Origin of the sequence: Desulfitobacterium sp. THU1 (genome assembly GCF_038181555.1) — a bacterium.
GTDB lineage: Bacteria > Bacillota > Desulfitobacteriia > Desulfitobacteriales > Desulfitobacteriaceae > Desulfitobacterium.
The window spans coordinates 173,015-230,685 of record NZ_JBBWUA010000004.1 but is presented as its reverse complement, the minus strand read 5'-3'; the positions used below and the strand labels follow the sequence as shown (position 1 = coordinate 230,685).

55 protein-coding genes and 2 riboswitches (2 of these 57 running past the window's edge) are annotated in these 57,671 nt (G+C 45.1%); of the genes, 12 read left to right on the top strand and 43 right to left on the bottom strand.

Features of this window, described 5'->3' with window-relative positions; all coding sequences use genetic code 11:
- From AAC978_RS06225 to AAC978_RS06175, 11 genes are all read right to left on the bottom strand, one after another.
- A protein-coding gene (locus AAC978_RS06225; RefSeq protein WP_341547173.1) for an FAD:protein FMN transferase crosses the window boundary here: on the bottom strand, positions 1 to 180 show its beginning. 906 nt of this gene lie to the left of the window's left edge; 180 of the gene's 1,086 nt are visible here — the first part of the coding sequence; its start codon is at positions 178 to 180; the stop codon falls past the left edge of the window.
- Positions 181 to 390: 210 nt separating this feature from the next.
- Positions 391 to 1,071: a bifunctional phosphoribosyl-AMP cyclohydrolase/phosphoribosyl-ATP diphosphatase HisIE gene (gene hisIE, locus AAC978_RS06220; protein ID WP_341547172.1), complete on the bottom strand. Its 681-nt coding sequence runs from the start codon at positions 1,069 to 1,071 to the stop codon at positions 391 to 393.
- A gap of 41 nt (positions 1,072 to 1,112) precedes the next feature.
- A complete protein-coding gene (hisF, locus tag AAC978_RS06215; RefSeq protein WP_341547171.1) occupies positions 1,113 to 1,874 on the bottom strand; it encodes an imidazole glycerol phosphate synthase subunit HisF in 762 nt (253 codons plus the stop codon).
- Positions 1,868 to 2,659: a 1-(5-phosphoribosyl)-5-[(5-phosphoribosylamino)methylideneamino]imidazole-4-carboxamide isomerase gene (gene hisA, locus AAC978_RS06210; RefSeq protein WP_341547170.1), complete on the bottom strand. Its 792-nt coding sequence runs from the start codon at positions 2,657 to 2,659 to the stop codon at positions 1,868 to 1,870. Before hisA ends, hisF begins: the two co-directional genes overlap by 7 nt.
- The gene (hisH, locus tag AAC978_RS06205) at positions 2,637 to 3,266 is read right to left on the bottom strand and encodes an imidazole glycerol phosphate synthase subunit HisH (protein ID WP_341547169.1); all 630 of its coding nucleotides are present in this window, start codon (positions 3,264 to 3,266) and stop codon (positions 2,637 to 2,639) included. The genes hisA and hisH overlap by 23 nt, the downstream gene beginning before the upstream one ends.
- A gap of 12 nt (positions 3,267 to 3,278) precedes the next feature.
- The gene (gene hisB / locus AAC978_RS06200; RefSeq protein WP_341547168.1) at positions 3,279 to 3,863 is read right to left on the bottom strand and encodes an imidazoleglycerol-phosphate dehydratase HisB; all 585 of its coding nucleotides are present in this window, start codon (positions 3,861 to 3,863) and stop codon (positions 3,279 to 3,281) included.
- Positions 3,864 to 3,873: 10 nt separating this feature from the next.
- Positions 3,874 to 4,983 carry a histidinol-phosphate transaminase gene (gene hisC, locus AAC978_RS06195; protein ID WP_341547167.1) on the bottom strand — a complete coding sequence of 370 codons (1,110 nt, stop codon included), beginning with the start codon at positions 4,981 to 4,983 and terminating at the stop codon, positions 3,874 to 3,876.
- Positions 4,977 to 6,257, bottom strand: a complete 1,281-nt coding sequence (gene hisD / locus AAC978_RS06190; protein ID WP_341547166.1) for a histidinol dehydrogenase — start codon at positions 6,255 to 6,257, stop codon at positions 4,977 to 4,979. Before hisD ends, hisC begins: the two co-directional genes overlap by 7 nt.
- 131 nt (positions 6,258 to 6,388) lie before the next feature.
- Positions 6,389 to 7,048: an ATP phosphoribosyltransferase gene (hisG, locus tag AAC978_RS06185; RefSeq protein ID WP_341547165.1), complete on the bottom strand. Its 660-nt coding sequence runs from the start codon at positions 7,046 to 7,048 to the stop codon at positions 6,389 to 6,391.
- A 303-nt stretch (positions 7,049 to 7,351) separates the two neighbouring features.
- Complete coding sequence (locus AAC978_RS06180) at positions 7,352 to 8,728, bottom strand: MFS transporter (protein ID WP_341547164.1); 1,377 nt, start codon at positions 8,726 to 8,728, stop codon at positions 7,352 to 7,354.
- Between the two features lie 64 nt (positions 8,729 to 8,792).
- Positions 8,793 to 10,277, bottom strand: a complete 1,485-nt coding sequence (locus tag AAC978_RS06175; RefSeq protein ID WP_341547163.1) for an aryl-sulfate sulfotransferase — start codon at positions 10,275 to 10,277, stop codon at positions 8,793 to 8,795.
- A 242-nt stretch (positions 10,278 to 10,519) separates the two neighbouring features.
- On the opposite strand from AAC978_RS06175, the gene AAC978_RS06170 reads away from it, so the two are divergent.
- A complete protein-coding gene (locus AAC978_RS06170) occupies positions 10,520 to 11,233 on the top strand; it encodes a Crp/Fnr family transcriptional regulator (protein WP_341547162.1) in 714 nt (237 codons plus the stop codon).
- An 80-nt stretch (positions 11,234 to 11,313) separates the two neighbouring features.
- On the opposite strand, the gene hisZ is transcribed toward AAC978_RS06170, so the two are convergent.
- Together hisZ and AAC978_RS06160 are read right to left on the bottom strand one after the other, a co-directional pair.
- Positions 11,314 to 12,465, bottom strand: coding sequence for an ATP phosphoribosyltransferase regulatory subunit (gene hisZ, locus AAC978_RS06165; RefSeq protein ID WP_341547161.1), 1,152 nt, complete (start codon positions 12,463 to 12,465; stop codon positions 11,314 to 11,316).
- Position 12,466: 1 nt separating this feature from the next.
- Positions 12,467 to 12,805 carry a YerC/YecD family TrpR-related protein gene (locus AAC978_RS06160; RefSeq protein ID WP_341547160.1) on the bottom strand — a complete coding sequence of 113 codons (339 nt, stop codon included), beginning with the start codon at positions 12,803 to 12,805 and terminating at the stop codon, positions 12,467 to 12,469.
- A gap of 239 nt (positions 12,806 to 13,044) precedes the next feature.
- Positions 13,045 to 13,146, top strand: a riboswitch (SAM riboswitch).
- Positions 13,147 to 13,270: 124 nt separating this feature from the next.
- Here AAC978_RS06160 and AAC978_RS06155 point away from each other — a divergent pair.
- From AAC978_RS06155 to AAC978_RS06140, 4 genes are all read left to right on the top strand, one after another.
- A complete protein-coding gene (locus tag AAC978_RS06155; RefSeq protein ID WP_341547159.1) occupies positions 13,271 to 14,293 on the top strand; it encodes a methionine ABC transporter ATP-binding protein in 1,023 nt (340 codons plus the stop codon).
- Positions 14,286 to 14,963, top strand: a complete 678-nt coding sequence (locus AAC978_RS06150) for a methionine ABC transporter permease (protein WP_341547158.1) — start codon at positions 14,286 to 14,288, stop codon at positions 14,961 to 14,963. The genes AAC978_RS06155 and AAC978_RS06150 overlap by 8 nt, the downstream gene beginning before the upstream one ends.
- Before the next feature lie 181 nt (positions 14,964 to 15,144).
- Positions 15,145 to 15,999 (top strand): MetQ/NlpA family ABC transporter substrate-binding protein, encoded by an 855-nt coding sequence (locus AAC978_RS06145; RefSeq protein ID WP_341547157.1) that lies wholly within the window; start codon positions 15,145 to 15,147, stop codon positions 15,997 to 15,999.
- Between the two features lie 270 nt (positions 16,000 to 16,269).
- Positions 16,270 to 16,971 carry a hypothetical protein gene (locus AAC978_RS06140; protein ID WP_341547156.1) on the top strand — a complete coding sequence of 234 codons (702 nt, stop codon included), beginning with the start codon at positions 16,270 to 16,272 and terminating at the stop codon, positions 16,969 to 16,971.
- On the opposite strand, the gene AAC978_RS06135 is transcribed toward AAC978_RS06140, so the two are convergent.
- The 12 genes from AAC978_RS06135 to AAC978_RS06080 all read right to left on the bottom strand — a co-directional run bounded on the left by AAC978_RS06135 (position 16,968) and on the right by AAC978_RS06080 (position 33,633).
- Complete coding sequence (locus AAC978_RS06135; RefSeq protein WP_341547155.1) at positions 16,968 to 18,299, bottom strand: MFS transporter; 1,332 nt, start codon at positions 18,297 to 18,299, stop codon at positions 16,968 to 16,970. The genes AAC978_RS06140 and AAC978_RS06135 overlap by 4 nt on opposite strands.
- Before the next feature lie 14 nt (positions 18,300 to 18,313).
- A complete protein-coding gene (locus AAC978_RS06130; RefSeq protein ID WP_341547154.1) occupies positions 18,314 to 18,868 on the bottom strand; it encodes a manganese catalase family protein in 555 nt (184 codons plus the stop codon).
- 110 nt (positions 18,869 to 18,978) lie between these two features.
- Positions 18,979 to 20,238 carry a phosphoribosylamine--glycine ligase gene (gene purD / locus AAC978_RS06125; protein ID WP_341547153.1) on the bottom strand — a complete coding sequence of 420 codons (1,260 nt, stop codon included), beginning with the start codon at positions 20,236 to 20,238 and terminating at the stop codon, positions 18,979 to 18,981.
- 80 nt (positions 20,239 to 20,318) lie between these two features.
- Positions 20,319 to 21,887 carry a bifunctional phosphoribosylaminoimidazolecarboxamide formyltransferase/IMP cyclohydrolase gene (gene purH / locus AAC978_RS06120; RefSeq protein WP_341547152.1) on the bottom strand — a complete coding sequence of 523 codons (1,569 nt, stop codon included), beginning with the start codon at positions 21,885 to 21,887 and terminating at the stop codon, positions 20,319 to 20,321.
- Between the two features lie 37 nt (positions 21,888 to 21,924).
- The gene (gene purN, locus AAC978_RS06115; protein ID WP_341547208.1) at positions 21,925 to 22,527 is read right to left on the bottom strand and encodes a phosphoribosylglycinamide formyltransferase; all 603 of its coding nucleotides are present in this window, start codon (positions 22,525 to 22,527) and stop codon (positions 21,925 to 21,927) included.
- A complete protein-coding gene (gene purM / locus AAC978_RS06110) occupies positions 22,527 to 23,546 on the bottom strand; it encodes a phosphoribosylformylglycinamidine cyclo-ligase (protein ID WP_341547151.1) in 1,020 nt (339 codons plus the stop codon). The genes purN and purM overlap by 1 nt, the downstream gene beginning before the upstream one ends.
- Positions 23,547 to 23,580: 34 nt before the next feature.
- Positions 23,581 to 24,999, bottom strand: a complete 1,419-nt coding sequence (gene purF / locus AAC978_RS06105; protein ID WP_341547150.1) for an amidophosphoribosyltransferase — start codon at positions 24,997 to 24,999, stop codon at positions 23,581 to 23,583.
- 67 nt (positions 25,000 to 25,066) lie between these two features.
- Complete coding sequence (gene purC / locus AAC978_RS06100; protein WP_341547149.1) at positions 25,067 to 25,783, bottom strand: phosphoribosylaminoimidazolesuccinocarboxamide synthase; 717 nt, start codon at positions 25,781 to 25,783, stop codon at positions 25,067 to 25,069.
- 71 nt (positions 25,784 to 25,854) lie between these two features.
- Complete coding sequence (gene purB / locus AAC978_RS06095) at positions 25,855 to 27,150, bottom strand: adenylosuccinate lyase (RefSeq protein WP_341547148.1); 1,296 nt, start codon at positions 27,148 to 27,150, stop codon at positions 25,855 to 25,857.
- Positions 27,147 to 27,659 (bottom strand): 5-(carboxyamino)imidazole ribonucleotide mutase, encoded by a 513-nt coding sequence (gene purE, locus AAC978_RS06090; RefSeq protein ID WP_341547147.1) that lies wholly within the window; start codon positions 27,657 to 27,659, stop codon positions 27,147 to 27,149. The genes purB and purE overlap by 4 nt, the downstream gene beginning before the upstream one ends.
- A gap of 301 nt (positions 27,660 to 27,960) precedes the next feature.
- Entirely contained in the window at positions 27,961 to 31,761 is a 3,801-nt protein-coding gene (locus AAC978_RS06085) for a phosphoribosylformylglycinamidine synthase (RefSeq protein ID WP_341547146.1), read from the bottom strand.
- 226 nt (positions 31,762 to 31,987) lie between these two features.
- Positions 31,988 to 32,089: riboswitch (purine riboswitch) on the bottom strand.
- Positions 32,090 to 32,343: 254 nt separating this feature from the next.
- Complete coding sequence (locus AAC978_RS06080; protein WP_341547145.1) at positions 32,344 to 33,633, bottom strand: MEDS domain-containing protein; 1,290 nt, start codon at positions 33,631 to 33,633, stop codon at positions 32,344 to 32,346.
- Positions 33,634 to 33,825: 192 nt separating this feature from the next.
- Here AAC978_RS06080 and AAC978_RS06075 point away from each other — a divergent pair, with 192 nt between their 5' ends.
- Entirely contained in the window at positions 33,826 to 33,945 is a 120-nt protein-coding gene (locus tag AAC978_RS06075) for a DUF4023 family protein (RefSeq protein ID WP_341547144.1), read from the top strand.
- A gap of 59 nt (positions 33,946 to 34,004) precedes the next feature.
- On the opposite strand, the gene AAC978_RS06070 is transcribed toward AAC978_RS06075, so the two are convergent.
- The 3 genes from AAC978_RS06070 to AAC978_RS06060 are packed head-to-tail and all read right to left on the bottom strand — an operon-like array spanning position 34,005 to position 35,854.
- Complete coding sequence (locus AAC978_RS06070) at positions 34,005 to 34,628, bottom strand: ABC-2 transporter permease (RefSeq protein WP_341547143.1); 624 nt, start codon at positions 34,626 to 34,628, stop codon at positions 34,005 to 34,007.
- A complete protein-coding gene (locus tag AAC978_RS06065; protein ID WP_341547142.1) occupies positions 34,625 to 35,473 on the bottom strand; it encodes an ABC transporter ATP-binding protein in 849 nt (282 codons plus the stop codon). The genes AAC978_RS06070 and AAC978_RS06065 overlap by 4 nt, the downstream gene beginning before the upstream one ends.
- Positions 35,474 to 35,854: a GntR family transcriptional regulator gene (locus tag AAC978_RS06060; RefSeq protein WP_341547141.1), complete on the bottom strand. Its 381-nt coding sequence runs from the start codon at positions 35,852 to 35,854 to the stop codon at positions 35,474 to 35,476.
- 208 nt (positions 35,855 to 36,062) lie between these two features.
- On the opposite strand from AAC978_RS06060, the gene AAC978_RS06055 reads away from it, so the two are divergent.
- Positions 36,063 to 37,460 (top strand): YncE family protein, encoded by a 1,398-nt coding sequence (locus AAC978_RS06055; protein ID WP_341547140.1) that lies wholly within the window; start codon positions 36,063 to 36,065, stop codon positions 37,458 to 37,460.
- Positions 37,461 to 37,600: 140 nt separating this feature from the next.
- Here the strand turns inward: AAC978_RS06055 and AAC978_RS06050 are convergent, their stop codons facing one another.
- Positions 37,601 to 38,404, bottom strand: a complete 804-nt coding sequence (locus AAC978_RS06050; protein WP_341547139.1) for a glycosyltransferase — start codon at positions 38,402 to 38,404, stop codon at positions 37,601 to 37,603.
- Positions 38,405 to 38,602: 198 nt separating this feature from the next.
- Here AAC978_RS06050 and AAC978_RS06045 point away from each other — a divergent pair, with 198 nt between their 5' ends.
- Both AAC978_RS06045 and AAC978_RS06040 read left to right on the top strand, forming a co-directional pair.
- The gene (locus AAC978_RS06045; RefSeq protein WP_341547138.1) at positions 38,603 to 40,516 is read left to right on the top strand and encodes a cell wall-binding repeat-containing protein; all 1,914 of its coding nucleotides are present in this window, start codon (positions 38,603 to 38,605) and stop codon (positions 40,514 to 40,516) included.
- The gene (locus AAC978_RS06040; RefSeq protein WP_341547137.1) at positions 40,516 to 40,857 is read left to right on the top strand and encodes an iron chaperone; all 342 of its coding nucleotides are present in this window, start codon (positions 40,516 to 40,518) and stop codon (positions 40,855 to 40,857) included. Before AAC978_RS06045 ends, AAC978_RS06040 begins: the two co-directional genes overlap by 1 nt.
- Positions 40,858 to 40,883: 26 nt before the next feature.
- Here AAC978_RS06040 and AAC978_RS06035 read toward each other — a convergent pair whose 3' ends face one another.
- The 3 genes from AAC978_RS06035 to AAC978_RS06025 are packed head-to-tail and all read right to left on the bottom strand — an operon-like array spanning position 40,884 to position 46,874.
- A complete protein-coding gene (locus tag AAC978_RS06035; RefSeq protein WP_341547136.1) occupies positions 40,884 to 44,216 on the bottom strand; it encodes a DEAD/DEAH box helicase family protein in 3,333 nt (1,110 codons plus the stop codon).
- Between the two features lie 23 nt (positions 44,217 to 44,239).
- On the bottom strand, positions 44,240 to 45,409 hold the full coding sequence (locus AAC978_RS06030; RefSeq protein ID WP_341547135.1) for a restriction endonuclease subunit S: 1,170 nt from the start codon (positions 45,407 to 45,409) through the stop codon (positions 44,240 to 44,242).
- Positions 45,402 to 46,874: a class I SAM-dependent DNA methyltransferase gene (locus tag AAC978_RS06025; RefSeq protein WP_341547134.1), complete on the bottom strand. Its 1,473-nt coding sequence runs from the start codon at positions 46,872 to 46,874 to the stop codon at positions 45,402 to 45,404. The genes AAC978_RS06030 and AAC978_RS06025 overlap by 8 nt, the downstream gene beginning before the upstream one ends.
- Positions 46,875 to 47,087: 213 nt before the next feature.
- Between AAC978_RS06025 and AAC978_RS06020 the strand changes: the two genes are divergently transcribed.
- Both AAC978_RS06020 and AAC978_RS06015 read left to right on the top strand, forming a co-directional pair.
- Positions 47,088 to 47,339 carry a type II toxin-antitoxin system HicA family toxin gene (locus AAC978_RS06020; protein ID WP_341547133.1) on the top strand — a complete coding sequence of 84 codons (252 nt, stop codon included), beginning with the start codon at positions 47,088 to 47,090 and terminating at the stop codon, positions 47,337 to 47,339.
- Positions 47,336 to 47,677, top strand: coding sequence for a type II toxin-antitoxin system HicB family antitoxin (locus AAC978_RS06015; protein WP_341547132.1), 342 nt, complete (start codon positions 47,336 to 47,338; stop codon positions 47,675 to 47,677). The genes AAC978_RS06020 and AAC978_RS06015 overlap by 4 nt, the downstream gene beginning before the upstream one ends.
- A gap of 75 nt (positions 47,678 to 47,752) precedes the next feature.
- On the opposite strand, the gene guaA is transcribed toward AAC978_RS06015, so the two are convergent.
- The 3 genes from guaA to AAC978_RS06000 all read right to left on the bottom strand — a co-directional run bounded on the left by guaA (position 47,753) and on the right by AAC978_RS06000 (position 50,708).
- Complete coding sequence (guaA, locus tag AAC978_RS06010; RefSeq protein WP_341547131.1) at positions 47,753 to 49,285, bottom strand: glutamine-hydrolyzing GMP synthase; 1,533 nt, start codon at positions 49,283 to 49,285, stop codon at positions 47,753 to 47,755.
- Positions 49,286 to 49,312: 27 nt separating this feature from the next.
- Positions 49,313 to 49,858, bottom strand: a complete 546-nt coding sequence (hpt, locus tag AAC978_RS06005) for a hypoxanthine phosphoribosyltransferase (protein WP_341547130.1) — start codon at positions 49,856 to 49,858, stop codon at positions 49,313 to 49,315.
- Positions 49,859 to 50,045: 187 nt separating this feature from the next.
- On the bottom strand, positions 50,046 to 50,708 hold the full coding sequence (locus tag AAC978_RS06000) for a hypothetical protein (RefSeq protein WP_341547129.1): 663 nt from the start codon (positions 50,706 to 50,708) through the stop codon (positions 50,046 to 50,048).
- 159 nt (positions 50,709 to 50,867) lie between these two features.
- Between AAC978_RS06000 and AAC978_RS05995 the strand changes: the two genes are divergently transcribed.
- On the top strand, positions 50,868 to 51,314 hold the full coding sequence (locus AAC978_RS05995; protein ID WP_341547128.1) for a hypothetical protein: 447 nt from the start codon (positions 50,868 to 50,870) through the stop codon (positions 51,312 to 51,314).
- Between the two features lie 59 nt (positions 51,315 to 51,373).
- Here AAC978_RS05995 and AAC978_RS05990 read toward each other — a convergent pair whose 3' ends face one another.
- The 8 genes from AAC978_RS05990 to moaA form a co-directional block, all read right to left on the bottom strand.
- Positions 51,374 to 51,913, bottom strand: coding sequence for a DUF3231 family protein (locus tag AAC978_RS05990; RefSeq protein WP_341547127.1), 540 nt, complete (start codon positions 51,911 to 51,913; stop codon positions 51,374 to 51,376).
- Between the two features lie 452 nt (positions 51,914 to 52,365).
- Positions 52,366 to 54,000, bottom strand: a complete 1,635-nt coding sequence (groL, locus tag AAC978_RS05985; RefSeq protein ID WP_341547126.1) for a chaperonin GroEL — start codon at positions 53,998 to 54,000, stop codon at positions 52,366 to 52,368.
- A 100-nt stretch (positions 54,001 to 54,100) separates the two neighbouring features.
- Positions 54,101 to 54,385 carry a co-chaperone GroES gene (gene groES / locus AAC978_RS05980; RefSeq protein WP_341547125.1) on the bottom strand — a complete coding sequence of 95 codons (285 nt, stop codon included), beginning with the start codon at positions 54,383 to 54,385 and terminating at the stop codon, positions 54,101 to 54,103.
- A gap of 349 nt (positions 54,386 to 54,734) precedes the next feature.
- A complete protein-coding gene (locus AAC978_RS05975) occupies positions 54,735 to 55,556 on the bottom strand; it encodes an NYN domain-containing protein (protein WP_341547124.1) in 822 nt (273 codons plus the stop codon).
- 131 nt (positions 55,557 to 55,687) lie between these two features.
- Entirely contained in the window at positions 55,688 to 56,185 is a 498-nt protein-coding gene (locus AAC978_RS05970) for a MogA/MoaB family molybdenum cofactor biosynthesis protein (protein ID WP_341547123.1), read from the bottom strand.
- Positions 56,185 to 56,619 carry an MOSC domain-containing protein gene (locus tag AAC978_RS05965; RefSeq protein WP_341547122.1) on the bottom strand — a complete coding sequence of 145 codons (435 nt, stop codon included), beginning with the start codon at positions 56,617 to 56,619 and terminating at the stop codon, positions 56,185 to 56,187. Before AAC978_RS05965 ends, AAC978_RS05970 begins: the two co-directional genes overlap by 1 nt.
- Before the next feature lie 37 nt (positions 56,620 to 56,656).
- On the bottom strand, positions 56,657 to 57,142 hold the full coding sequence (gene moaC / locus AAC978_RS05960) for a cyclic pyranopterin monophosphate synthase MoaC (RefSeq protein WP_341547207.1): 486 nt from the start codon (positions 57,140 to 57,142) through the stop codon (positions 56,657 to 56,659).
- Positions 57,143 to 57,144: 2 nt separating this feature from the next.
- Positions 57,145 to 57,671: the 3' portion of a GTP 3',8-cyclase MoaA gene (gene moaA, locus AAC978_RS05955; protein WP_341547121.1), read on the bottom strand. It continues 445 nt past the right edge of the window; 527 of the gene's 972 nt are visible here — the last part of the coding sequence; its start codon lies beyond the right edge, outside the window; its stop codon occupies positions 57,145 to 57,147.

The following is a 57,671-nucleotide window of genomic DNA, read 5'->3' as shown; positions in this document are numbered from 1 at the left end:
AAATACTCTTTGGCTGATAATCGTTCCCATGGCAAAGCCACTGGCTTCAAAAGCTTCGGGAGCTTCTTTCTGTACAGCTTGCCCATTACAACCCGCCAGTAATCCGACGGACAATAAGACGATCGCGATTGAGGCCACTCTTTTTTTCGTCTGCTCCTTGATGTTAATCAACAAATCCATCTCCTTTATCTTCTGACCATGCTCTAACCGATGACACAGTTTAAGGTGGCTAGCATAAAACCATCATAATCCTTATTTTCTCTACAAATAATACCATACCCAACTTGAGAATCAAATAGCTTACCTTAGATTGTGTTCACTATGGTATGAAAAAAATCCTAGCGGGAGAGCTAATTTTGACATTCTCGCGCTAGGTTCATTATCCACACTTTATTTTTTTCGGGCAAGTAATTCTTGTGAAATTTCCTGGAGCGTTACTCCACGCTCTTCAAGCATGACTAAGAGATGATAAAAAAGATCGGATACTTCATAGCGAATCTCCTCCACTGAGGAATTCTTGGCCGCAATGATTGTTTCCGCGCTTTCCTCGCCCACCTTTTTCAAAATCTTGTCAATGCCCTTTTCAAACAAATAGGTCGTATAAGCTCCTTCCGGACGCTCTAAATTGCGTGAATGGATCACTTCAGCCAGTAGCTCAAGGGTTCTCCCTAAGGGGAGGGTGGGAATTTCTTGAGGCTCACCAAGCGGCACAAACTCCCTCCCTTGGGCGGCATAATGGAAGCATGAATAATAGTCTTCATGACAGGCTACACCTGTTTGCTCCACTGTCAATAGAATCGTATCTTGATCACAGTCAAAGCGGAGATCCACGACCTTTTGGAAATTGCCTGAGGTCTCCCCTTTCAGCCAAAGGGATTGGCGGCTCCGGCTATAATACCAAGCCTTGTTTTCCTTCAAGGTCAAGCGCAGTGCTTCCTCGTTCATATAGGCCAACATTAACACTTTTTGAGTATGTGCATCCTGCACGATCGCAGGTATCAGACCATCATGATTCCATCGGATTCCCTCCGGAATCACAACTGTTGATTTTTCCGGATTCTCTGTAGTCATAGGAATTCCACCTCTTATTGCTTTCATAATTATGTTTCCCTTCAAGAATTTCGCACTGGGATTCCTCGGGCTTTAAGATAGGCCTTGGCCTCCGCGATGCTGTATTCCCGGTAATGGAATATCGAGGCGGCGAGGACCGCATCGGCCTCTCCGGTTGTTAGTCCCTCTGCTAAATGCTCTAGGGTTCCTACCCCCCCGCTGGCAATCACAGGTAAGGAAACCGCTCGACTTACAGCACGTGTCAACTCAAGATCATAACCGTTTTTGGTGCCGTCCCGATCCATGGAGGTCAGTAAAATCTCTCCCGCACCTAAACGCTCTACTTCTTCAGCCCACTGCAAAACATCTTTGCCGGTTGGGGTCCGTCCGCCATGGATATAGACCTCCCAAGTACCCTGACTTGTCTGGCGAGCATCGATGGCCACGACAATACACTGACTACCAAAAGCATGCGCACCTTCCTCAATCAAACTGGGGTTCTGAACTGCCGAGGTGTTCAGTGATACTTTATCGGCACCGGCACGCAACATCTTGCGAATATCTTGAGTAGTGCGCAGTCCTCCCCCAATGGTAAAGGGGATAAACACCTTTTCGGCAGTTCGGCGGACCACCTCTACCATGGTTTCGCGGCCTTCCGACGAAGCGGAAATATCAAGAAAAACCAGTTCATCGGCTCCTTCTTGATCATAAAGCGCCGCTAGCTCGACTGGGTCACCGGCATCACGAAGGTTCACAAAGTTGGTCCCTTTGACCACTCTTCCTTCATGAACATCCAGACAGGGGATGATTCGCTTCGCTAACATCCATCTCCCTCCCTGTCTTTTTCAAGATCTATCTTACCGCCGGATAAGTCACTAACGGAAGCTGTAACTGCCAAGGCAGCCGACAAAGTAATTGCACCGGTATAGAGCGCCTTGCCGATAATGACTCCTTCGATGGACGCTCCTAGATTAACCTCTTTTTGAAGAAGGATAATATCTTTGATGTTGGATACTCCACCTGAAGCAACAACCTGCAAACCGCTTTCTCGGGCTAATTCCACAGTACTTTGAATGTTGGGACCTTGAAGCATCCCATCTCGTGAGATATCCGTAAAGACTAGGTGCTTAACACCAACATCTTTCATTTTTAAAGCTAACTCTAAGGCCATCATCTCCGACTTTTCCGCCCAGCCTTGGACAGCTACTTGTCCCTTCTTAGCATCAATTCCAACTACAATAGCTTCACCAAAACGAGCAACAGCTTCCTGCACCAGCTCCGGGTCGCGCACAGCTACGGTGCCGAGAATCACCCGTTCAACCCCTAAATTGAGGAGCTCTTCTATTCTCTCCAAGGAGCGAATCCCGCCCCCTACTTGAACCTTAAGTCCCGAGGACTGAATAAGTTGGCGGATGGTGGCATCATTAACGGGCTGGCCGGCAAAAGCCCCATCTAAATCCACCACGTGCAGAGAATCTGCCCCTTGAGCTTTAAAATCACGTGCCACTTCTACTGGGTTTTCAGCGTAGACCGTCGCATCCTCCATACGGCCCTGCAGAAGGCGTACGGCTTTCCCTCCCTTGAGATCAATCGCCGGAAATATCCGCATCCCCATGCACCCACCTTCCGAAATTCTCTAATAATTTAAGTCCCCAAGGGCTGGATTTTTCCGGGTGGAATTGGGCTCCCCAGATATTATCTCGCCCCACGAGAGCGGGAAATTTCACTCCATAATCGCTGGTTCCCACGATGTAATCATAATCAACCGTTAAGGCATAGTAAGAATGAACAAAGTAAAAGTACACTTCATCAGGAATTCCTTCGAGAAGAAGGCAAGATTTTTCTTGATGAAGGGTATTCCAGCCCATATGTGGTATTTTGCGTCCAGCGGGGAACTTCACCACTCGACCGGGCAAAAGGCCTAAACCTTGATGTTCGCCGTGCTCTTCACCCACTTCAAAAAGCACCTGCATACCAAGACAGATACCAAGAAAAGGCTTCCCTGATTGGGCATAATGGAGCAAAGGCTGAACCCACCCTTTTTCTTCAAGAGCTGTCATGGCATCAGCAAAAGCTCCGACTCCAGGCAGAATAATGCCTTTCATTTCAGTCAATTCATGGGGCGACTCGAGAATTCTCGCTGAATAACCTAACTTCAGGAGGGCTTTTTCAACGCTCCGCAAATTACCGCGGTCATAATCAATGATTCCTATCAAGAAAAATCCCCCTTATAGAACTCCTTTGGTGGATAATACTCCCTGAAAACGCGGATTCTCACGAACAGCCAATCCCAGTGCTCGTCCAAATCCTTTAAATGTAGCCTCAAGAATATGATGACGGTTCTTCCCAGAAATCTGGCGCATATGCAAGGTCAGTCCGGCCTGAACAGCTACTGCCCGAAAGAATTCCTCGGCCATTTCCACGGGGAATTCCCCAACCATTCCCTCAGAGCAATCCACTTCCCAGACAAGATAAGGGCGATTAGAAAGATCCAGGGCCACTTGAACTAAAGCCTCATCCATCGGCAGAAACGTATCACCGACCCGCTCAATTCCCCGTCGGTCTCCTAAGGCTTCCCGTAGCGCTTGTCCAAATACAATTCCACAGTCTTCAACGGTATGGTGAGCATCTACCTGAAGATCCCCTTGAGCTTCTACTTCCAGATCCAGATACCCAAACCTAGCCATGGCCTCCAACATATGATCAAAGAACCCGATTCCTGTATTGATCCGAGCTTCCCCTCCACCATCCAGGTTGAGCTTAATTCTTATGCTCGTTTCTTTGGTGTTTCGTTCAATTAATGCTTCACGCATATAAAACTCCTCACTCTCCTCCAAGAATCTCCTGTAGCACACTTATTAATCTTGTGTTTTCCTCAGGTAGTCCTGCGCTCAAACGCAGTGCCTTACCAATCACCGGGAGCTTCCCCATATTACGAATCAGAAATCCTCGCTCAATCAACTGAGCATAGACTTGTTCCGGGCTTTCCGGTTGGAAAAGAACAAAGTTGGCCCGAGTAGCAAAGACTGTGACTTGGGGTAGGGATTTTAGCGCCTCAACAATTTTATCCATCTCATTAATCAAGAGACACCCTTGCGCCCGATAATCCTCAACATAATTAAAGGCAACAACCCCTGCTTTTTGGGTAAAGCTGTTCACATTAAAGGGCTGACGTGCTCGGTTGAGCAACTCGATGGTTGAAGCTTGCCCGAGAAGATAACCCAACCGCAGGGCTGCCATGGCAAATAGCTTAGAATAAGTTTTCATCACCAAAAGATTCGGGAAATTAGGAATCTGGTCCACAACGCTTTCCCCGGCAAACTCCCCATAAGCTTCATCCACAATGACTATTTTCTGTGATTCCTTGACAATCCTTAAGATATCTTCACGAGGAAAAAGGGTCCCCGTAGGGTTATTGGGATTACAGAGAATGATCATATGAACTCTAGATTGGGCTGCTGCTTCAAGAATCCCTTCCACATCCAAGCAGAAATCTCTGCCGTTCTCTGCAAGGAAAAGGGGAACTTCGATGGTGTCCGTGCCTGTGACTTGTGCGGCTGCCCCATACATACTAAAGGTGGGAGGATGATAAATTACTGCTCGCTTCTCTCCTCCGAAGGTAGTCATAATTAATTGAATTAGCTCGTCCGAACCATTCCCTGCTATAATCCCCTCCACAGGGACTCCAGTATACTGCGAAATAGTTTGTCTAAGCTCACGAGCTTCCCCATCCGGGTAGCGGTTGAGTATGAAAGGTGAAGCAAATAACTCCTCCCTCATTCCTTTAGGCCAAGGCAGTGGGTTTTCATTGGCATCCAAACGAACGCATCCGGGAATGGCTTTGCTTTCATAAGCTTTCAGAGTTTGAATCTGAGGCTTAAGAAAATTCGCTGCTGGCACTTTTTCTAAACCAGGTCGCACTTCATCTACCATAGTTTTCTTACCTCCACAGCCCGAGCATGTGCCTCAAGCCCCTCTTTACGCGCTAGATGGGCGATATGCTTGCCATCTCGCTGCAAAGCTTTCTCAGAATAGCTAATTACACTGACTTTTTTCATAAAGGTATCTACGTTTAAGGGAGAGTAAAAACGAGCTGTCCCCCCCGTGGGCAGGACATGGTTTGGTCCAGCAAAGTAATCGCCGACCGGTTCCGGCGAGAATCGTCCCAGAAATACTGCCCCAGCATTTCTTACCCTGCCCAACCAGCTATACGGTTCCCGCACCACCAATTCGAAGTGTTCCGGAGCGACTTGGTTTGCTAAGACCATTCCCTCTGCTAAGTCCTTGACGAGAATAGCTGCCCCATAGGTTTCCCAGGAAGCTCTAGCAATCTCTTGCCTAGGTAGGTCTTGTAGCTGCCGCTCCACCTCGGCTACAGTTTTCTCCAATAATTGTTGATCAGGGGAAACCAAAATGGAGGAGGCTAAGGGGTCGTGTTCAGCCTGCGAGAGCAAATCTGCAGCAAGCTCCTCCGCTCTAGCGGAGTCGTCTGCTAAAATCAAAATCTCGCTGGGTCCTGCTAACATATCAATATCCACCGTACCAAAGACCTGCTTTTTGGCCAAGGTGACATAGATATTGCCGGGACCGGTGACTTTATCCACCGAAGCAATTTCCCCAGTACCGAAGGCCAAGGCCGCAATAGCTTGGGCTCCGCCAACTTTGTAAATCTCGGTGACTCCGGCCTCGGCTGCAGCTACTAAAACCTCCGGCAAAAGGGTGCCATCCTTGCGAGGTGGACTCACCATCACGATCTCCTCCACCCCGGCGACCACGGCCGGCACCGCATTCATTAATACCGAGGAAGGATAGGCGGCCGTTCCTCCCGGAACATAGACGCCCACTCGCTTAAGGGGAAGCAAAAGCTGCCCGAGGATACTTCCGTCCTCCTTTGGGTCAAGCCAAGAAATGCGTTTTTGTTTCTCATGAAAGGCTGCTATATTTTCCTTGGCAAGGTGAATAGCTTCGATAAATTTTTCATCAACCAAAGAGTAGGCTTGAGTAATTTCTTCTTCGCGAACTCGCAGGCCAAGCGAATGCAGATCCACTCCATCATATTTTTCAGTTAAAGCGTAAAGGGCTGAATCCCCGTCCGTGCGCACTCTTGCAATGATCTCAGCCACACTTTGTTCCATTAATTCCTCATTACCATAAGACTTACGGGTGAGAGTAGATAAATCCAATCCCTCGAGAGTTTTAATATCCATGAACCCATACCTCCATCAAAGACTCCATCAAAGACCCCATGTAAGACTCCATCAAAAAACCATGTAAATTAACCAATTAAGAAACACGTCTCTCGAACTTGTTTGTATTAGGCCTCACATATCGCTATTTCTCAGACAATCTGACGAAGCTTTTCCGTCAGTTCATTAATCCGTTCATATTTCATCCGGTAAGCAACCCGATTGGCGATCAATCTTGTCGTCGCTTCGAGGATGGGTGCTACTTCCACCAGCTTGTTTTGCTTTAAGGTGGTCCCCGTAGAAACAATATCCACGATCATTTCAGAAAGTCCTACTCGTGGAGCTAATTCAATATTACCATGCAGTTTAATGGGAAGCACCTGCATCCCCTGCTGCCGAAAAAACTCTTCTGCTACCCGAGGAAACTTCGTTGCCACTCTCTGATGGTTTAAGGCACTTAAATCATAGGTCCCCTCTGGAAGGAGAGGGGGAACCTTTTCTTCCGGCATGGCTACCACAAAACGGCAATAGCCAAAACCGAGATCTAAGAGCTCCACAACATCTTTGTTTTCCTCTAAGAGGGTATCCTTCCCGACAAAACCAACATCCGCTGCTCCGTATTCCACAAAGGTCGGTATATCTGTGGGACGGCAAATAATAATCTGGGCTTGGGACTTCTCCAAAGGAAATACTAATTTTCGCGAGGCTTCACTGACATCCTCGCAATCAATCCCAATCTTAGTCAGGGCTTCTAGGGAGTCAATTAATAACTTACCCTTTGGCAGAGCGATGGTTAAGAATTTACGAGCCACACTCTCTCATCTCCTCAATTTTCTATAGTATTAGCTATGACTACAAAATAATTGCAACGTGCAACATCTTTATTGCGCTTTACTTAGTTAAAGTATTAGAGTAATACAGTTATTATAGCAATCTCATTGTATTCTGGCAATACTTTTTCAAGAATAATTCACCTGCATTCCGAAGCAAAACAGCACTGGGACCGTTCCCTACAATTGAGCTTGTAGGGAACGGCCCCATGTCATTTCGTGATCAGTTTTTGTACATTGTTACGCGAGATCGGTTTAATAGGTAATGCATAGCCACCTGCTCGCTTACTCGATTTGTTCTAGTGGTACCCCGCCTGTCCGCTGACCAAGGATGAATACAACTATCGCTGCAAAAGCATAAAGGGCAAAAATTCCGAGAAAGAGAGCGCTCACCCCGAAGGTTGCTGCAAAGATAGGGATAAAGGGCTGGGAGAAGGAAACAGCCAAACGCTGGAAAGCATTGATGGTGCCGACCGCGGTATTGCGCATTTTGGTCGGATAGTGCTCGGGAACATAAGCCATGGCAATAAATCCTTGGCCCATGCCAAAAGCATTTAGAGTGAAGGCAATGATTAGGGCTAACATATACTGATTACCGAAATAAGCATAAATCATTGCTGTACATGCGGTCAAAAGTAGCCCTATCGACAAAGGAATCTTACGTCCACCCTTATCTGCGAAGAAGGAGGCAACGAACATGCCAACCGGAGCACCAGCCATAAAGGCAACTCCGATATTTAGGCTTTGTTCCATAGTGAACCCTCTCATACCGGCTAGGGTCGGAATCCAAACTGCTAGAATGAAGGCACCAATGTTTGCAGGTATTCCGAACAAGAGAAGGGTAAGTGAGCGTTTTAGGTATTTGCCTTTGAACATGCCAATAAATTGATCAATACCACGAATCTTGGGCGGTTGATTCTTGGCAACTTCGCTCAGGTCAACATCATAACCGCTCAGATCCTTAATCACTTTTTCTGCTTCAGCTACGCGACCTTTGGAAACCAACCAACGGGGAGATTCTTTGAGATATTTGAGACCGACGAAAAAGGTGATAAAACCAAATCCACCGATGAAGAAAATGAGCCGATAGGCATCTGGTCCAGTCGGAATAATCGCTCTGGAAATGAGACCGATGGCGGGCATTGCCAAGAATCCCCCTGCAGCGGTCAAGCTTTGCCATTTCCCACGACTTTCACTGGGAGACATTTCTGAGATATAAGCAATGGATGTGACCATCATCATGAAAACACCAAAACCGGTTGCCGCTCTGGAGAAAATGAAGACACCCAAATTATTGGTTAATCCGTTAAGAATGGACATCGAGGAAAAGATCAACATTGCCGTAAGAAAGGTTTTGCGTCGACCGATCAAGTCCGAGATGATTCCGCCCAAGAAACCACCCAAAGTCATACCAATGAAGTAATAACCGGTAATAACACCAATCTGATTCTGTTGCACAAAGCCGTTCTTAACAATTGCCGGGGCAATAAAGGCAAAGTTATTGTTATCTAGCTGCTCAAAAAAGTAAGAACATACGATTAGGATAAATAGAAAAAGATGAGTTTTGCTTATCGGCAAGCCATCGAAATAGTTATTCGGTCTTCTAGCTTGAGCTGGATTCGCTCCCTTACCTTGGGCCGGAGTATCAACACCAATAGACATACAAACAACTCCCTTTGTTTCTTAATCAAAGCCCCCCGTAGGAACGAGGGGCTTTTCTATGCAATTAAAACTGGGTATATCCCGTGTCGTCGTCATCGTCTTCTTTTAAAGAAAGGTCCTCATCCCCGGCGGCTACGCATGCTTGTTGAAACTTGGGATAGCCGGTTGTTCCCTTTACACCAACCTCATTTTGAAGCTCGCCATCAGCTGCACCAGGTACTCGGAATTTATGAATATCAAGCATGGGTACAGGAGTTTCTTTCGGTTCAGCGACTTGGGGAACATAGCTATAGGGATAACGATAAGCCCGATAATAAATGGAAGCGATATTCTCAGAATAAGGGGAGATATATTCCCAAACAACTTCTTTCATGCGAGTCACTTCGAAGAAACGTCCGCCAACCCCTTCTGTAATCATGGTATTGCCATTAGGAAGACGTTGAGCAGCACTGGTTAATGGGCTGTAGAAACGGTAATCGTTAATGAGCGGTGACCCATACCCCATGAGTTCACTACCAGTAATCTGCCAAACTACTTCCATCTTCACAGGATTGAGCTCAAGAACACGGGAACGATCGGTAAGATTAACTTTTGTCCCGTCTTTTGAGGTATTGGTCGGTGCGCCATAACCTGACCATCCACCGTTATCAAAAATCAAGATGTTACCTGCGCCAGGAAGTCCTTCGGGAATCATATGCACATGGTGCTGACCCACGATTTGTCCGATTTTCCGCAGCTTTGGATCATCGGCATAATCAGGGCCCATTCTCCAAACGACTTTACCGGTTTCTTTGGAAATGATCGCGCAAATATTGGATTCCCGAGCATCCCAGATAATATTGTCGGGATGGAAACGTTCATCGCCTTTGTCATACCATTTATTAGGCCCCAAGACACTCATGGAGTTAATATGCATCCAGTCGCCCGTTCCTCCGCCTGCTTCATGCATATTTGGGTTTTTATAAAGAGCAAGTTTAGCGGCTGGGCTGAATCCAAATTCGTTAAAATGGTCACTGGCATTCCATTCCCAAACAATATTGCCTTCCCAGTCTACTTCGATAAAGACGTCGTCTAAGAGGAGTTTATCGGAGATTTTCTTGTTGTAACAGTTCCGATGACATAGAATGAGGGTATTTCCGCTTTCGGTTTTACATTCCATTCCGGGCACATAATAACCGACCGTATTGCCTTCCCTTTGAAAATCATGGTGTTGACGAGCCATCCACTGTGGTTTCTCGCCTTCATCTTCAATATACTCTTTATGATCAAATTTCCAAACCACATTGCCGTCCCAATCCACTTGAACAAGATCGGATTGGTCTTGATAACCGAATTTTGGGTTTCTTTGGCCACGACTTCCCATAACATAGCCTCCAGGCAAAAGCTTGTTCGGGAAACCCTGGAGGTCCTTGAAGACGCGAACCACATTTCCGTTCATATCAATGATGACGCAGCCTAGACCCATGACTTGCATAACGGTATAGCCGTTAAAACACTTTTCAGGATCATAAATCGTTACCCCTGTCGGATGAATGAAAGGTTGACCCATAAAACAACACTCCTTTAGTTTAGTAATATTGTTAACTAAGCCCTTTGGCCTCTTAGCTATAAATTAGCACATGATTTCACAAAACTTTGTAACGCAATTTACAATCTATAAAAAAAAGTTATTCGATCTATAAGATAAATTTATACTTTCTTATATGGGCATTATAAATAAGGCGAAGGTATGATAGAATAATTACAATGTGCAACTTATCTCATGTAAAATGACAATAGGAGGAAGAAATCATGAAAGAGGAATTAGTAGAACATATTACAACCTCCTTCTTTTTGAATGAAACCCTTCTGGAATGTCAGGGACTATCCTCAACTATTTGGGAAAGACATATCCACAGGAGTTCCGGGAGAATTCTCAAAAAAAAAGGCGACTATCTCATCAAAGTTGGTGATAGGCCGAAGGGAGTTCATTTTATTAAGTCCGGCTTAATTAGCACAAACTTCATAGGCAAAGATGGTCTTATTAAAACGTGTAATATGACGGGAACAGGTTGCGTGATTGGCGAGCAATTTTTCTTTCATGAACAGCCGAGCTTATTTGAGGCTCGTATTGTTGAAGATGCTGAGCTCTATTATTTTGAAAATAGAGTTTTCTTAGATCTTTTGAAAGAAGATTTTAATTTTAATCTCTTTATTTTGAAAAGCTTGGCAGGTATATCTCGTAAACTGGCTTCACAGCTACAAGATATATCCACACGCAACACCTGCGAAGGCATCAGCCATATTTTATACAGTTTAGCGTGTTATGAAATTCAAAAAGGAATCACCACAAATATTACAATTAAAATGTCGCATCAGGACTTGGCTAATTTGCTTGGCACCCATCGCGTAACCATCACGAAGAATATTCGTTACCTGAAAGACCAAGGAATCATTGATTACACCTACGACAAAATCGTTATCAAGGATACCGAAAAACTCAAAAATATGTTTAGCGGTGAGTAGGTGTCACAGAAACAAATTAGCACAGGGGCCGTTCCTTACGTTTTTAACCGTAGGGAACGACCCCTGTGCTGTTCCGAATCTTATCCTACACAATATAGATCCCTAATCCCTTTACTGGTAGCTAGCTTCTCTGCCTCGCCCGAAGTTAATGACTCTAAACTCATCTCCACCTTTTTACCCTCTTGACGTAGTCTTTGGGCTTCCGCGATTACTTTTGAAGTGTCCTGGCCAAAGACAAAAATCTCCGCTAGGTCTGCCTGACTATGAGGCAACTGTTCAATAATGGCTTTTAGATTGATGGCAAAACCAGTGGCCGGGTAATCATCGCCGAACTCACAGTATAAGGAATCATAGCGACCCCCTTCAACAATGGGGAAGCCTACTCCAGGTACATAACCTTCGAAAACCGCCCCTGTATAGTAGCTAAACCCCCGTAAAATCCCCAAATCCAGAGACACCTTGTCTTGAACACCAAAATCTCTTAGGTAGCGATAGACCTGCCGCAATGCCTCTACGGATTCCTGCAGCGAAGGTTCCTGACTCCATTCGAGAACTTGACCCAACATCTCTTCAGTGCCGTGAAGATGAGGTAGCTTTAAAAGAATCTCCTGAACTCTTCCTTCTAAGCCACCCTCCTTGACCAAGCGTTCGATACCCACAAAATCCTTGCGAGCTAACTTTTCTTGATAATTTATCCGAAAAGCTTCAGCTACTCCTAGTTCATCCATAATTCCAGTAAATATCCCCATATGCCCGAGATTAATCTGAAAGCCCTTAACACCGATTCGACTGAGGGCTTCACAGGCTAACGCAATCACCTCGGCATCGGCTAACGGGGAAGCTGAGCCGACAAGCTCTACCCCTACTTGACGAAATTCTTGCTTATGAGATTTAGAATAGCGGAATACATCGGCAGCGTAACATAATCTCAAAGGCATATTTCCACCACGCATCCGTGTACTGACCATCCTCGCAATGGGGGTGGTTAGCTCCGGACGCAAGACAAGGACATGTCCACGGCGGTCAAAGAGCTTAAAGAAGGAATCTCCTTCTTCCTCCACCGGTTGGATACACGATCCATACTCTAAGGTCGGAGTGACGATCTTCTGATAAGCCCAAGCATTAAACAAATCAAGAGCGGACCCTTCCGCTTGATCCTGTATGGCCAACTCATTCGGTAGGATATCATGCATCCCCTCTGGGATTCTCAACCCTAAAGAGCTACGAGGCATATTATTTCTCCCCCTCTTCTCGCTCCGACAATCGTTTCAATACCATCTGATAACCATCCGCACCAAAAAACAGACACCGCTTGACCCTGCTGATTGTGGCAGTACTGGCACCTGTGGCCTGGGCGATCGTCGTATAGGTTACATTCTTCTCAAGGAGTTTAGCTACTTCTAAACGCTGCGCCAAAGACTTAATCTCGGCGACAGTGGCGATATCTTGAAAAAATCGGTAGCATTCTTCTCGATCTTCTAATAGTAAAATCGCATCAAAAAGTGCATCAGTTAATGAATCACGCAAGCGCGGATCAATTCCTTGAAAAACATCATCTTCATGTTCTTTCATTATCGCTCATCTCCTTATACTTCTATACTTTAATTTATTAAAGTATTGCGCCCTTGTCAATATTCTTCAGCCTTCTTTAGCAAATTTGTCTATCATTAACCATATTTGCCTCAATTGCTAACATTATTACAGATGAATTTTCTTGCCTTGTTATATAAAAATGACTTGCCAAAGAACATTGCTCTATGCTAATATAGATTCTATCAAGATTCACTCTTGACTTAAAAGTTAATAAATCACTCTTATCCAGAGTAGGTGGAGGGACTGGCCCGATGAAACCCGGCAACCGGCATTTAATGTACGGTGCTAAATCCTGCAGGAAAAATACTGGGAGATGAGAGGAAAGCCGAAGATAACTCCGCGGATTTCCTCGTGGAGTTTTTTATTATATAGTTTTTTAAAATGATTGTTTTTAACCTGCCTTTAGAGCATTTAACTTTTAGAATATGACGAGGAGGAATACCCTTGATACGAATAGAGAATCTAACTAAAGTTTATACCTCCCGCAAGGATCGAGTAACGGCTATTGAAGATATTACTCTTCATATTCCTCAGGGCGCTATCTATGGGATTATCGGTTTAAGTGGTGCCGGCAAGAGTACCTTGGTCCGTTGCATCAATCGCTTAGAGGAGCCCACTAGCGGCAAGATTTTTATTGATGATCAGGACCTGATGCAAATGTCCGCCCATGAGCTCAGACAAGCTCGCCAAAAGATTGGTATGATCTTTCAACACTTTCATCTGCTCCAATCGCGCACGGTCTTCGATAATATCGCCTTTCCTTTAGAAATCGCCGGCTATAAAAAGCCTGAGATTGAACAACGAGTTAGGGAGTTGCTACCCTTAGTGGGCCTAGAAGATAAAGCCCAGGTCTATCCTTCTCAACTCAGCGGCGGACAGAAGCAAAGAGTAGGTATCGCTCGTGCCTTAGCGACGAATCCGAAAGTACTGCTTTGTGATGAAGCAACTTCGGCCTTAGACCCGCAAACAACCCTATCCATTTTGGAACTCCTGCGCGACATCAATCAGCGCTTCGGGTTAACCATCATCATGATTACTCACGAAATGAAAGTAGTTAAGGAAATCTGCACTGATGTTGCAGTAATCCATGAAGCCAAGATTGCGGAACAAGGTCCGGTGGAAGCTGTATTTATCCAACCCCAATCCCGTATTGCCAAGGAGTTCATTTCGACTGTATTCCCTAATGAACTGCCCCTGGATTTACTCCAGGAATTGGCCACTCATCCCAATTCTCAAATTGTCCGTATTCAGTTTTTAGGTTCAAGGACATCGGACCCCATCATCGCCGATCTGATGAAAGAATGCGATGTACGGGCTAATATACTCTATGGAAGTATCGATCATCTCCGCTCTACTCTTTTTGGCACTTTAACCCTGGAGTTGCAAGGAACTCCTGAACAGTTGGCCTTAGCTCATCAATATCTTGACCAACGTGAACTTAAGGTGGAGGTGATCCAGCATGTTTGATTTTGCCAACCCCCAATATTGGGATACCATGGTCCAACTATTAACTCCGGCAACCGGAGAAACCTTCTATATGATTATTGCTTCCACCCTGCTGGCCTATGTGCTGGGAGTCCCCTTAGGGGTGATCTTGGTCATTTCTTCACCGAATCATATCCTGCCCAACCCTTGGGTTGAGCGTATCTTAGGTACAATAATCAATGTTTTCCGTTCTATACCCTTTATCATCTTATTAGTTCTGATTATTCCCTTCACCCGTGCCATTGTCGGCACCTATATCGGTACGACAGCAGCTATCGTCCCCCTCGTCATTTCCTCGGCACCCTTCGTGGCCAGGATGGTCGAAAGTTCTCTCAAGGAAGTCCCTTACGGGGTGATCGAAGCAGCCTTATCCATGGGCTCTTCTCCCTGGCAAATTATCAAAAAAGTGCTTCTTCCCGAGGCCAAAGCTTCTCTTGTCTTGGGTGTTGCAATCACCACCATTAGCATTATTGGCTACACAGCCATGGCCGGTGCCGTGGGTGGCGGTGGTCTAGGGGCCGTAGCTATTCAATATGGCTACAACCGATTCCGAACGGATATCATGCTTTTGACCGTTGTCATTCTTGTGCTTATCGTCCAAGTCATCCAATCCCTTGGTACGATGCTTGCACGCCGAATGACTCATCACTAATACGGTTGTTTCAAGCCAACCCCGAACCTGGGCATGGGCGTACCGGTCGCCGTAACAGGCTTAGGGAATGGACTTGTAACATATATTTAGCAATGAAGGTAAACACAACATGTCTTTATCAGTAATCATCCGCTAAAAGATGATGCAAAGAGAAAAAAGGAACATCAAAGGAGGAAAAATTATGATTCGTTCACATCGCAAACTAACTACTTTACTGCTTAGCTCCGTAGTTGCTCTTTCCCTACTTGTAACCGGGTGCGGAAACACTGCTCAAACCACACCCCCGGCTAATACCGGTAATACCAATGAGCCTGTCACCATCAAGGTAGGGGCTACCCCCGTGCCCCATGCCGAAATTCTCGAATTCATCAAACCTGAATTAGCAAAACAAGGCGTCAATCTGGAAGTCGTTATTTTCACTGAATATCCCCTACCCAATCCGGCCGTGGATTCCGGTGAAATTGACGCCAACTACTTCCAACACACCCCTTATTTAGAGACCTTCACCATTGATCAAGGACTGAAGCTTGCCGTGATTGGTACGGTTCACATTGAACCCATGGGTCTTTATTCAAAGAAAATCACCAAAGCTGAAGAACTCAAGGATGGCGACACCATTGCTATCCCCAACGACCCTTCCAATGGCGGACGCGCTTTAGCTGTCTTGGAATCTGCCGGTTTGCTTAAACTCAAAGAAGGTGTCGGTGTTAAAGCAACCATCTTGGATATTACCGAGAATACTAAAAATCTAAAGTTCTCTGAGGTAGATGCTGCTCAACTTCCCCGTGTTCTTGGTGATGCAAAAGTTGCCGCGGCTGTCATCAACACTAACTTTGCTTTAGAAGGTGGCTTAAACCCAACAGAAGATGCCCTTTACCTTGAAGGCAAGGACTCTCCATATGCCAACATCGTAGTTGCAAAGGAAGATCGCAAAGATGATCCCAACCTACAAAAATTAGTCAAAGCCCTCAACACCCCAGAAGTTAAGAAATTCATTGAAGATAAATATAAGGGTTCAGTAATTCCTGCATTCTAAGAGATCTTTAATCCTTTGCTAAATTTAAGTTACCCAATTGGATTTTATGAATGTTTCAATCAAAAAGGCCGTCCTCCACAAAAAATGTGGAAGGCGGCCTTTTCCATTTATGTAAGACTTAAAAGCAAAATTCAGTCCTTATATATTTCCTGATTGATTTACCATATTTTTGCGGGAATAGAACGGGTTCGCCCTCACACACTAACAACAACAATACTTAGGATGATTAAGCTACGAAATTTCATCCTAAACAGATGAGGAGAAACCCCTATGAATTCCTTCGATAAGAAAATCAAAACTCGGCTAAGCATGCATCCTGAGATGCTGCGCAGTATCTTAGCTTACCCCAATGAGGAAACCCTTACTACCCTAATACGCTATCAGGTATTTGAATCAAAAGGTGCCTATCTTGGCCACCTTCTCACTTCGCTGCTTCCCCAATGGGAATACATTGCTTGTGATGGCAATGTGCACTTAGGGAAAGTTATTCGCAATCTCGAAAAGGCACAGATTAGTCCGATCCAGCAGGAGTCTGACTTTCTCAGGGCAAACCTATTACGCATTCGTGTCCTCGCGGAAACCCCAGGAACCTTCCCTTTTTCGCCGTTATCTATCCAAGAAAGCCTTTTGCACTTTTTAGAAGGTGCTGATCTACTCGCGGATTTACCTCAACTAGCTGTCATTCATTTCGCAAAGGATGAATTAAAGCCTCTCGCTGCGGATCTCGCCCAATATCGCCTAAGTCCTTTAAGTCGGCGCTATGTGCAAAACCTTTTTCACCAAGAGCGCCAAGAAGCCATCCTCGCTAATCTCGCCTTTCTCTGCAAAAATTACCCCTTACTCAGTACCTGCCGACAAGCTTACGCTTTACTTCTTTCCCTAGATAATATCAATAACTGGAGCAGGCATCCCTTCTGTCTCCGTTTAGTATCCAACCGATTCTGGGAATATCGCTCCAAGGAAATTCTCTAGGACACTTCATCCATGGGCCGACCCTTGGTTTCTTCACCAAGGATAAGTACGTTAATCACAACTAAGACAAGTACTCCCGCAAACATTAAGAAAACCGTTTCCGTGGATATGGAAGCTCCTAACATTCTGCCAACCACAGCTGGAGCTAAGATACCCCCAATCCGACCAAATCCTGCTGCCCATCCTGCTCCTGTTCCCCGTGCCCTGGTCGGATAGAGCTCAGGGGTATAGGTATAGAGAATTCCCCAGGCACCGAGATTAAAGAAGGACATGAGTGAACCAAAGACAAGGATCATCGTCACACTGTCAGCTTGTCCAAAGAAAAAAGCACTAGCCGCTGTGCCCAGAACGAAAGTAGCCAAAGTGGGTTTGCGACCGATTCGATCCACGAAAAAGGCGGCTGTAAAATAGCCGGGAATTTGAGCTAATGTCATAACAATGACGTAACTAAAGCTCTTGGTCAAGGAAAAACCCTTAATAGCCAGGATAGAGGGTAACCAAGTGAAAATTCCGTAATAAGAATACACAATGCCAAACCATAAAAGCCACAGAAATACAGTACGCCGCACAAATTTCTTAGAAAATAGTTCCCCTAAGGTTACTCGATTCACTCTTTGCTTAGGGTGAACTACACTAGCATCCATCGATAAATTAGCATCAAGAGGATGCGCATCCTCCCCTGCTACCATGCGATACACAGCTTCTGCCTCTTGTAGCCGGCCACTTTCCTCAAGGAACCGTGGCGACTCGGGGATGTATTTCCAAAGATAAAATACATAGAGTGCGGGGATGGCGCCAATGAAAAAGGCAATATGCCAGCCAAAGGCCGGAATAATTAGATAAGAAATGACTGCGGCTAAGAGCCAACCGATGGCCCAAAAGCTTTCTAAAAGAACAAGAAATTTCCCCCGATGCTTCGCAGGGGTAAATTCACTGACCAAGGTCACAGCAACTGGTAGCTGCCCTCCTAAACCAAACCCCACCAGAAAGCGGAATACCAAGAGGGACTCATAACTCCAGGCCAATCCGCATAAACCGGTAGCTAGTGAATACATGACTAAGGTAATCGCAAAGACCTTTTTGCGACCGACACGATCGGCGATACTCCCTCCGATGATTGCCCCGAGAGCCATCCCAACCAAGCCAATACTTCCGATGTTCCCCACCTGTTCAGGAGTTAACCCCCAAGTTTTCATCAAAACTGGGAGAACAAAGGAGACAATGCCCGTATCCATGGAATCAAACATCCACCCTAACCCTGCAGAAAGCAGGAGAATATAGTGGAAACGCTTGACCGGTAAATTCTCGATTCGTTGAGATATGCTCATTGGTGCTACCCCCATTAATCTAAGACCTGCAGACTCATCTTGTAATCATAGATAATTCCCATATAGTGCTCGCTGTTACCGCCTTCCATCATCACCTTATGGCAACGATATAAGAGCTTCTGGTGAATCCCTTCGCGGCGAGCCAGAAAGCCTAAGAGACGCTTTACGCCAGGATCCTGGGTCAGATTTGCATGCTCTTCGTATTGGAGGCGGGCTCTTTTTTCCAAGGCAACATTCGCCCTTAATATCTTTTCCGGTTCAGAGTATTGATAGACATTGACAAGTGACCAAGCTTGGCCACTTGAATTTACTAGGTGATGAACCTCACCACCTAGCTTGATGATCATTGCCGATAGGGTCTCCAAATGGGCTAACTCTTCAGCAGAAATAAGTCCCAGCAGTTCGCGTATATAGCGGTTGTCTATATTAACCTGATGATTTAAGTACTGTACTACTTGAGTCAGTTCTCCATCCTTACCACCATAATGCTCAATTAATTGTTTGGCCAAGAACGGATCAGGTCCTTCCACATGGATTGGATAAAAGAACCGTTTGCGATAGCTGTACACACCTTTTCCCTCCCTTGCACATCGTCCTGTCTTCAGTATATGAAGAACGGACAAAGCAAGGTCACAAGTGGAAAAGCCAATCGCCGCTTATCGCTTATAATGTTGCTTAGTTATAGACCTTTTAGGCCAATATCCTTGCGAAAATGTGCCTGCGGGAAATCAATTCTCTCTACTAAAGTATATCCTAAGCGGCGTGCCTCCAAAAGGTCTTTTCCTAAAACAGTAACCCCTAAGACTCTGCCACCGGTGCTTTGAAGCTGTCCATCTTCGGCATAGGATGTTCCTGCGTGGAAAATGACTTGTCCTGCATCTAGGGCTTCCGGCAATGCCATAGGTATACCCTTTTTATAAGCTGCTGGATAGCCAGGCGCAGCCATCACGATGCAAATTGCGGTTTCCTCTTTCCACTCGAGCTGCACATCCCCCAAACGTCCTTCCGTACAAGCCCAAAGAGCTTTAAATAGATCGGATTTCAGACGAGCCATGATCACTTGGGTTTCCGGATCGCCGAAGCGAACATTGAATTCCAGGGTTTTGGGACCCTCCTTCGTAAGCATCAGACCGGCAAAAAGCACCCCTTGAAAAGGCATCCCTTTATCCTTCATAGTACGTAAAGTAGGCTGTATAATCTCTCGCAAGGCTTGCTCCTCTACTTGAGAATTCCAAAAAGGCGGAGGACTGTACGTACCCATCCCCCCCGTGTTTAGGCCCTCATCACCATCCAAAGCCCGTTTATGGTCTTGGACGGGGACCAAGGTAACCGCGCTTTCGCCATCACATAAGCAGAGCAAGCTGACTTCTTGCCCTTCCAGATACTCTTCCACCAACAGTAATTTTCCCGATTCCCCTAAGGAACCATCCATCAGCTCATCAACAGCTGTTAAAGCCGTTGGCAAATCCATAGCCACGATCACCCCTTTACCGGCGGCTAATCCGTCGGCTTTCAAAACAATCGGTGCTCCGAGCTCTTGGACATAGGCCTTGGCCTGCTCGGGATCGGTAAACACTTGGCTTTTAGCTGTTGGTACTGCTGCCTCGACCATAATCTCCTTAGCAAACGACTTGCTGCCTTCGAGGCGAGCTGCGGCTTGAGTTGGTCCAAAAACTCTTAAACCTGCTTGAACAAAGGCATCCACAATTCCTAAGGTCAAAGGAGCCTCGGGCCCCACCACGGTCAAATCAATACCTTCCTTCTTGGCAAAGGCCAGTAAACCGGAAATATCGGTAGCCGCAATGGGCACATTCCATTCCTGAGTCCCGGCATTTCCCGGAGCCACAAACACCTTCTCAACCTCCGGGCTTTGAGCTATTTTCCAAGCAAGGGCATGTTCCCTGCCCCCATTACCTACCAGCAAAACCTTTTTTCCCATAGGACACCTACCTACTTTACTCATTGATTAATCGAATGCAACCCATAGTGACCCCAGATATAGGGTGCAAACTGTCCGCATTAGTGCTTAAAGTGACGTCGATGGGTAAACATCAGAATCAAGCCTAAACGATTAGCTGCCTCGATGACTTCCGCATCTTTGACCGAGCCACCGGGTTGAACCACAGCACGAATCCCTGCTTTAGCAGCCTCTTCCAAGGAATCTGGGAAAGGAAAGAAAGCGTCAGATGCGAGATAGGCTCCTTGAGCCTTTTCGCCAGCTTGCTCTAAGGCAATCTTCACAGAACCGACCCGGTTCATCTGACCAGCGCCCACCCCAAGGGTTTGGCTCATTTTAGCAAGCACAATCGCATTGGACTTGACATGCTTCACAACCCGCCAAGCAAAATCCAATTCTAGAATATCTTGAGTCGTCGGCTTTAGATCACTAACGATCTCCCAATCGGTAACCGGTACTGTACCTTTATCTTCTTCCTGAATTAAATATCCACCTTGAATCGAGCGTACCTTCCAGGGTGTAGTTCCCTGTTGTGCGCCCGGTGTTACTTGAACCAGACGGAGGTTTTTCTTTTCCTTTAAAATCACTTGGGCCTCTTCGCTAAACTTAGGGGCCACAATGACCTCGTAAAAATGGCCTTTCAAGGCTTCGGCACAGGGTGCTTCGATTTCCCGATTGAAAGCGATAATCCCTCCAAAAGCCGATACCGGATCCGCTGCCAGAGCTCTTTCATAGGCTACGAGGGCAGTTTCGCCAAGGGCTGTTCCGCAAGGATTAGTATGTTTAATTATGGCACAAGCCGGCTCGCTGAAATCTTCTACAATTCCCCAAGCAGCATCCATGTCCATCCAGTTGTTGTAGGAGAGTTCTTTCCCCTGGAGCTGTTTACCATGGGCTAAAGTCCCTTCTGAACCGATTCCTCGATAGAAAGCAGCCCTTTGGTCAGGATTCTCCCCATAGCGGAGGTCTTGGATCTTCTGGCCGGAGAGGGTTATGGAATCAGGGAAAACGGATTGATCGGTAGAAGTGGTGCTTCCAACCGATTCCTTCGCTAGTTCTTGTGCTAGATAGTCCGCAATATAGCGATCATACTCAGCCGTATGAGCAAAGGCCTCGGCGGCTAAACGTTTACGCAAGTCATAAGGCACTTCGCCTTGGTCGCGCATTGCTTGCAGAACTTCCCCGTAACGCTCCGGATTTACGACGATACTAACACGTTCTTGATTTTTTGCCGCCGCCCGCACCATCGAGGGACCGCCGATATCAATATTTTCAATGGCCTCCTGAAATTCCACTCCCGGTTTGGCGATAGTTTCTTTAAAGGGATAAAGATTAACCGCTACTAGTTCAATGAGGCCAATTCCATTCTCTTCGAGCTGTTGTAAGTGCTCGGCTGTACCGCGAGCGAGTATACCTCCATGGACCTTCGGGTGCAGTGTCTTGACTCGTCCATCAAGTATTTCAGGAAAGCCCGTAATCTCTGTGACATAGCTTACAGGTAGCCCTGCACCGGTCAATGTCTTAAAGGTTCCCCCAGTGGAAACCAATTCAAAGCCTAGCTCCACCAGTCCCCGTGCAAATTCTACCAGTCCGGTTTTATTAGAAACACTGAGCATTGCTCTTCTCATCAAATAAGCCCCCTCATACTAAATCTTCTTATTGCCGTGTTTAGCAGAGAATCTCTACGATTCGCCCCTGTCGTCTGACTTGTCCACTCGCCACCAGTCTTACGGCTTCAGGATATATTCGATGCTCTACTTCCAGAATGCGGTCCGATAGGGATGCTTCTGTATCTTCCGGCAACACTACTACAGCCTCTTGAAGGATAATAGGACCACTATCCAGCCCCTCATCCACATAGTGAACCGTACAACCGGAAAGCTTGACCCCATATTCAATGGCCTGCCTTTGAGCATGAAGGCCCTGAAAAGCCGGTAGCAACGAAGGATGGATGTTAATGACGGGAATTTGGCAGGCTTGCAGAAATTCCTGGCTCAACACCCGCATAAATCCGGCGAGAACCAGAAGTTCTACCCCCTGCTCTCTCAACCAGTGCAGGATTGCCTCTTCCTGTTTATCCCGGGTCGCATAATTGCGAAGGGGAAAGGCTTGATTCAGTATGCCTACATCTTGAGCCCTTTGCAAAGCCAAAGCATCCTCTCGGTCTGAGCCTACAGCGACGATATCTCCCCCCAGCATGCCCTGCTTCCAGACCTCAATTAAGGCCTGTAGGTTGCTTCCCCGTCCGGAAGCCAATACCCCGATCCGCATCAACGGTAATTCACTCCTTTGCTCTGTCCTTGAACCTCTCCAAAGACAAAGCTTTCTTCCCCTGCTGCCCGGAGCTGACCCTGGATTTCTTCTACATCGTGAGGATGGACGATTAATACAAAACCAATACCCATATTAAAGGTGCGGAGCATTTCTTCTTCCGCAACCTCACCCATGGTTTGTAATAGCTTAAATAGAGCAGGAACCTGCCAGGCGGAACGATCAACACTTACTCCCAAACCTTCCGGAAGTATACGGGGAATGTTTTCAGTTAGGCCTCCCCCAGTAATATGGGCCATCCCAAGAATCTGTTTTTTTTCTAACAAGGGAAGGACACTCTTCACATAAATCCGCGTGGGACGAAGGAGTGCCTCGCCTAAGGTTTCCCCTAACTCAGGGTAGACCTTATCCCAAAGGTCCGGAGTAAAGACTTTCCGTACCAAGGAATAACCGTTGCTATGAAAACCGGATGAAGCAATACCGATTAAGACATCGCCCTCTTTAATTTGCGAGCCATCGATCAGATCCGGGCGGTTTACTGCTCCTACAGCAAAGCCGGCAATATCATATTCTCCCTGGGCGTAAAAGCCTGGCATCTCTGCAGTCTCACCGCCGATAAGTGCACACCCGGTCAGCTCACAGCCCTTGGCAATTCCCCCCACGACCTCAGCCACTTGCTCAGGTACCAGCTTGCCTACAGCCAAATAATCGAGGAAGAACAAGGGTTCCGCACCTTGGACTAAAATATCATTCACACACATGGCCACCGCGTCTTGGCCGATGGTATCATGCCGATTCATCTGAAAGGCCAGTTTGAGCTTTGTCCCGACACCATCCGTGCCGGAAACCAGAACCGGTTCCGGATATTTTTTAAGATCCAAAGCAAAGAGCCCGCCAAAGCCGCCGAGCCCACCCATGACCTCCGGCCTCAGTGTCCTTTTTACGGCAGGCTTCATCAATTCCACAGCCTGATTTCCCGCATCGATATCTACCCCTGCCTGACGATAAGAATATCCCATCACTGATCCACCTTTCTATCTATCCAGTAAAATTTTAACACTTTCCTTTACAGGCATCCAGTTTGCCTTTAGCCGCCGTAGGCATTCCGGCAGGGTAATTCCCATCAAAACAAGCCATACAGACGGACAAGTTTCCTAAGGCTCTGCGCACACCTTCATCAGATAAATAATAAAGTGAGTCTGCGCCCACATATTGGCGAATCCCTTCCAGATCCATATTTGTGGCGATGAGTTTTTCCCGCTCGGCCGTATCAATGCCATAATAGCAAGTGTAGAGTACCGGAGGACTGGAGATGAGGAGATGGACTTCCTTGGCCCCCACCTTGCGGAGCATTTCAACGATTCGCGAACTGGTGGTCCCTCTCACGATCGAATCGTCAATCATTATTACCCGTTTACCCCGTATCACTTGGGCATTGGCATTCAGCTTCAAACGCACTGCGACTTCACGCATTTCTTGGGTGGGCTGTATAAAGGTTCTTCCTACATAACGGTTTTTCAGCAAGCCCTGGGCAAAAGGTATACCGGATTCCTCTGCGTAGCCAAGAGCAGCAGTCATCCCCGAATCAGGTACCGGAATTACAATATCTGCCTCGATTGGGTATTCTCTCGCTAGTTCAATGCCCATTCTGCGACGGCTTTCCGTCACGTTCAATTGGTCAATGGTGCTATCCGGGCGAGCTAAATAAATGTATTCGAAGGCACAGACTGCTGTGGTCTGAGATGGCAACCCTTGTCGTGAGTGCAGACCATCCTCATCGATCGTGATGATTTCCCCCGGCAAAACATCACGTACAAATTCTGCGCCTATGGTATCTAGGGCACAACTTTCCGAAGCAAGACAATAACGGCCTTCAAGTTGACCAATGCATAAGGGACGAACGCCATAAGGATCCCGTACCCCCATGATCTTGTTATCTGCAGCAATCACCAGCGAATAGGCTCCTTGCAAATCTAACATGGTCTTCACAAGAGCGTCTTCCAAGCTACTTCGATAATAACGAGCGATCAATAGTACAATTACTTCTGTATCGACTGTCGTCTGAAATACTGCTCCATCCTTGACTAACTCTTCGCGTAGCTCTGCCGCATTAGTCAAGTTTCCATTGTGAGCTAGGGCCATCATTCCCTTTTGGTAATGAACAACGAGAGGCTGCGCATTGGCAAGGAGGCTGGAACCCGTCGTTGAGTAACGCACATGGCCAATCGCCATTTTTCCTTTGCTATTAAGCTCTACCAACACTCTTTCCGAGAAGACTTCGGAAACCAAACCCATGCCTTTGTGAACTTGTATTGTACGTCCATCCGAAACGGCAATTCCGGCGCTTTCCTGTCCTCGATGCTGCAAAGCATAAAGGGCGTAATAGGTGAGACGGGCTACCTCTTGCTCAGGCGCATAAATGCCGAAAACACCACATTCTTCATTTGGTTTATCATCCCAGGGCTCTCTCAATTCGATACCCTCCTCATCAATTTAATGCCAAATATAAATGTCATCCTCTCCGTCAGGATGACGCTATCTAAGCTTTAAGGACTGCGCTGACCCGACGATAGACTTCCTCGTAAGCCTCTTCAACTTGACCGAGATCACGACGAAAACGATCTTTATCCAGCTTTTCCCGAGTCTCCTTATCCCAAAAACGGCAGGTATCAGGAGATATTTCATCCCCTAAAAGCACTTTACCCTCATATTTACCAAATTCCAATTTGAAATCCACCAAAATGATCCCCGCTTGGTCCAGAATCTTTTGCAATATCCCATTGATGCGGCGCCCCAGTTCTTGGATTTCTTGAAGCTCTTCCGCTTTCGCCCAGCCCATGGCTAAGGCGTGGGATTCATTGACGAATGGATCCCCTAAAGCATCATCCTTATAATACAATTCTACAACCGGGTGTGTAAGTTGAAATCCTTCATCGACACCTAGACGTTTCGCTAAGCTGCCGGCTGCGATATTGCGTACGACCACTTCCAAAGGAATCATTTCTAATTTGCGCACGAGCATTTCTCGATCATTGAGTAATTCTACAAAGTGGGAGGGAATACCAGCCTTTGCCAAGGCATTAAAAAAGAGAGCCGATAGTCGGTTGTTGACAATTCCTTTGTCACCAATTGTTCCTTTCTTTTCACCATTAAAGGCTGTAGCGTCATCCTTATATTCCAACCAATAGATGTCTTCTTGATCCGTGACAAAAACCTTCTTGGCTTTGCCCTCGTATACCATTTCACGTTTTTTCATTGCATATCTCCTTCTATCATGAACTTAGGGAACGACGCGGGGTCAATTCCGCAGTAAATTAGACATGGGTCTTATAGTAGTCCGACTCTTTTAAAGATCGTATCGATATGTTTAGTATGATAGTGGTAATCGAAGAGCCCCTCGATCTCTGCTTCCGTCAGGTATTTGCGAATCTCTTGATCCTTAAGCACTAAAGACTGGAAAGCCTCCTTGGTCTCCCAAGCCTGCATTGCATTGCGTTGGGTCCAAGCATAAGCATCCTCCCGACTCGATCCCTTTTTGACCAAAGCAAGCATAACCCTTTGGGAGAAGATTAAACCCACGACCTTATCGATATTCTGCTGCATTTTTTCCGGAAAGACCCGCAAGCCCTCGATCAGTTTGATCATCTTTTCCAGGATATAATCCAGTGCGATCGTACTGTCCGGTAAAATAATTCGTTCCGCAGATGAATGAGAGATATCCCGTTCATGCCAAAGAGCTACATTTTCTAAAGCTGTTTGGGCATTGCCGCGAATAACTCTAGCCATACCACAGATTCTCTCTCCAGTAATGGGGTTTTTCTTATGGGGCATTGCTGAGGAACCTTTTTGACCTTTGGCAAAGGGTTCTTCGACTTCATGCACATCGGTGCGCTGCAGATTTCTTAATTCGGTAGCTATCTTATCTAATGAACTGGCAACTCCAGCTAATGTTGTCACATAAAAAGCATGGCGATCTCGCTGCAACACTTGGGTTGAGATCGGTGCTGGGTTCAAACCAAGGGATGCACACACCCATTCCTCGACCCGGGGATCCACATTAGCGAATGTCCCCACTGCACCGGAAATCTTGCCGACGCGAATCTCCTCACGGGCAAATTCCATGCGTCGAGTTTGCCGTTTAATCTCTTCATACCATAGAGCAAATTTCAAACCCATAGTGATCGGTTCAGCATGAATGCCATGGGTTCTTCCCATCATTAAGGTGTCCTTATGTTCGAGGGCCCGAGTTTTCAAGGCCTCTTCCAAGCGCTCTAGCTTTTTCAGCAGTATGTCAGCAGCTTCTACCATTTGCAAAGATAAGGCTGTATCTAGAACATCTGAGGAAGTGAGGCCAAGGTGAATATACTTAGCTGGCTCTCCGACATTTTCTGCTACATTGGTGGTAAACGCCAATACATCATGATGAGTGATTTCTTCAATTTCCTTTACTCTCTCCCAAGAGAAGCTGGCTTTTTCACGGATGACCTGAACAGCCTCTTCGGGTATTTTACCAATCTTCGACCACCCCTCACAGGCAGCAATTTCTATCTTCAGCCAAAGTTCTAAGCGATGTTGATCCGTCCAGACGCGGCCCATTTCGGGAAGAGTATATCGTTCAATCATGGGGTAATCTCCCTTTCCATTTTGAGTTTCTCCTGCAGTGCCTTATCCTTGGCCTCTACTCCTTCTGCCATCGTCACACGATAGTTTTTCAAAGCCTCGCGCAGGCTCTGATCGGAAAGAGCAAGCATTTGAACCGCCAAAAGTCCGGCATTTTTAGCTCCATTGATGCCTACGGTTGCCACCGGGACACCCGGGGGCATCTGGACGATGGCATAAAGGGCGTCTAACCCTTCCAAGGCACCACTGCGAATCGGCACCCCGATCACGGGCAAAGTTGTTGCTCCTGCCACCACACCGGGCAAATGAGCGGCCATCCCAGCCCCAGCAATTATCACTTGGCCCCCTTGCCCTTCGAATCCATTGACCCAATTCAAGGTCCGTTCCAAGGTTCGATGTGCCGAGGAGACCTTCACTTCATAGCTAACTCCAAATTCTTTGAGGGCTTTGATGGCGTCTTCCATGACGCTGTAGTCTGAGTCACTGCCCATGACGATACCGACTTGGGTCATAAATATTCCTCCATTCACGTAATTAAGCTTGGATTAGAGTATCTGGGGTCGTGTCGCTTCACATACATACGTTCACTCAGGCGTTCCAGGGCTAGCGAACTCGCTTTCATAGCAGCTCCCGCCAAACCTACGGGTAATACCTGATGTGAACCAGTGGCTCCGCTATGCTACGAAAGCGTCGTTCGCTGTAACGCCCTTCCACGCAAATCGTTCACTATTGTATGTGAAGCGACGCTTACAGGTCGTTCTAAGTTTCTGAGGTATTCTGGATCATTTCGGGTCTTATATTTCTAAGCTTGGATTATCCTCTGAAGTAGTTGACGCCGCCTGCGAAGATCGGCTGATACTTATTGCCGTGGATGTTGATAGCAATGCCTGCACCCTCGCGCTCGGAGTGGCCCATCTTACCAAGGACGCGACCGTCTGGGCTGGTGATTCCTTCGATGGCTTCATCGGAACCGTTGGGGTTAAAGTTGACATTATTGCTGGGGTTGCCAGCCAGGTCGACATATTGGGTTGCAATCTGGCCTCTTTCCCTGAGCTTTTGAATAATAGCAGGGTTAGCCACAAAACGTCCTTCCCCATGGGAGACAGGAATAGTATGGATATCGTTTACTTCCATCCCGCTAAACCAAGGTGATAATGTGGAAACCACTTTGGTTTGCACCATACAGGAGACATGGCGTCCAATTTTGTTATAGGTTAAGGTCGGGGAGCTTTCGTCTAGATCGATAATTTCGCCATATGGCACCAGACCGAGTTTGATAAGGGCTTGGAAACCATTGCAAACGCCCAAAATAAGTCCATCTCTTTGGGTGAGCAATTTCATGACTGCTTCTTTAATACGCGGATTGCGGAACATGGTAGCGATGAATTTCCCCGAACCATCGGGCTCGTCACCCGCGCTAAAACCGCCAGGGAGCATGATGATCTGCGAGTGCTCTATTTCCTTAACAATCCCTTGTATAGACTGTTCTACATGATTAGGGGTAAGATTGCGTACTACCAAAGTTTCTACCACTGCTCCAGCCTTCTCAAAAGCCTTCCTCGAATCATATTCGCAGTTGGTTCCCGGAAAAACTGGGATAAAGACCCGAGGCTTAGCAATCTTGGTGGAGGGTCTGTGGAGGTTACGCTCTCCGTAGGAAAAATTCTGTGGCAGGCCCACCTGGGTGGTTTGGGTTGGGAAGATTTTTTCTAAAGGCTTTTCCCAAACGGCTAAGGCATCGGCTAAGGCGATTTCAAAGCCATCAAGCTCTATAGCTGGTTTAGCTTGAGTGCTGCCTAAAACCTTATAGTTAACTTCCCCAAATAGCTCCTCAAGATTACCTGACTCAGGAATCTCTAGCACTAGCGAGCCGTAATCCGCACGGAATAGGTCTTCCATAGCCATTGGGGTTAAAAACTTCATCCCTAGGCGATTACCAAAGGCCATCTTCGTGAGGGCAGCCGCTAGTCCGCCCATTTTTACTGTATGAGAAGCATAAACCTTGCCGGATTGGATGAGCTCATGAACCTTGTTAAAATTCCGAGTTAGATGTTCGAAGTCGATGACTTCATTTTCATCCCGACGGGAGGAAACTAAAACGACTTGACTCCCCGCTTCTTTAAACTCCTGGGATACCACGTGATCGGTATGCAATACACCCACAGCAAAGGCCACTAAAGTAGGAGGAACATTAAGATCCATAAAGGATCCAGACATGCTGTCCTTACCACCAATAGCCGGAATCCCAAACTGCTTTTGAGCATATAGTGCTCCAAGTAGGGCACTGAAGGGTTTCCCCCATTTCTCTGGATCATTACCCAGTTTTTCAAAATACTCCTGGAGCGTTAAACGAATTTTTCCGTAATCTTGCCCTAGAGCTACCATTTTGGTTACCGCTTCAACCACTGCGTATAAGGCCCCGTGGAAAGGACTCCATTTTGCCAATTGAGGGTTATAGCCATAAGTCATGGCTGTCGCTGTATGGGTTTCTCCGGATTCCAGAGGGATCTTAGCCACCATTCCCTCGGCGGGAGTTGTCTGACATTTTCCTCCAAAGGGCATTAATACAGTATTAGCACCGATCGTACTATCAAAGCGCTCCACTAGACCCTTTTGACTGCAGACGTTAAGATCTTGCAAATTAGCCAACCAAGCTTCCTTTAGAGTAGCTTGTTGAGCAGCAACTTTGTCTAAGGAACTATTGGGGAGTTGCTTAAAGTAGTTCCGATTGCTCTCAGGAAGTTTTACAACTACACTTGCTTTTTGCTTTACTCCGTTAGTATTTAAAAACTCACGACTGATATCGACTATTCTTTTGCCGCGCCACGTCATATTCAAGCGTGGGGTTGCACTGACTGTAGCCACTAGAGTTGCCTCAAGATTTTCTGCATCAGCATATTGGACAAAGTCTTCTAGGTTTTCTACTGCGATAACCGCCGCCATACGCTCCTGGGATTCGGAGATCGCCAACTCTGTACCATCTAAGCCCTCATATTTTTTTGGAACCGCATCCAAGTTGATCTCTAAGCCATCGGTCAACTCACCAATAGCCACCGAGACTCCCCCTGCTCCGAAGTCGTTACATTTCTTAATCATGGTGCTGACCTTGGGATTGCGGAATAAGCGCTGGATTTTTCTCTCTGTGGGAGGATTACCTTTTTGTACTTCAGCTCCACAGCTGGCCAATGATTCAGTGGTATGTTCCTTAGAGGAGCCTGTAGCACCACCGCAACCGTCGCGACCGGTTCTGCCGCCGACTAAAACCACCACATCACCCGGTTCAGGGGCTTGGCGCACGACATTTCCCCGAGGAGCTGCCGCAATAACAGCACCAATCTCCATCCGTTTGGCGATAAAATCTTCATCATAAACTTCCGCAACTTGTCCCGTGGCTAAGCCGATTTGGTTGCCATAGGAGCTATAACCAGCTGCTGCCCCAGTAGTAATCTTGCGTTGAGGAAGTTTTCCTGGCAGAGTCTCTTCTACTTTCGCCCGGGGGTCTCCGCTTCCGGTTACTCGCATGGCCTGATAGACGTATGTCCGACCGGACAAGGGATCCCGAATGGCACCGCCTAAGCAGGTAGCCGCTCCCCCGAAGGGCTCGATTTCTGTAGGATGGTTATGAGTTTCATTTTTGAACATCACAAGCCATTCTTCTGTTTTGCCGTCGATTTCAACATCGACCACAATGCTGCAGGCATTGATCTCATCGGACTCATCCAGATCCTTTAAGAGTCCTTTTTTCTTTAGTTCTTTCATGCCGATCACAGCTAAATCCATTAGACATATATCACGCCCTTGAACCTTATCCCCATAAACAAACTCTCGGGAAGCAAGATAATCTTCATAGGCCTTGCGGATAGGAGCACTATAATCCCCTTCCTCAATGGCGATGTCTTGCAACTGGGTAAAGAACGTGGTATGGCGACAATGATCAGACCAGTAAGTATCGATGACTCGAATCTCCGTGATGGTGGGGTTGCGTTTTTCCTCATCTCGAAAATACCCTTGGCAGAAGGTTAAGTCCTCCAGGCTCATGGCAAGCCCGGCCCCTTGATAAAATCCCTCTAGCTCTGTCATCGTCATCTGGGTAAAACCTTCAACAACCTCCACATCATTCGGGACATCTACTTCTAAGGATAGGCTAGCTGGTTTTTCCAAGCTGGCTTCACGAGATTCTACAGGGTTAATGTAATAATTCTTAATGCGGTTAAAATGATGATCTGTTAATTGGCCCTTAAGTACAATCATCTTGGCGGAAAGCACTTCCGGCCGCTCTTTTTGCGTGAGAATCTGGATACATTGGGCCGCCGAATCAGCTCGTTGGTCATATTGGCCGGGAAGATATTCCATGGCAAACACGCGATCTGAAGAAGGAATCTCTAAGTGTTCATCATAGATTAAGTCCACAGTTGGTTCTGCGAAGATTATGTTCCGGGACTGAGCGTATTCTTCTGCACTAATCCCAGCGATATCATAGCGATTAATAATTCTTAAGTCCTCTAAGCCATTAATGCCAAGGTTCTCTCGGATATCCTGCAATAATCCTTGGGCTTCGATATTAAAACTAGGCATCTTCTCCACATAAATGCGCTTTACAGCTTGCTGTTCCATGATTCCCTCCTAAATTCAATCCTTTAGTCCTATCTTTCCCCAAAGTGTTTGCTGAAATAAATTAAAAATGCCCAGACGGATAGATTCCACTTTAGAAAAAAGAGTGAAACCTTCCCGCCTGGGCTTTTGTCCCTTCGGTGTAATCCAACGGCAAAGCTAAGACCCACTCCTTAAGTGAATCCACTTAGTATTATAACCATCAGACCTGTGCCGCTCGGGAAAATACCCTAGGCACACTTTCGCTCATAGTCAGGCCATTTACGGTAGCCCGGTAGAAACTTGCAGACCCTATCTCCGCGATTATATGAACGCCATATTTAGATGTTAGGTAACTATCATGAGAAATTATCTTCTGAACCCATTGTAGCTTTTCTTACCAAAATGGTCAATAGTTTTTCGAACGTTTCCCTAATTCCTATTCTAAACGTTCGGTTTTTCCATCCGTTCCCCTTCCATTTCCTGAACGTCAAAAAATCATACAATAGCGTAGAATAGCCTCAAAAAGAAAAGTGGGAGAAAAAGAATATTATGCATACTCCAATCTACCACTTTCTTTCATTTATTAAAGTCACAGTCTCCAAACTAACGAGCAATATTAATCAAAACTCTCTCTTCTACTTCAGGAAGCTTGAACCTCACAAAAAAGGTCGTTCCACTTGAACAGGTGTCAACATTGATTCGTGCATTATGGTTAGCGACAATATTGTAACAGGTAGCCAGTCCAAGACCAGAGCCCTCTTCTTTCGTAGTAAAAAAGGGCATACCTAATTTGTCGATACTCTCAGGTGGAATCCCGCAGCCTTCATCTTCAACGCTTAAAACAACCCCGTCACCTTCAGAATAGGTTTGAATTCGTAGACAGCCACCTTCCTCCATCGCCTCCAAACCATTTCGGCATAGGTTGAGCACCAATTGAGTAATTTCCTTCCCATTGAGCAGAAGCTCGGGTATTCTTTCCACATCTAATTTGATTTTTTTATTATGATTAAAGGCGTCTGCTTGCAAAAGGGGATAAAGAGTGGTCAAGATTGCATTCAAATTTTGCGAGCTCATTTCGCTTGGCTTTGTTTTTGCCAATGACAAAAATTCTGTGATAATCTCATTAGCACGATCTAACTCTGAGATCATGAGGTCAAAGGTCGACTTTCCCGCATGGTGCTCTTCCCTCGATCCTAGCAATTGAAGAAAACCACGGACCGTGGTCATGGGGTTACGAACTTCATGAGCAATACTGGCTGCCATTTTTCCAACAAGATTCATACGATCAAATTTTGCAATTTGATATAGATTCTCTACACTATCGCTAGTATGAATAAATGAAAATTGGTGATTATTCACAACATCAATCACCTCATGAAGGCTGCACTGATCGAGCTGGAAAGTACATAGGGCGATCATGCGCATTGAGCCAATCTTCATCTCAACCAATGCTTCATAATCCATAAAAGATCTGAAATATCGCTTTTTTAGCCAACTTGTATTACCACTTACGCGAATACCCTCGTAGCCATAGTCAAGGGCTTGTTTAACTTTTTTACCCCATCCCTCAACAACCTTATTACCGTCAAAGTTCCCATACTTTAGGTACCATTCGTTATGGGTCAGTATCTCAATCTGGCCACTTCGGTAATATCTATCAAAATTGGGGATCTTCGCCCTAAAGACCAGTACCCCTTCACTTATGCTAAGGGGATCCGACAGTACGCACATGCAGTATTCGTTATGCTTTAACCCCGCTTCGAAATACGGTACTAAAATATCCAACAAGTCCTGCTTGCTTTGATAGAACCCACAAATATGAGTACCCCAGGGGATATCTTTAAGAAATCCGATACCCGTCTCGCGTAAATTATGCATTAATTTCTTTGGCATCTTTCCTAACTCCACTTTTCCTTTTTTGATCTTAGTCAATAGAACTGTTAAAAATAAAAAATAACTGCTTGACCAACTATTAATATAGCACATTGCACCTGTCGAATATTGCCACAAAACAAAACCAAGAAAGAATGTTTTATTTCGTCAATGGTTAAAGTAATAATGATTTAATACAACAAGGAGGTAACCATGAACTTTGTAGATAAATTTAATGAGGACAAAAAGAAAGCAGAAGAAAATCAAAAGCATCAAGGTAAGGGAAATCCTGACCGCAAGCTGCCCAATAAGCAGCATGGCACCAATAAATAATATTCGATACCAATGAAGGGAGTGTCCGTCCGGACACTCCCTTCATTGGATTATACACACTAAAACTCTTTTCTGTTATATATTGCAATAGACATCTTAATGGAAAACATGAGTAAACCTAAGATGATAAGCGGAGATAAATACCCAAACAGCTTTACTATCTGGATACTTGGAGGGACAATGTCCAAATGGGGTATCATCATCACAAGCATAGTTGGAATAAAAACAACTATGAGCATGATAAACCTTGCCTTTTCTACGCCGAACTTAAACAGAATGGGTAGGATAATAGCGAGAAAAACCAACCCGACCCCGCCGATTACTAGGGTCATGATGAGCATTTCCATAATTTTCATTTCGTCTGTAAAAAGTACGATAAGCCCACTTAGAATTCCAACAATAACTACTCCTATTAGCTCAGCGACGATTGCAAATAAATATTTGCTTTGGACGATTGTTTTTCTTTCGATTGGCATTGATAGTGCATACTTCTCCCATTTACTCTTTTCATCATAGGCCATAGTGGTTAAAGGCAGCATGACGCATAAGAGGACAATCATGGCCGCCAGCATGCTTATATTTTCAAACATTATAGAGTAAAAGGCATAGAAGGCTAGCAACCCTAAGAGAATTTTACCTTGCTGCCTCAGGGCAAAGACATCCTTAATTATCAATCCTTTCATCTTCCTGCCCCCCTGCTATGAAATAACATGATGTCCTCGATCCCCGCTGAATCAATCAAAAACTTCCCTTGCAACTTTTTCCTTCTCACCAAAGCTTCCACCCCAAATTGGTTTTTACGGCATCCTATAATTAACTCTTTATCTAATTGGTCAAACTCTGTATGGGTGCACTTAAGAATTCCATAGTCCTCAAGAAGGGAATCCTTAACTTCGCTGAACATTACTTTTCCTTTATGGATAAAAGTAATATAGTCAGCGATCTTTTCCAGATCACTGATAATGTGGGAAGAAATAAGAATCGAGTGCTCTTCATCTTGAATAAACTCTAAGAAAATGTCCAAGATTTCTTCCCTCACCATAGGGTCTAGTCCACTGGTCGCTTCATCAAGAATCAGAAATCGCGGATGATGAGAAAGAGCCACGGCAATGGACAGCTTCATCTTCATTCCTTTGGAATAGTCTTTAACCCTCTTTCTATCCGGTAAAGCGAACCTTCTCAGATAACTGCTAAATACATTTTGATCCCACTTTGCATAGACACTCTTCATCACTAAATCGATATCCCTAGCACACAGATTATCGGGAAAATTACTTTCATCAAGGACTACTCCTAACTCTTCTTTTATCGCTTTTTCATGGGTTAGATTACACTTGCTAAAGATTTGTATGTCTCCTCCATCGCGGTGGATAAGATTCAAAAGTAACTTTATAGTGGTACTTTTACCCGCCCCATTCTCTCCGATTAAGCCCATAATACAGCCCTTGGGTAAGGAAAAGCTGACATTTTGTAAATGAAAGCCCTCGTAGTCCTTGGATAGGTTTTTCACCTCTAAGACATTTTCCATTTACCTCTCCCCTTCTTCATAAAGCATGGTCATGATCTCAATTAGTTCTTCTAAGGAAATATTCGCTATCTTTGCCGTTTCAATAGTGTTTTGGAGGTATTCTTCTACCTTGCGCAAATGTTCTTCCCGAATAAATTCACTGTTTTGTAAGGCAACAAAACTTCCCTTTCCCGTAATTGATTCGATAAACCCATCCCTTTCTAAGTCCTCATATGCCCTTTTTGTGGTAATCACGCTGATCCGCAATTCCTTTGCTAAAAGGCGCATGGAGGGAAGGGCTTCTCCAGGTTTGAGTTCTCCAGAGATAATCAAATTCTTTATCTGGGAAGTTATCTGTTCATAAATCGGCTTGCCGTTGGAGTTGCTTATAATAATATCCAAAGAATCACTTCCTGTTATTACGTTATTATTGTATATATACATTATATACATTATGACATCTAAGTCAATATTAATTGTATAAAAAAGGTAGTAGACCTTAAACAGACTATTCTCTAAAGCTTTTTCCAAGTCGTGGGTTTTTTGCAACACTTAGTCTACTCTCCTGAATAAGATACCTTAGACTCTCTGAAAGGAGGCCAGACACGAAATGACGCGCACCCCACTAGCATGGGTAACTCTATCGGGAATCGATCCCTCATTACCCGGAGATGTAATTGCTTATCACCCTGACCAAGAAAAAATCGTGGGGATGATTCCCGTGGGTGTTGATCCCCGCTATTTGGCTTGGTTCCCCGCAGAAGATAAGATTTATGTTCCTAACTATGGCAGTGATACGATCTCTGTTATCTTTTGCAATTCTCTAGCTGTAATAAAAACGATTACTGTTGGCAAGGGACCCCGGACCCTAGTCATCGACCCGATCGGTCATAAGGGGTATGTAGCAAACTCTGATGACCATACAATCTCAGTCATTGATCTGCATCAAGATAGGGTAACGGCCACGATTCCAGTGGGTCATGAACCCATTGGTCTTGTCCTCTCCGTCGATAGTAAACGACTCTATGCGACCCAACATACCAGCCCCTCCGTTTCCCTAATTGATGCGGACACAAAGCAAGTGGTCGCCACTTATCCTTTAGGCTCTCGTCCCTCTAATCTCGCCTTGTCCCCTAATGAAGAATTGCTCTATATCGTCCTTAGCGGAGATAACCAAGTTTCTGTCATCGATCGTGAGCTTCAAAATACAATCGCCTTTATTCCGGTGGGAGCTAACCCACAACGAATTACCCTCCATCCCAGTAGACCATTGGCTTATATCACGAATTTCGATGATAATTCCATAAGTATTATTTCTACCTGCGAGAATCGAGTCTTAACAACTATCCCTAACATCCATGCTCCTAGGGATCTTCTCCTTGTCCCTGACGGTTCTAAGCTCTGGGTGGCTAACGATTATCAGTTGACCATTATCGATGCAGAGGACCATACTGTAGTTAGTATTCTCTATGCTCCGCCCTCAGCGCAAATCCGGCAAGGATTAGCTTATGGAGAATCTAGCCAAAAACTGATAACTCCTGAGGCTTCCCGGCATAGATCCCAAAGATCCTCTTCCTTTGTCACAGAAAAAATCTATTTTAAACCGCCTAAACCCTTTGACATTAATCTTCATTTCCAGTTTCCCACTCCGTCCGCCAAAGCCGAAGGACTAGTCTTTGCTAATCCGGAAGTCAAAGCTCATTCCGTGAGCCTCCTCGCAATCTCTCAGCGTCCCAACTATTTTTATATAACCTTTTCCTTTCGGATACCCATCATAGTAACCTATAAGGATCACCTGAATCAGCTTCATGAGCTTCATGATACGATTCACCATGTTGCCTCAGCTGTGGAAATTCATCTGACGCCTTCTCGTGTCAGCGAAAATCTCAATCTAAAAATATCAACACAATCTGAATTGATAGATAAGTCCCGTTCGACCCCGGATTCCTTAGACATCACCCTACGAACGCATCTCCTGTCTATGCAGATGGTTCACTTTAAAGACTAAATGCATAACTAAACCGCATAAATAAGTTGCATAACTAACTGCATCAAAACGTTCCCCTAGTAATTAGGCTCCTTAACCCGTATAGGAATCAAGGAGCCTAATCATTTCTTGATTGACAAAAGAGCTTACTAGCCTCGCAGTTATACCGTAATGATGGGTACAAAATCACCGCTTTGATCGATGATGTGGGATTGCCTCTGCACAAATAGGGAATTCACATTCCAAGTATGATCCATGCGGTCCCCATGACGCTTATATACATAGTTATAGCGGTCTGCGCTATATATCGAGATTTCTTTCTTAGTACAGTCTTGCAAAAATTTTATATCTTCGCCTAAATTAACCGATTGAAATCTAACCCTGCTAAAGACCTCTCGTTTAACAATGAAGGTTCCACCCGCTAAAGACGGACCTCGCGTATAGCGATTTTCATAAAACGCCCCTTCAGCTGTCGAATAAGGTACTGCAATGGGCAGGCGAACCCCTAAAGCATGATTTGATTCAAAGAAGACAAAATGCACACCCTTGCCGACAATCTGAGCATAGGTGTAATTAAAAGCTAACATAAGATCCTCTAAAAAAAAGGCCCCATAGTAGTCGTCATCATCCATTTTTCCGATATAATTATATTTCGCCAGATCAACCCCATAGTTGAGACATTCTCCTAAAGTGTAGCCTTCATCCAAAGCCAAAAAACGGATTCCTTTAAAATCCTTAAACCGCTCATGATATACCTGGGGGTCAACCCGGGAGTTATTGATAATGACAAGATACTCAACCTCGGGATATTGAATCCGCTGTAGATTCTCAAAAATATTTTCCAGATATTTTGGTTTGGAAGTAGGCAAGATGATGGATACCCCAGGCCTCTCCGCCTCCTGGTATTTATCCCGAAGCAATCGGATCTGTTGTTTTTCCTTCTCCATTCGAGACCATTCAAACAATGCGCTCGCTCCAATCAAAAGTCATCCTTATGGATTGACAGATACTTTGCTCCATTCTATGCAATTGCTGCTTTTTGTTCACCGCTCCCCCTAACAAGCTACGATGTTCAAAGGCATAAAAAATAAAAATATAAATCACGTAAAAAAAAGGAATCCGCTATTTTACTGTGAATATATACACTTAAAGGGGGGAACCACTTGAAAAAAGGAAGCAGAGTCGTACTCATATCGATACTCTTGTTCACATTTACCTTCCTAGGAGAATATGCAGTTGTTGCAAGTGAAGAAGCTCCCATCCTCACTTACCAAGGAGCCAACGGCGTAGAAATCCGCAGCTATGTTCCAAGCTACACCAAAGAAAAGCTTCAATGGATATATGACGAATTTACGAAAAACACCATGGGCGAAGAAATCGCTTATTTATCTCATATCAATCTCTATCCTGATTATATTCGAGGGAAACACACGGTAGGAATGTGGCATGGGGAATGGATTAATGAAAAGCTCTCCCCCGACCGCTATATAGACCTTTACGGAGTAGGCGACGATAATCCTTACTATTTATTGACCCTGGCCCATGAATATGGCCATCATTTTCTATATTATTACGTTAACAAAAAAGAAGGTCATCAAAATGACCTACTATCTTCGAACTATGCAAAAATCCGCGGGTTAAACCAATACGAGGAACTGAACAAGGGCGAACATCGGTGGGCTGCCTCCGAGATAGCTGCAGATGATTATGTTCAGCTCTTTGGCAGCCCAACTCTAGCCCAAAACAGCACATTTCAATACAGCCCCCAGGAAAACACAGCTATTCCTTTAGCTTGGGAGGTTCCCGGACTCTATGAATATTTTGTAGAGCTCTCCGGACTTCAGGGAAAAGCAGATCGTGAGGCTCCCGCCAAACCCTTACTTGAATTCTTAGATATCACTCCACAAGAGCTTATTTTTAGCTGGCAAGAAACTACCGATGATTCAGCAGAACCTCTGATTTATACTACCGTCGGGGTTACCTACCCTGAGAAAGGCCCTCAGCTTAATTTCCTCATGAATACTACGAAGAATAACCATGAATTTCACTCTGCCCTGAATCGAAATCAATTGAGTTATTATAATGTTAAGAAAGTCTTGGTTAAGCTTGTTGTCATGGACCAAAGCGGGAATGCCGTTTCCAGCGAAGTCAAGATCAATTTGAATAGCCCGGAAGAATCCTTCACCTATATCTTTCCCGGTCAACGGATTGGGGGAGAAAATCGCTACCAAACATCAGCAGCTATCTCTCAGGCAGCTTACCCTGATGGATCTTCCTACGCTATTTTGGTGACGGGTCAAGATTTTCCAGATGCCCTCTCAGCAGCTCCCTTAGCGAAAAAGTATAATGCTCCCATCCTTCTCACTCCCACCGAAGCTCTTGACCCTGATATTGCCGCAGAGATCGATCGTTTAGGCACTACGAATATCCTTATTATCGGTGGTACCGGAGTAGTCTCTCAAGAAATCGAGCATACTCTAAATGCGCAGGGAATCTCTACCCGAAGAATCGCGGGTGCTTCACGCTACGAAACCTCACTCTCTATTGCCAAGGAGCTTAGGGATTTCCAGAAAGTTTTCATTTGCACCGGTGAGAATTTCCCAGATGCTTTGTCAGCAGCGGCAGTCGCCGCCAACGAAGGCATACCCATCCTGCTAACCACAGCTAATGAACTACAGGGCGAATTAGCAGAGTTCATCAATAGGCAAGAACTTACGCAAACTTATGTTGTTGGTGGCGCAGGAGTGATTAGCAATCAAGTTTTTGATCAACTTCCCCAAGCTAAGCGTCTGTCAGGAAGTGATCGCTATGAGACGAACTTGGCTATCCTTGAAGAGTTTCGTTCCACTCTTACCGGCGATACCGCCTATCTTGCTACCGGAATGGATTACCCTGATGCTCTTTCAGGCTCAGTCTTAGCTGCAGAAAGGAGATCACCCATGCTATTGATTGGGTCCAGTGAATCTGCTAAGGCCAGAGCTTATCTTCAGGCCTCCGAAATAATCGATCAAAAAGTTCGGGTTATCGGTGGCGATAGCGTGGTTTCCAACAGTTTGTTAAAGGGGTTGTTTGATTAATGAAAACCATCGACGAATACATTGCCGCTCAGCCCGAAGAGGTTCAACCGCTCTTGAACCAAATTCGCGAGGCCATCAAGGCCGCCATCCCAGACACCGAAGAGAAGATCTCGTGGAGTATGCCCACCTTTTGGCGCAAGCATAATATCATTCATTTCGCAAGCTTCAAAAACCACATCGGCATCTACCCCGGCGCTGAGGCCATGGAGCATTTCACACCTCGTCTGACGGAATATAAGACCAGCAAAGGAGCTTTACAGTTGCCCTACAGTAAGCCTCTTCCCTTAGAGCTTGTTGCAGAAATTGCCAAGTGGTGCTATGAAACTGGAAATCACCACTAAATTACCACTTACCTAATCGCGTCTTTTTAAGCCACCATCGCATTCCTGTTTATACCATCAATAACCGCCCGCAAATCCATAAATACAGTGACATCATTAAACAATTCGCTGATGCTGCCCCTATCAGTAAAGGGACTTTCCTGCAGCACCGACAAATCCTTCATCAAGCCGTTTTTAACGATGTAATTGACAATCTGCCGTACAAAGTACATTTGTCCGCTATCCAGCCCGGCATCATTTAGGAAACGGGAAAATGCCTCGTTAGCGGCCTTCTGACTAAGCCCCACAATGGAACGCACCAACTCCCCGAGGGGAGTTTTTCCATACTGGGCATCATACTGCTCTTTGGTGCCCAACTCTTTCCACAGGATACTTTCCAACGACTCCACATCATCTGAAGTCAGGGGCCGGTTGCCTTTTAGCTTCGTAATGACCGGAATATCCTGATGCTGGAGAATATAGTAGTTGACCTTTTTCTTGTAGTTTGCCAGATCATCGTTATCCAGCTGGGACTCTTTCCACTCCATGGATAAAACATCATCTGTAAAGTTGGTATCATAACGCACCCGATCGTTTTCAGGTATGTATTTTATCAAATCTCGCAACTTTATCCGAATGTCCTCATAGTCAGCAATGCCCGCACGCTCCAGATAATCGTTATAGACGATTTGCTCAATCAATTCCTGTTGCTGTGCAATGGCAGGAATAGTACCGTATTTCGTCAGCTCACTCGCTTTGTGGACCACATCGTTCTTGGCCCGTTTGCTGCTTTTCTCAGTCAGCATAGCCAGTTCGATCTGATAGATTAACATATCAAACCGTGCCGCCGATATATCATCGCCTGTGGGCAAAACAAGTGGCGCAATATGCTCGGCAATCTGCAACGTATTCTCATAGGTAAGGAACGCCAAGTCTTCCTCTGTCTGATACTTATCAATGATCCGCAAGTGCTGCTTTACAGCAAAGTTGTCTCGCGGCAAGGCCTTTACCTGTGCCACTAGATCCTGCACAAGCTCTTTGCGGTAATTTTTCAGTGCATCGGATTGGAAGGAAAGCTCCTGTAGCTTATATACCATCTCAACTTTGGTGTTGTATACCCTCTCCTGTAGGGTAGGCATCGCTCCGGCCTCGCGTCCCTTAACGTGCAGGCGGAAAAACTCAAAGTTGCGACACAAGTCAAAGATATAAAACTGCTGTTTGTCCCTACCGTCGATTAGCCCTTCACAGGTGCGAGTACCGCGTCCAATCATCTGCCAAAACTTAGCCCGACTCAAGACCTTTTTGAAAAAGACAAGGTTGAGGATTTCTGGCACATCAATACCTGTGTCTAACATATCTACCGAGATAGCGATTTGAGGCATTTTGTTTTTATCGGAAAAATCATCAATAAGGCTTTGAGCGTAATTGGTGTAGTTATCAATCACCCGCGCATAATGGTTGGGGTAATCTGGAAACTCCCGATTCCACTCCTCTAGGATTTTCTCAGCATGCTTATGGCTTTTGGCAAAGATGATGGTCTTGCCGATTTTTTCTCCAAAATCCACTCGTTGACCGTGCTGCATCAAGATATGCAGCGCCTTTTTTATAGTATCCTGATTAAATATCCATTCATTAAGCGCACCGGAATCGATAGAGGCTGGCAGATTGCCATCTTCATTGGCAAACGTATTCTCATACTCCTCCTGTTCCTCCGGCGAAAGTTCTTCGTAAGCTATCCCCTTGGTCATGAACTTCAGCGCAGTTTCAATCGACACAAAGTCCACCAGATAACCGTCTTGAACAGCCTGTGCCAGCTCATACCCGTAGGTTGGCACACCACTTTCCAAATCAAAAATTCCATAAGTGTTTTTGTCGATCTCATCCTTAGGCGTGGCCGTCAATCCCACCAGCAGTGCATCAAAGTAGGTAAAGATATCCTTGTACTTGTTATAGATGCTACGGTGTGCTTCATCGACGATAATCAGGTCGAAATGCCCGGGTGTAAACAGTCGGTCACCCCTCTCATCCCGGGTAGCATCAATGCAGTTCATCATGGTCTGATAGGTAGAAAACACCGCGCGCGCACTGGCCTCCCCTTTTCCCTCAGTGAGGTTACACAAGGAAAGATTCGGCATCTGGTTATGGAAGGCCCGTTTGGCCTGGGTTACCAGCGCATTGCGATCAGCCAGAAACAACAGATTTTTAACCCACCCATGACGGATAAGCACATCAGCAAGAGAAATAACCGTTCTCGTCTTGCCGCTACCGGTGGCCATAACCAGAAGAGCTTTGCGCCTATTACGCTGATCAAAGGCATCACAAACCGCCTGTATCGCTTCTTTCTGATAATAGCGGTTGGATATTTCATCACTGACCCATACCGCCTTGAGCGGTGCCCGGTCATTCATTTTATTGAATTCTTTTTCCAAGTCCCGCTTGGCATATATGCCGGAAACCAGTCTCTCGGGATAATATTTATCGCTCCAGATACGGGTTTCATAGCCGTTGGTCATGAAGATAATGGGCCGTTGTCCAAACTTCTTTTCCAGAAAATCAGCATAGAGGACCGCCTGCTGGCGCCCCTTTTCCACATTAACGCTGGTACGCTTGGCCTCGATCACCGCTAAAGGTAGACCGTTATCAGCAAAGAGCACATAGTCGGCAAAACCTTTGTTAGATTTGTTGGGCATTTCGTTTATAGGATATTCGTCAACCCAGTTGGTCCCCCGCTGCCAACCGGCATCCTGCAACATGACATCAATATAAGCCTTGCGAGTCTGGGCCTCAGTCATATCCATGGGCTTGACAGTATAGCCTCGTTTGAGCTGATAGGCACGTCTGGCAGTCAGCTTCTCCCGCTTGGATAAGTTCTCATCCAGTAGGGTTTGAAAGTCCAGTGCCTCCTCAGCGGCCGGGGTAATTGTAGTGGCTGAAGCTACCGTGACAACCTGCTTAACCTCTAGCAAAGATTTATCAAAGGCAGTTTCCACATAATTCGACCCATAGCAGTAGGCAACAAAATCCAGAAAGCTGTGCAGGTTTTGCAGGCCAAGCACAGCTTGATCTTTAGAGACTCCTTTAGGGTTATGGGTAGCGTTATTCCCGATCCTGCGCAGATAATCCAGCTTAGCGATCATGCCGGTGGGAATTAGGTCTTTGAAGTCTTCGGTACTAATAAGGGTGACCAGCTTGTCCTCATAAGGCTTTTGCAGCGAACTATCCACACTGTACACCCACTTGACCGCAAACTCCAGCGCCGTCCGGCAAGCCGTAGCGCACAGGGCAGGAGAAATGGGCAGCACAAGTTCCGCCGAGACGGCAGCCTCAGCAAAAGGTTCAAATTGTGGATCTCTTAGTAAAAAATCAAAGTTGGTGGACATGGCTGGTCACCTCACTATTGATGTTAGAATATCTCGCATCGGAAGCACTTTTGCATGAGGGATTTGTAGGTTAGTTCGAGAGTCAAGAGGGATTGCTGCAAAGCAAATTTTGATTTATCGGTCTGTTGTATAAAGTCAGCAAATTGATTCTGAAGCATCAATGGTGGTAAAGTGATTTTTAATCTCTTTAATTTATCCATGCTCACATTAAACATAGATCCGCTAGTACCCGTTGCTTGGTCAGAAAAATATTCTCTTGTCGATTTCGCACTTAGCGCTTGTTTCATATATTCTGTGACGACAAGTTTGTTTAGGTTTAGCTTCCACAATTTATCCGGAAGAATCAAGTCAGGATAATCTTTATCAACAATAACCGTTGCACCCACTAATTCCCGTGTGTTCGCACGACTGAACAGTAAATCTCCTTTTAGCGGAGTCACGTTTTTTTTGATTTCCTGTTGGTTGAGTAGAACTTTACACTCATCTGGCTTAAAATAACCATAGGTTACTGCGCTAACTTTTAATACCGCCTTTTCACCAGCATGACGTGGCCGTGCCTCCCCGTTAAGGCTCTCACCGGTTTCAATACTGTCAGTCAGGTCATCAATAGAATACAAAGGCCAACCCATCTGGTTATTTACTGGATCACCAAACATCTCGATAAATTGCGATTTAATCAACAAATCGAACTTTTCTATCTGCGCCTTGCGCTTTTCGATAAGGATGCCGGTGTGATGCAAAACATCGACTATATGCCTCTGCACCTCTAGGGGCGGAAGGGGAACTTCAATTTCGTTTATTTTTTTTGACGATAAATGCTTAACAGTGACAAAGGAAGTTGCTTCTTCTATTGCTTTTAATGCTTTAGGTAGGTAATAAAGGAGATATGAATTGAGCACCTTCCTTGAACTTGATTCAATTTTACATACCCGCTGATTTAATAATGCATCATCGCTATTCCAAGGTGCAATATTAAATTCACCGTCCATTCCAATGAGTAAATCGCCTTTCTTTATCACATATTCTTCTTTATACGGCTCGGTTGTGTATGTTTCAGTGAAACCACGCACCACATCGCGGATACGGATGATGGGCATACCTTTGCCATTATTGCTAAAATATGCTGATTCAAACGCATACCCATTAGTTAGTTCACACACGTCCCCTAACCGCACCATCTCACACTTACCCACGGAGCATCTCCTCCAATTCGGCAAGCCCAACGGTAATCTCCCTCTCCAGCTCGTTAATCTCGGCCAGAATCTCTATCGGGTGAGGATATTCTTCCTCCACATAGGCACTTTGCTTATATTTATTGATGGAGAGATCATAATCGTTGCCCACAATCTCATCCTTGGGCACAAGAAAGCTCTGTTCGGTGCGTGCTCGGCTTTCTTCCTGCTCTAGTGCATGAAAGCGCGTCACGATATCTGGAATATCACTGTTCTCCTGCTGGGTACGCTTGTCATCCAAGCTGTATCCATCGGACTGCATATCGTAAAACCATACTTTGTCTGTGCCGCCTGCGCCAGTTTTGGTGAAAACAATTACGGCAGTACTTACTCCTGCATAGGGCTTAAAGACGCCGGAAGGCATAGAAATTATAGCCTCCAAACGGTGGTTCTCAACAATCTCCCTACGAATAGCCTTGTGTGCGTTGGAGGAACTGAACAGCACCCCGTCCGGCACGATGGAAGCGCAGCGGCCGCCATTTTTCAGCATGCGAAGAAACAGCGCAAGGAACAAAAGCTCCGTCTTCTTAGTCTTGGTGACTTTGATGAGGTCAGTAGAGACGATATCATAATCCAGACTACCCTTAAAGGGCGGATTGGCTAATATCTTAGTATATTTATTGGTATCGGTGTTCTGGTCGGATAGGCTGTCTTTGTAGACGATCTGTGGATTAGCGATTCCGTGTGTCATCATGTTCATTGCCCCAATGCGTAACATGGTACGATCCATGTCGTAGCCGGTGAACATAGTGCTGTCATAATGAGTCTTAGCGTCTTTATTATAGAAGATCTCGTCCAAATAATGTTCCTTCAGATATTCACCGGCAGCCACCAAAAATCCACTGGTGCCGCAGGCTGGATCACAGATGGAGTCAGTGGGTTGTAAGTCCAGAAGCTCCACCATCATGCGAATGATATGGCGTGGTGTGCGGAACTGGCCGTTGGTACCAGCAGTAGAAAGCTTTGCCAACATATATTCATACAGGTCTCCTCGAGCATCCTGCTTGTCCGGCATATTATCAATAAGGCTATACATCTCATCCAGCGACGTCACGATTTTCTCAAGCAACTGGGGTGTGGGCACCTTAAAGATGGCATCTTCCATGTACTTGGCGTATGTACCGCTGTTTCCATTCATCTTTTTGATGAAGGGAAACACTTCAATCTGCATCGTTTCATACATGGCTTCAGCAGGCTTGTCTCGCAAGGCGGACCACTTCAAGTGCTCTTTGCCCATAAACATACTATTATATGGAATATCAAGCATAATGCTTTCTTTCTGTCTCGTATTGTCGGTATGATCGAGGTCACGGATAAACATTAGGTATGTAATCTGCTCAATCACGTCTAAGGGGTTAGTCAACCCGCCTGTCCAGAACATCTCCCAAAGTTTGTCTACTTTATTCCTTAGTTCACCTGTTATCATGCATACTCTCCCTAATCTCTTGATGAAAAAATTATGCCATTTTTATCATAGCCTAGAAACGTAATTTAAACAAGAAAATGGTATACCCATCCTAGGAAGCAAAGCCATTACTAATCGCTCTCTATTATAGGTGCAATATCCCGAAATCTGCAACTACAATTTAGTTGCAAATTTAATACATTATGCTATACTAATATCAGAAGAGGTGAGGCAATGGGAAAGAAAGAGAAATTGATTGAACGATTAAAAAATCAGCCAAAAGATTTTTCGTTTGATGAGATGCAGAGTGCACTTGAATCACTGGGTTTCGAGTTATCCAATAAGGGCAAGACAAGTGGATCACGCATGAAATTTCTTAAAGACAATATTGTCATCAGCCTGCATAAACCGCATCCTCGCAAAGAATTATTGGAGTATCAGATAAAACAGGTTTTAGCAATCTTGGAACAGGAGGATCTGATATGAGTAATCTGCTAGAGTATAAAGGATATTGTGGCACTGTCGAGTTTTCCGCTAATGATAAAGTGCTGTTCGGGAAGGTTATTGGCGTGAATAGCCTGATTTCCTATGAGGGCGAAAGCGTAGAAAGTCTGAAAGAGGATTTTGAGGCTGCAGTCGATGATTACCTTGATTTATGTGCAGAGAAAAGTATAGAGCCGGAAAAAGTATATCGTGGAAGCTTTAATGTACGTGTTACTCCAGAGCTACACAAGAATCTGGTACTATACTCAGCTTCTCATGGTCAAACATTAAATGCCACAGTCGAGGAAGCCATCAAGCACTATATTTTGCATAGTGTGTAATATTATCTTGTACTCAAAACAAAACAACCTCGGAATCCTAATAATTTCAAGGATTCCGAGGTTGTTTTTTGTCTCTTATTCCCACTCAATAGTGCCAGGGGGCTTCGACGTGATGTCATACACAACGCGGTTGACACCTTTCACTTCATTGACGATGCGTGTAGATATTTTCTCCAGGAGATCATAGGGTAATCTTGCCCAGTCGGCAGTCATGGCATCCTCACTGGACACCGCACGGACGACGATAGGATACTCATAGGTCCGGCCATCTCCCATCACGCCGACGCTTTTAATACTAGGAAGCACAGCGAAGGATTGCCAAACCTCCTTATAAAGTCCTGCATTGCGGATTTCTTCGACGATAATGGCATCCGCTTCCCGGAGAATATCTAGCTTTTCTAGCGTGATTTCACCAAGAATTCGGATTGCCAATCCCGGTCCCGGGAAAGGCTGCCGCCAAACGATTTCATCAGGAATACCTAGTTCAGCACCTACTTCTCGAACTTCGTCCTTAAAGAGCATGTTCAAAGGTTCGATCAACTGAAACTGCATATCTTCAGGAAGTCCGCCCACATTGTGATGACTTTTAATGGTTTCTGCCGTATCGGTTCCACTCTCCACGATATCCGGGTAAAGTGTGCCTTGTACTAAGAAATCAATCTCACCGAGCTTGCGAGCTTCATCCTCAAACAGGCGAATAAATTCATTGCCGATGCCGATCCGCTTGGTCTCCGGATCGGAAACTCCGCCGACCTTAGCCATAAAACGCTCCTTGGCATCCACGAAAATCAGATTGAGGTGGAATTGCTCAGCAAATATTTTCTTGACCTGTTCGGGCTCATGCTTGCGCATGAACCCATGATCGACGAATACACAAGTCAGTTGGTCTCCGATAGCTTTATGAACAAGGACGGCAGCCACGGATGAGTCCACCCCGCCGCTCAAGGCGCAGAGCACCTGACGGTCTCCCACCTTCTCCTGGATTGCTTTGACTTGAGCATCAATAAAGGATTCCATGGTCCAATCGCCATGGCATCCACAGACATCAAATAAGAAGTGCTTTAACATGGTTTGACCATCCGGAGTATGCTTGACCTCGGGGTGAAATTGTACTCCGTAAAAGTGGCGTCTCTCATCCATCATAGCAGCAACTGGGGTATGATGGGTATGGGCAGCTATGACAAAGCCTTCCGGTAGCTCGGCTACCGAATCCCCATGGCTCATCCAGCATTGCCGTTCTCCCCCTAAACCTTCCCATAAGCCGCTGGCTTGATCTACATAAAGTAGCGCTTTGCCATATTCACTGGCTTCAGGATGAATAACCGTGCCACCCAGTTGAGCGGTCATGAGCTGCATACCATAACAAATACCAAAGATCGGAATTCCCAGTTCGTAAATGGCCTTATCCACCATGGGAGCGCCTTCTTGATTGACACTCGCCGGCCCTCCGGAAAAGATAATGCCTTGCGGGTTCCTTGCCTTAATTTCTTCTACGGGAGTTTTATAGGAAATCATTTCTGAGTACACATGGGCTTCCCGGACACGCCGTGCAATGAGTTGATTATATTGACCACCAAAATCCAGTACTAGTATGAGCTCTTGAGCCATCCTTTTGCCTCCCACTTTAACCCTATTTCAACATTCAGATGAATAGGCTTCAGGTTTTAGTATCCCCACATACGGCAAGTTACGATACTGTTCATCAAAATCGAGACCATAACCCACTACAAATTCATCGGGTATTGTAAAGCCATTATAATCCGGCACAACATCTGCCTTACGACGGTCTGGCTTGTCCAGTAAAGTAGCAACCTTAATACTAAGAGGATTCCGAGCCGCTAAGTTTTCCTTCAAATATTTTAAGGTTAACCCCGTGTCAATAATATCTTCGACGATTAAAATGTGTACATCTTCGACACTCCGCTCCAAATCCTTCATGATTCTTACTACACCAGAAGAATGAGTCGAAGCTCCATAACTGGAAACAGCCATGAAATCATACTTCAAAGGAGTCTTGATTTCCCGAATTAGATCAGCCATGAAGGGGACTGCCCCTTTAAGAATCGCCACAACTAGCAAGTTTTTTCCTTTATACTCACGGGTAATTTCTTCACCCAGCTCAGCTACACGTTTTTGAATCTCCTCACGGCATAATAAAATTTTGCCTATTTTCTCTTCCACTCTATAAACACCTCCGCGGATAAAAATATTCTAGACTTAAAATTATAGCAGAGTACTGTTAAAGTGGCAAACAGAAATCGAACGTTTTCTATTCATCAAAGACTAAAATTCGGTTAATAGCTAAAGAGGCTCCTCATAAGTTATGGAAGCCTCTTGCTAATAATCTATTTAGCTTCGAAACGATACATTACTGAATGGGCACGGAGATATTGATTTTTTCGCCGTAATCCTTAAAATTCATTGTTAAAGACATCATTTGATTATCTGTTTTTCTTTTCGCCTCAATGACTACCCGATGAATCAGTTGATCTTTCTTACCAACAAACACGATATAGGAAAATTCAGTCCATCCACTTTCCATGGCTTGATTTTGAATTGTTGGATTAAATTTGATTACCCAAGTCTTGGAATCGTCAAGTTTTTCTTGGCCCTGCAGCACCACCTCACCGTACTCCTTGAATTGCAACGATGCTAATGGATTGAGCTCCGCCAGAAAGACTTCATGAGCAGCCGGGACACTTGGATAGCGAATCCAACGCTTGCTAAATGGGTCCTTCATATAGAGTCCCTCAACCGTTAGGATCATTTCCACATCTGTGCCCACGATTTCCCCTGAGATTCGAGTGTTCTCACCGTCCTTTTCTCCTACGATTTCATTGAGTATGCGATCTTTTCCTTCTACCATTTGATGTTGGATCATTGTGTAGCGAAAAGAGGTCGCTTGAGTCAATTCTTCTAGGCCGTGTGTTAGCAATTCTATTGGGTCGGGTTTCCATAAAAGTTTCCCCACGATACCCCCGATGAACACGGTGCTGATTAAGATGAGTAACAGTATTCCTCTTTTCTTCATATGCTGGCCTCCCTGGCGGAGTTCTTATCACACTTTATGTAGTTCCAGGTTGCCCTATTCCATGGAAAATTTTACTCTTCAATGGTATGAAGGACTGTAATTTGACGTAACAGCAAACTCTTTTCGGACATATTATGTAGAAAAGGAGGCGCATACACCATGTTGTTCGGTAGAAATAGTGTTCTTAATTCCAATGCCCTGGCATTGTTTGATGGCTTCCCGGTAGGCACACGCCTGCAGATTGATATGCAAGAAGGTTATTGGATAGGTTGCCTGACAAGTATTCAAAACAATTTAGTAATCATAGACAATGCTCAAATCTTTTCTGATTCAGGATCTCCACTTGAAGAATTACGCTCTACAGCTCAGGTCCCTCTTAATCTCATCACCTTTGTCAGTGTGGCACCGGAAGATATTCAAACAGAACTTCATAACGATGAAACAAGCAATAATAGCGTCGCAGGATACTTCAATAATTTCTTGGTACGAATCAGTGAAATGAGGATTGATCTGGATAAGTCCGCGAATAGATTCGCTGAATCCCTAGAAAGAATTAATAAATCTGTCCAATCATTTGTTAATGAGGTCTTTGGTGTGGAAAAGTAGAAAATAAAAAAAGCAGGAGGGTTTGAAGACATTACGACCCTCCTGCTTTTCAAATTATATCAATGTTTTATTTTTGCAACATGAGGTAGCCAACCTCTATTAATCATCAATTGCAAGATGCGATAGTTCCAATCTAAGCTTTCATCAAGGAATCTGCGGAACATCATTCCGATATGCAATTGGTAGGAGCTTTGCAATGCAGCTAGGATATTGATCTGAGCCGCTTTGGCCATTGTTCCGATTGCTGCTGCAATTTCCATATCGGTCATTCTCGCATCCTCGGGAATATTCAGATTCCCCTTCTGTAATTGGTGATTGGTGAAGTGAAATTGAGGCACCTCCGCATTGCATTCTTTCAACAGACCTTCACATTCTTCGATTAAGGGTCTAGTGAGTTTTTCCATAGCTTCTAGAATGCGTTCTTTCAGTTCAGAATCTTGGGCATGGTTATACATTATCTCCAGGGAAGATAAATTGTGCCGCCCTTGTGAGATTATACCGTAAATTGCTCCACCCTCAAGATAATTAACTGGTTCCCGATCTATCATGCCTTGCACAGTTGCACGAGCAGCGGATTGAACTTTGTCCATTACAGTCATAGGTAGACCTCCTTGAAATAGTTTTCCATAGGTATTAATGTACAATATTAAATATTTTATTCTCTTAATGGAGAAGTTCTATCTCTATGGCAAACAAGGCGTTCACATTCTTGGACATGTTTGAATACTCTATATCAGACAATACCCATGCAAATTCGGGGAGGTGAAACAATTTGTATAGCAAAGCTTTAGTAGTAGCTTCTCCTCTACCAGCTATCATGCGATTTATTGCAGCTTTAATTAGGTTTATCTATAGGATTTTCACATGATATTATAAAGCTTAAAAGGCACACTTTTTGGGACGCAAAGCAACAAGACTCGTCTGTGTGAATACCATCAAAACTAAAAAAGAGGCCTCCCATAAGTTCACCGAACTCATGAGAAGCCTCTAATCCTGTCCATACCAGTCTAGTGTATGGATATTTTCTATGGAAAAATGTTTACCCTATGGACTACATCATGCCGCCCATTCCGCCCATGCCACCCATACCAGCCATAGCAGCAGCACCGTTATCTTTGGATGGGATATCAGAAATCAGGCACTCTGTGGTCAATAGCATAGCCGCGATGGAAGCAGCGTTTTGTAGAGCAGAACGTGTTACCTTCGCAGGGTCAACGATTCCGGCAGCAATCATATCTTCATATTCCTCGGTGAGTGCGTTGAAACCAACACCACGTCCAGCATTGCGGACCTTCTCAACGACGATCGAACCTTCAAAACCGGCATTGTTCGCAATTTGACGGAGAGGTTCTTCAAGGGCACGACGAACGATGGCTACACCGGTCTTTTCGTCTCCTACCAATTGGAGGCTATCTAACGCTTGAGCAGCATCCACTAAAGTAGTACCACCGCCAGAGACGATTCCTTCTTCAACTGCGGCGCGAGTAGCAGCTAAAGCATCTTCAATGCGGAGTTTCTTTTCTTTCATTTCAACTTCAGTAGCAGCACCGACTTGAATTACGGCAACGCCACCGGCTAATTTAGCCAAGCGTTCTTGTAGTTTTTCCCGATCAAAATCGGAAGTAGTTTCATCGATTTGTTTTTTAAGGGCTTCGACGCGTCCCTTAATGTTATCTTGGGAACCAGTGCCTTCAACAATTGTAGTTTCTTCTTTTGTAACACGAACTTGACGAGCACGTCCCAACATATCGACGGTAGTGTTTTCTAGTTTCAGACCAAGATCCTCGGTGATGACTGTACCACCGGTAAGAACGGCGATATCTTCCAGCATTGCTTTGCGGCGATCACCGAAGCCAGGAGCTTTTACAGCAACGCAGGTAAAGGTTCCGCGTAGTTTATTGAGAACGAGGGTTGCTAATGCTTCACCTTCGATATCTTCTGCAATAATCACCAATTGACGGCCCGCTTGAACGACTTTCTCAAGAACAGGGAGAATATCGGCAATTGCGCCAATCTTTTTATCAGTGATTAAGATGAAAGGATCATTTAGAACAGCTTCCATCTTGTCGGTATCAGTAATCATGTATGCGGAGATGTAACCACGATCAAATTGCATACCTTCAACAACTTGTAATTCAGTGGTCATTCCTTTGGCTTCTTCTACTGTGATTACGCCGTCTTTGCCGACCTTCTCCATAGCGTCAGAGATAAGAGCACCGATGGTGTTATCTCCGGCAGAGATGGAAGCAACTTGGGCAATAGCTTCTTTGCTTTCAATTGGTTTAGCATTAGTTTTAATATCATTAACAATAGATTCAACAGCTTGCTCAATCCCGCGCTTAATTCCCATGGGATTTGCACCGGCAGCTACGTTTTTCAAGCCCTCACGAATAATGGCTTGAGCTAAAACTGTCGCTGTGGTGGTTCCGTCCCCGGCAACATCATTGGTTTTGGTCGCAACTTCTTTGACAAGTTGCGCTCCCATATTTTCAAAAGAATCTTCTAACTCGATCTCCCGAGCAATGGTCACACCGTCATTGGTAATTAGGGGCGCACCGAATTTTTTATCTAATACAACATTGCGACCTTTAGGTCCGAGTGTGATACGAACAGCTTCAGCCAAAGCATTGACACCACGTTCTAAGGCATGGCGAGCTTCTTCATTAAAAATGATTTGTTTTGCCACTTTAAAGTTCCTCCTTAATAATCTAAACTAATAAGTCGATAAAGTCAGTCATAAGTAAGTATTTACATTTTCAATCCATAAGTGAGTAACAAGATATACGTTAGCCAATTACCGCTAAGATGTCATTTTCTTTAAGAATGAGATACTCTTGACCGTCATACTTGACTTCAGTACCGGCATATTTGGAATAAATAACGCGATCACCGACTTTAACATCTAAGGCAACGCGTTCTCCTTTTTCCACTTTACCAGGTCCTACTGCGACGATTTCACCTTCTTGAGGTTTTTCCTTAGCCGTATCTGGCATGATGATTCCGCTTTTTGTCTTTTCTTCCATGGGGAGTGCTTTGATGACTACCCGGTCAGCTAGAGGTTTGATGTTCATTGAAGAAAGTCCCTCCTTAAGAACTAAATATTTTTGTAATTGTTAGCACTCATTCCTGTTGAGTGCTAACATCATACTATAATAATATGCAAGGTTGATGAAGAAATCAAATCCTGCCAGAAGGGTTTATTGCAGATTTACGCGCGAATATCTTTATTTTTCTCGCATTATCTACCCCTTATTGCCTTGCTCTAAAATTGACAGAATCCATCCCTTCGGCTTGCAATCACTAAAGAGTATATTGACCAGACCCCAGATTATTTATTCATAATTTTGGTAAAAACACCCACAAAAAGAGAGAACATCCGATTGGCAATCGGATATCCTCTTCATATTTACTCCACTGGATTTAGTTACTTAGCTTTTCATAACGTTTGCGTATCTCTACTAAGGATGAACCTAAAACATTTTGAACAAGGTCGTGTTCCAGATTTAAAAGATAGATCTTAGTTTTTCCTATTTTCAAATTTGAGTCGGCATATTCTCGTTCAAAGAGAATCCTTTCATTTAAGAAATAGCGAATGAAGTCCTTCACCTGTAATGCAGTTGCTCCTAAGTGCTCTGCTAAGGCGGTCCGCGCTTTGGTGGAAGCAATATACCTCATGCTTAACTGTAGATTTGCAAGAATCAGGATTCCTTGCTTAATATCTTCATCAGCGTTATTTATAAAAGGTTTTGCCTGAGTGAGAAATTCACTAGAGAGTTCCCCATAATCACTAAACATCTGCAGATCGTGGTGCATGTTTCCGTTGGCACCAATGACCTTCACCTCTTTCCCCCAAGCTTTTATTTTTCTTACCAGTGGTAAAAAATCTCCATCCCCTGTCAAAAGGAGAATAACATCAAAGGCAGAGGTGCGAGTCAATAGGATTTCTTGGGCCTCCAGAATTAGTTCTATATCTGCAGCATTTCGCCGTAGCAGGGTACTAGAAAAACTGTTCTTTCCATAAATATGACGTGTATAGACATTATTTTTTTCAAAGAGAGTCTGAGTTCGCCAGAATTCCTCGCGATCAAAATTAGCATATAGATAAATAGCCGATAGCTCATAGCTATTTTTTTCAACATAAAGTTGAATGGAACCCATGAGAATTTCGGGTGTTAATTCATACCCTTGTTCAAAGAGTCCTGTCCATATATTTTCGTAATCAATAAAAGCAATGGCTTTCAAAACAAAATCACCCCGTTTCCACCTGCTTACTATAGAATACGCAGGGTTTGTACAGGGGTGACAAGCATGCACATTTAGTTTGATTTCGAAGTCCTTACTTTGCAACTTTTGAGTGTCAATTCAATCTTTAATTATTGTGAAGGAGTTGCACACTCGCTAGCTTCGCCTTTAAGAATCTGGATTCCATGTGGCAAAGCTGGAACAAGGGCTGCCCAACACTCTTTAACCGCTTTAGGGGAGCCTGGCATATTGATGATTAATGTCTTCTTGCGTAAGACAGCAACGGCACGGCTTAACATAGCCTTCGGAGTGATTTTGTAGCTTTCATAACGCATTACTTCGGCAATTCCTGGAACCAGACGATCAGAGATAGAAATGGTGGCTTCCGGAGTAACGTCACGCAAAGAGAAGCCTGTGCCACCTGTGGTTAGAATAAGATCTAAACCATTCACATCTACCCATTCTTTCATAGTCTGTGCCAAAATTTCTTGGTCATCTGGAACGATGGTATACAAAACTACCTCTCCGCCGATTTCTTTGACGAGATCTTTCAAAACAGCTCCGGAAAGATCCTCTCTCTGACCTTGCGAGCCTTTATCGCTAGCGGTAATGACCCCGACTCTTAACATTACTCCATCACCTCTACGACATCTCCGACACTAATCGGTCCACCTTCTAAAACACGGATAAAGATTCCTTCCTTAGGCATAACACAGTCACCTGCTTGATAGTAGATAGCACATCGAGTATGGCACTCTTTCCCGATCTGAGTCACTTCCCCAACACCGGACTCGCCGATCTTGACTTTCGTGCCAATGGGCAAGCTGACGAGGTCAATCCCCTCTGTGGTCAGGTTTTCAGCGAAATCCCCCGGTCCAACATCAAGTCCCATATCTTGCATTTTCTTAATGCTTTCCATCGCCAATAAGCTTACTTGCCGGTGCCAATCTCCACCATGAGCATCTCCTTCAATCCCGAAGTTTACCTTTAGTACCCCTTCGCCCACATTTTTCTTTCGCATACCTTTTTTCTCACTGGTACATACTGCAATAATTTTAGCCATTTTCTTTTCCTCCAAATTCTTACTCGAGTTCATAGCTTCACCCGTTATGATCTTCTTTCCGAACGAAATGTCCGCTCTTGCCTCCGGTTTTCTCCATAAGGCGAATCTCTCCGATAACCATCGTTTTATCAATGGCTTTGCACATGTCATATATAGTCAAGGCCGCTACACTGACTGCCGTCAGTGCTTCCATCTCGACCCCCGTCTTCCCAGTAACTTTGACGATCCCTTCAACTTCGATGGTCCTGGGAGGAACGATCTCAAAGTTCAGCTTCGCCCCGGTGATAGCTAGAGGGTGGCACATGGGAATAAGCTGAGACGTTTGCTTTGCTGCCATAATTCCAGCCACTTGGGCTACCGCTAGAACATCACCTTTGGCGATCTGCCCCGAGCGAATTCTTTCCAAAGTTTCCGGCTGCATTTCTATCTTACCTCGAGCTGTCGCTACCCGCATGGTCTCCGACTTATCTGAGACATCGACCATCTTTGCCCGACCTTCTTCATCAAAGTGCGTTAACTCCATCATTATCCTCCAATCTGAGACATGATCCGCTGATCTTGCCAAGCTTCATTATTCATGTGATGCTCTGCCGGTTTATACCAAATGGCCTCTGACAAAGCTTGTTTGACTTCTTCATCACTCTTGTCAGATCTCAGCAATTTGCGAAAATCTAATTCATTCGCGCTATGCAGGCACAAACGCAACTTCCCATCAGGTGTTAAACGGACCCGATTGCAGGTGTTACAAAAATGTTTGCTTAGAGCACTGATAAAACCAATGCTGCCTTTAAAACCTTCAGAAGTGATATATTCTGCAGGACCACCACCTCGAATATCATGAGTCGGTTTAAGGCCCTCTAGACCAAGCTTCTCTTTCATCTCATCAATCGACACGAACTCGTTACGTTTATCTGAGCTAACGCCAATCGGCATAAGCTCAATAAAACGCACATGGAGCGGATAATCGCGAGCCAATTCCATAAAACGAGGTAGCTCATGGGTATTTAGATCGCGCACTACCACAACATTGAGTTTTACGGGATGAAGACCAA

Excerpts from the sequence above, each read along its gene's own strand:
- hisIE (WP_341547172.1), bottom strand. The coding sequence starts at position 1,071 with ATGACTACAGAGAATCCGGAAAAATCAACAGTTGTGATTCCGGAGGGA.
- hisF (WP_341547171.1), bottom strand. The coding sequence starts at position 1,874 with ATGTTAGCGAAGCGAATCATCCCCTGTCTGGATGTTCATGAAGGAAGA.
- hisA (WP_341547170.1), bottom strand. The coding sequence starts at position 2,659 with ATGCGGATATTTCCGGCGATTGATCTCAAGGGAGGGAAAGCCGTACGC.
- hisB (WP_341547168.1), bottom strand. The coding sequence starts at position 3,863 with ATGCGTGAAGCATTAATTGAACGAAACACCAAAGAAACGAGCATAAGA.
- hisC (WP_341547167.1), bottom strand. The coding sequence starts at position 4,983 with ATGGTAGATGAAGTGCGACCTGGTTTAGAAAAAGTGCCAGCAGCGAAT.
- hisD (WP_341547166.1), bottom strand. The coding sequence starts at position 6,257 with ATGGATATTAAAACTCTCGAGGGATTGGATTTATCTACTCTCACCCGT.
- AAC978_RS06180 (WP_341547164.1), bottom strand. The coding sequence starts at position 8,728 with ATGTCTATTGGTGTTGATACTCCGGCCCAAGGTAAGGGAGCGAATCCA.
- AAC978_RS06175 (WP_341547163.1), bottom strand. The coding sequence starts at position 10,277 with ATGGGTCAACCTTTCATTCATCCGACAGGGGTAACGATTTATGATCCT.
- AAC978_RS06170 (WP_341547162.1), top strand. The coding sequence starts at position 10,520 with ATGAAAGAGGAATTAGTAGAACATATTACAACCTCCTTCTTTTTGAAT.
- hisZ (WP_341547161.1), bottom strand. The coding sequence starts at position 12,465 with ATGCCTCGTAGCTCTTTAGGGTTGAGAATCCCAGAGGGGATGCATGAT.
- AAC978_RS06160 (WP_341547160.1), bottom strand. The coding sequence starts at position 12,805 with ATGAAAGAACATGAAGATGATGTTTTTCAAGGAATTGATCCGCGCTTG.
- AAC978_RS06150 (WP_341547158.1), top strand. The coding sequence starts at position 14,286 with ATGTTTGATTTTGCCAACCCCCAATATTGGGATACCATGGTCCAACTA.
- AAC978_RS06145 (WP_341547157.1), top strand. The coding sequence starts at position 15,145 with ATGATTCGTTCACATCGCAAACTAACTACTTTACTGCTTAGCTCCGTA.
- AAC978_RS06140 (WP_341547156.1), top strand. The coding sequence starts at position 16,270 with ATGAATTCCTTCGATAAGAAAATCAAAACTCGGCTAAGCATGCATCCT.
- AAC978_RS06135 (WP_341547155.1), bottom strand. The coding sequence starts at position 18,299 with ATGAGCATATCTCAACGAATCGAGAATTTACCGGTCAAGCGTTTCCAC.
- purD (WP_341547153.1), bottom strand. The coding sequence starts at position 20,238 with ATGGGAAAAAAGGTTTTGCTGGTAGGTAATGGGGGCAGGGAACATGCC.
- purN (WP_341547208.1), bottom strand. The coding sequence starts at position 22,527 with ATGCGGATCGGGGTATTGGCTTCCGGACGGGGAAGCAACCTACAGGCC.
- purM (WP_341547151.1), bottom strand. The coding sequence starts at position 23,546 with ATGGGATATTCTTATCGTCAGGCAGGGGTAGATATCGATGCGGGAAAT.
- purC (WP_341547149.1), bottom strand. The coding sequence starts at position 25,783 with ATGAAAAAACGTGAAATGGTATACGAGGGCAAAGCCAAGAAGGTTTTT.
- purB (WP_341547148.1), bottom strand. The coding sequence starts at position 27,150 with ATGATTGAACGATATACTCTTCCCGAAATGGGCCGCGTCTGGACGGAT.
- purE (WP_341547147.1), bottom strand. The coding sequence starts at position 27,659 with ATGACCCAAGTCGGTATCGTCATGGGCAGTGACTCAGACTACAGCGTC.
- AAC978_RS06085 (WP_341547146.1), bottom strand. The coding sequence starts at position 31,761 with ATGGAACAGCAAGCTGTAAAGCGCATTTATGTGGAGAAGATGCCTAGT.
- AAC978_RS06080 (WP_341547145.1), bottom strand. The coding sequence starts at position 33,633 with ATGCCAAAGAAATTAATGCATAATTTACGCGAGACGGGTATCGGATTT.
- AAC978_RS06075 (WP_341547144.1), top strand. The coding sequence starts at position 33,826 with ATGAACTTTGTAGATAAATTTAATGAGGACAAAAAGAAAGCAGAAGAA.
- AAC978_RS06070 (WP_341547143.1), bottom strand. The coding sequence starts at position 34,628 with ATGAAAGGATTGATAATTAAGGATGTCTTTGCCCTGAGGCAGCAAGGT.
- AAC978_RS06065 (WP_341547142.1), bottom strand. The coding sequence starts at position 35,473 with ATGGAAAATGTCTTAGAGGTGAAAAACCTATCCAAGGACTACGAGGGC.
- AAC978_RS06055 (WP_341547140.1), top strand. The coding sequence starts at position 36,063 with ATGACGCGCACCCCACTAGCATGGGTAACTCTATCGGGAATCGATCCC.
- AAC978_RS06040 (WP_341547137.1), top strand. The coding sequence starts at position 40,516 with ATGAAAACCATCGACGAATACATTGCCGCTCAGCCCGAAGAGGTTCAA.
- AAC978_RS06035 (WP_341547136.1), bottom strand. The coding sequence starts at position 44,216 with ATGTCCACCAACTTTGATTTTTTACTAAGAGATCCACAATTTGAACCT.
- AAC978_RS06025 (WP_341547134.1), bottom strand. The coding sequence starts at position 46,874 with ATGATAACAGGTGAACTAAGGAATAAAGTAGACAAACTTTGGGAGATG.
- AAC978_RS06020 (WP_341547133.1), top strand. The coding sequence starts at position 47,088 with ATGGGAAAGAAAGAGAAATTGATTGAACGATTAAAAAATCAGCCAAAA.
- AAC978_RS06015 (WP_341547132.1), top strand. The coding sequence starts at position 47,336 with ATGAGTAATCTGCTAGAGTATAAAGGATATTGTGGCACTGTCGAGTTT.
- guaA (WP_341547131.1), bottom strand. The coding sequence starts at position 49,285 with ATGGCTCAAGAGCTCATACTAGTACTGGATTTTGGTGGTCAATATAAT.
- AAC978_RS06000 (WP_341547129.1), bottom strand. The coding sequence starts at position 50,708 with ATGAAGAAAAGAGGAATACTGTTACTCATCTTAATCAGCACCGTGTTC.
- AAC978_RS05995 (WP_341547128.1), top strand. The coding sequence starts at position 50,868 with ATGTTGTTCGGTAGAAATAGTGTTCTTAATTCCAATGCCCTGGCATTG.
- AAC978_RS05990 (WP_341547127.1), bottom strand. The coding sequence starts at position 51,913 with ATGACTGTAATGGACAAAGTTCAATCCGCTGCTCGTGCAACTGTGCAA.
- groES (WP_341547125.1), bottom strand. The coding sequence starts at position 54,385 with ATGAACATCAAACCTCTAGCTGACCGGGTAGTCATCAAAGCACTCCCC.
- AAC978_RS05970 (WP_341547123.1), bottom strand. The coding sequence starts at position 56,185 with ATGTTAAGAGTCGGGGTCATTACCGCTAGCGATAAAGGCTCGCAAGGT.
- AAC978_RS05965 (WP_341547122.1), bottom strand. The coding sequence starts at position 56,619 with ATGGCTAAAATTATTGCAGTATGTACCAGTGAGAAAAAAGGTATGCGA.
- moaC (WP_341547207.1), bottom strand. The coding sequence starts at position 57,142 with ATGGAGTTAACGCACTTTGATGAAGAAGGTCGGGCAAAGATGGTCGAT.